The following is a 56,829-nucleotide window of genomic DNA, read 5'->3' as shown; positions in this document are numbered from 1 at the left end:
GAAAATTTCTTAGAGACAAACTCACTTCCTTCCAATTAGAAACCTACATTGCCAAACATTTATCCATCATCCGATCTGACCCAATCGAACCTTCCAAAGAAAGATAAAAAGCAAGGTACCTGTAAGCTTCACTTATAGAGTAACATAATAGTTGAAAAATAGGGTTAAAAAACCTCCTTTTTGTGCGCCATAAATACAAAAACTATTCCCGTTTTGTCATGAACTGCTCGGACGGGAATAGTTTCTTTAATTGGTCAAATGCTTAACTTAATGACATTGCCTTTGCTCCACCTTTCCTGTGTATCAGTCCTTATCGCTTTGCTCTGTGATTGTTAGGTCCTGAGAGTTAACTGTTAGATCTTTATCTTGGTTGTTATCCATGATTTCAACCTTATAAGTTACTGTTTGACCATCATTATAAAGCTTGATTTCGGTGAGTTTGGCTGATGAATACTTAGCAAGTACAGCTTTTTCAACTTCTTCAAAAGTCTTCTTAGCGGTCCCTGACAGCTTGTCTTGAGCATCCAATTGCTCAGTTTTAGTGCTAAGAACCTTACCTGTATCAGCATTCAGCTCATACTCTTTTTCAATATCATTATCCTGAATATTAACCTCATAGTAGACTTGGCTGTTGTCAACCTTTAATTCAATTTTAGTGATCATTCCAGATTTAGCTTCTGCCAAGGCCTTATCCGCAGCTTCTTTGAAGGATAACTTAGGATTGGTTTTAGCCAAGGCGCTATCACTTTTATCGTCATCATGATATTCTTTGTCGCCATCAAACACACGATGCTCACCTTGCTCCTGAATATAGACATAAGCCGCTCCAGCACCCACTGCTACAGCACCTAGCAAAGCAATTCCTACCGCCGTTACTAAAAACCATTTTTTCTTGAACAAATCTTTCATTTATTTGACCTTCTTTCTTTTTTTATCAAATATCTTAATTTGATGGTTTTATTATAAACGAGAAAAATGAAGGGAAGATGAATGAGAAGAAATAAATGAGGGTGGAACAAAAAATCAGTCATTTATTTTCAACAAGTCCTAGTTATTGATTTGAAACGTTTTGGTGATAGAACTACCACTCCCGCTTCCGCACATCTTGTCTAGGCAGCAAGTGACTAGTTAAGATTGAAAATAAAGTCCAGTGGACCTTGTATTAAAAAGAACTGTGAGAATTGATTTATCAACAAATTAAAGGCTATCTGGGCACTGCACCTTGAGGTTAAACTATAAAAAAATAAGAAGTTGAGCATTTTATCTCAACTTCATTTCTTATAAATATCTTCAATCTTGATTTTAATGATGCGGTCCATATGCATAATGCCTGCTTTTTGACGGTAAAGGTGGGAGGCTGATTCAAAAAGCAAGTAAACCTTGTCGTTGCGACCGATGATTTGTTCCAGATAAGGTGGCAGGGTCATGCTGGCTATAGCATCGCCTTTGTCCAAGTCAAAGTTTGGGTCACCTAATTTGTTGCCAAAGATATAGAGTTTAGAATCTTTTGCTCCATAAGATTGCGACAACAAAATCTTATCTTCATAAAAACTGATGCCTTGGATCTTGTCGTAAGTTGGCCATGTTTGTGATGGTGCAACGGCATTTGTCTGATCCACATTGTTTTGCAGAAGCCCTTGGTCATCCATCGGATAGGCAGCGAGGACACCGTTACTGTTTTTATCAAAATATCCCACGTAAAGTGTCCCCTGATGGTAGGTCATGTATGATGTCAGCTTAACACCACTCAAGTCAGTTGAGATATCAAATGGCAAGAAGGTCTTGCTCTTATTAATGTCATAATTTTCAATACTTGACAGATTCAAGGCCTCAACCTGAGCATCACCTTGCTTATCAACAGCAGCTACCCAAAGACGGTGGTGTTCGTCATCATAAGTCAAGGCTCCTACATGGTCGATACACGACATACGCATGAAGAAAAAAGTTCCAATAAATTTCTGAAATACAAAAATTTATTCTGAAAAGTTAGGATGTCAAGAACAATAGTTACAGAAAGCAATTTTTTCAAGAGTTATTTTTGGAAAAGAAGACAACCATTTTTGAGTAAACTCTCTCGAAATACCTAAAAATTTGAGATTTTTATGTTTTCAAAAGTTTTTCAACAAATGATTTTCTTCATGCGTTTATCCTGATGGTCGATATCATCAAGTGCAATGGTTTTGATGTACTTTCCAGTCTTTTTGTCAACAAGCCAGAGCACAGAATTGTACGTCTTACTCTTACTGTAAGCTGATATGAGCAAGTATTTATCCTCAATAACAGCCATTCCCTGTGGATCCATATCTTTGGAAATACCAACCTTGCCAGCATTTTTGCCAGAATGCACAATAGCCTGCGTCTGCTCCAAACCTGGAATGATATAGTGATCCTGCTCGCCACTCTTGTCTAAATGTGAATAAACCTCTGGATACATGGTTTTCAATTTAGCCAAGAAATCCTTATCATTGTATGATACAGGATTGGTATTAGTTCCATTAACTACCGTTTTCTTAATGGCATGCTGTCCAATAACAAAATAATACACACTTGAAGCCAGCAAAATAAGTACGACTACTGCTACACCTAATAACTTTATCTTTTTAGACATCATCATCTCCTCAGTCTTTTTATTAACATTAGTATACCATAGCCCTCTCTCATCTCACCACTGTAAGCTATCAGAGACATTAAAATCCCAGTTGCTAGATTGCTGGGGCAGAGAGTCTCAAGACGATATGACTTTTATCACGCAACCAACCCTGATTGTCAATGGTGATAAGGATATGCAAGTTCCAACTGGGAACTCTTATATCATGCATGAGAAAATCAAAAACAGTCAACTGATCATTTATCCAAATGCAGGACACGGCTCTATTTTCCAAAATGCAGAAGAGTTTTCAAATGAGTTAATCGCATTTTTGGAGGAATAGTACCCGCTACTCTTGACGATACAAGGCTAGCAACGTCCCCAAAATCATCCCAGCTTGCTCTTGAAAGAGTTGATTGAGTTGGGTGGGATTTTCTGGCATACCGCGTGAGATCCACTCATTGATCCAGCCGAAAATGGCGTAGGCGAAAAATGATTTACCGTAGGCGACATCATTAGGCAGGTCAGCTGTTAATTCAATCTTTTCCTTTATAGTATCCACGATGACCTGAGTTAGCTGGTAGCGGTAGAGGATGCTGTAAAATTCCTTGTGTTCTTGAAAATGCTGGAAGAGGCTTTGAAAGACCCTATCAGGTGTTGACTGCGGGTTGGCTTCAAACGCTCGTCCCCATTCTTGCATGAGGCGGCGGGATTGCTGGGAGAGAACATCTTCTAGTGAAGAATAGTAACGATAAAAGGATGCTCGTCCGACTTGGGCTTTTAAGCAAACCTCCTTGACCGTCAGGTTGTGGAGGTCTTTTTCTTGTAAGAGTTGGATAAGGGTCTGGCTCAGCTGGTTTTCTACATAGTGTTCTTTCATGAGACATATTCTGCTTTCTGTCTTATTTCGCGTGAGACACTTGTCTCGTATCTTTTTTGATTGTATAATACTCCTAGTTTTTTCACAAGTCTGATGTGAAAAAAAGGAAGGAATGATGCATGAAAAAGATTCAAAAATATCTCTTGTGCTTGCTTGGAATTGTAGGAGGTTTGGGCCTGATGACTTACGTGACGCTAACCAACCATCCGCAGCTGGTAGTCGGAGTGATTCAATCTAGTCTCTATCAGGAGAGTTCACCCAACTCCTACAGTCCCCTTTATGATCCTATTGATGGTCTGAAAGAAAATGGTCTCTATCTAAAAAGTGAGATTGCTTACAGCAAGGAATATCCCAATAGCTTTTTAGATATTATTTATCCAGACCAAGATCTAGAAGTTGATCGCCCAACGCTTTTTTATTTTCATGGTGGTGGCTTCTTTGCAGGTAGTAAAAATATGGGTGATCCGCTGGCAGCCAGTGAAGCGACCTATTTGATTGATGATATAGTTTCAAAGGGGTATAATGTAGTAAATGTGGACTACGCTTTGGTGCCAGATTACCACTTTCCAACGTCCCTCATCCAGATGAATCAGGCCCTTTCCTACATGAAGGAACACGCTGAAGAATACCATTTGAATATGGACAAGGTTGTTCTAATGGGCTCATCAGCGGGAGCTATTATGGTTGCCCAATATGGCAGTATCTTAGCCAATCCGAACTACGCTCAGCTATTGGACATCGAGCCAAGCATCGCAAAAGATCAGGTCAAGGCCTTGGTCATTGATGATGCCCCTTTGGATTATCCTAAGCTTTCTCTGGGTGCCAAGATGCTGGTGGGCAACTACGTGGCAGGAACCATTTATCTCAGTCAGGAAGAAATCAATTCCTACAATCCCATTCTCCATGTGACCAAGGACTATCCAGCAAGTTTCCTTTTGGGCAGTGAATACCGTACCGACTTAATCACGCTACAAAAGGCTTTGAAACAGGCGGATGTTGCCCACGAGCTGGTCGATCCCTTGGCAGAAAAAGGGCTGGAAAAACCGCATGGTTTTGTATCGAATTTACGAACGGACCCTGTGTCTGCGGAAGCTTTTGACCGTATGATGCGCTTTTTGAATGAACGAACGAAAGAATGAAAATAACGAGTTTACACGATTTGCCACCAAAGTGGCGTAGATGGATGATTGGCTTACGAATTGCAGCGGTGCTTTTTCCCCTGTTATTCTTGCTCTATTTTTGGCTGACCTTGGGCTCCCTGATTCAGGTGATGGTGGGATAAGATGACCTTTAGAGAACTACCTAGAAAATGGAAAATCCAGTTGATCCTCTTGTCCCTCTGGACCGTTTTTAGTCTACTCTTGCTGGTCGGTTTTACCGTCTTTTTGCAGTCCTATCGTGCAAGTAATCAAGCCCACCGAGCAGTCTTGGTAAAGCCTGACAGTCAGCTGATAGGGGAGCGATTGGTGATTGAGCGACATGGAAAAGAGCCTGTTCGGGTCAATCTTTACCGTCCAAGTGAGGCAAGCCAGGATCCGCTTCCCCTGGTGGTCAATGTTCACGGTGGCGGATTTGTCGGAGGAGATGCGGATGTACTGGACACCCAAAGTCAGCGGCTGGCGGATCAATGGCAGGCTGTCATTGTAACGGTCAATTATACCAAGGCAGATCTGCAGCCCATTTCCTACGGAGCAGAGGAAATCAGGGACACGGTCTTGTATTTTGCTAAGGAAAAGGCTGCTTACGGAGTGGATCCGACTCAGTTTTCCATTATCGGCTACTCAGCAGGTGCTAACTATGCCGCCCTTGCCAGTGAATTATTGGTCAAGGATCGGTTTGACTTGGCAGGCTTAATCATGGCTTATCCCTGGACGACCGGGCTTTCTGTGGCAAATCAAGGGGAAGATTTCCCGCCAACGCTTTTTGTCTTGGCAGGTCAGGACCCCATTTCCCAAAAGGCCAAGCCCTTTATAGAAAACATGAAAGAAGCAGGTCGCACGGTGGATGTCATCGACTATCCAGAAGCCGTCCATAGTTTCATCGAGTCCAACAACCCTGAAGGCTTGACAGGGGCGACGATGGATATGTCCCAAGTGGTCAATGCAGAGCAGGAAAACTTGGCAAGACAGGCAGAAGCAGCAATCGGCGACTGGTTGGCCAGTCAGAAATGAAAGGAAATCAAATGGACACAAAAGATTTTTATTGGATTCGGGAACCCCAAAACTACCAGATTTCAGACCAGGAAATCAGAATCACAACCCAGGCCCATACGGACTTGTGGCAGAAGACTTATTACCATTTTGTCAATGACAATGCGCCACTGCTCTTGATGGATACGGAGGAAGAGTATTTTTCCTTTACAGTCAAGACAGACTTTTCCAATAGCCATACCCGCTTTGACCAGTGTGGTGTCGTAGTCTATCAGGACTCGGAAAACTGGATCAAGGGTTCTATTGAGTATGAAAATGAAGACTTTCAGCACTTGGGCAGCGTCGTGACCAATCACGGTTTTTCAGACTGGGCAACTCAGGAAATACCTGCTTCTGTTAAGTCAATCTATTACCGTTTGAGCCGACGGGGTAGCGATTTCTGCATTGAAAACTCTAAAGACGGTGTCCATTTTGAGCAGATGCGGATTTGCCACTTACATGAAGGCGGTGGTAAAATCCATTTCGGTATTTATGCCTGCTCGCCAGAAGATTCTTCTTTTGAAGCGGTCTTTTCCGAAATGAGCTTGACAGACTGCAAGTGGCTGGCCCATGATGGCCAGCAGCCAGATGAAAAATAGCCCCAAAGACTGAACAGGCGTTCGGTCTTTTTTCGGTGCTCTAGCAATTTTTCTGAAAGTAAGGTAAACTATATGAAAACGTTTGAAAATTCGGGGTATGGTATAATAATCTTTAGACTGATTTTGCAGATCAAATTTATATTTAGGAGATGAATATGTTTCAATCGTTCAAAGATAAGAAAAATTTGTATTTTCTAGCCCTTGCCTTGTTAGCTCCACTAGCCTATCATGGATTGAACAGTGCCTTTAACCACCTGTTTATCCTGTCCCCGCTTGTTGATAATAAGGCTGTGTTGACCTATGTGACAGAAAATCCCATGTTTTTAGATGCCATTTTCTGTGCCTTGATGATTGCTCTGGTCTGGCCGTTTTATAGAATGGTTCAAAAGGACAATCAAGCGAGAGGTTATGGCAAAGCTCGACTTTCTTTTACCATGAAAGGTCTGGGTCAGTCCTTTGTAATTGCCATGGGAGTGGGCGGTATTTCAGCTATTTGGCAGATGATTGCACGGACCCTTTTGACAGCTGATGAAACCCTTTCTCAAAGTATTCAAAGTTTTGATGCGACCTTTGCAGCTAGTCCAGCTCCAACAGCTTATTTCTGGTCCTTCTTGTCTGTCGTTCTTTTGGGGCCAATCATTGAAGAGATGATTTTCCGTGGGCTGACGTTCTCAGGTCTTGATCGGATTTGGGGTGGCTTGGTGGCGGCACTGGTATCAGGTCTTTACTTTGGCTTCTGGCATTCCAACCCTATGCAAATTGTCTATACGGCAGTTATGGGGATTGTGCTAGGCTTGGTTTATTATGCGACCAAGAATATGTGGTTTCCAATGGTCATCCACTTTATCAATAATTTAACTTCAAATTTGCCTCCTGCCATTGACAATGATGTGTTTTATATGGGGATGTTGGCTGTGAAGGTTATTTCTATTCTGCCAATGATTTATCTTGTCTATCGTTTCGTGAAAAATAGAAAGGAAATCTAAGTGAAAACTCTTTATCAAACCTACGTGGACGCTGTTCCTCATAACAAAACTACCTTCCGCTTGCTGATTTTACCAACATTTGTAGGATTTTTGGTTTATTTGGCACCAGGTATTTTCCAAATGCTTTTTAACCTCGTTTTTCCTGCTCCCCTGACAGAAATCGGCTCTCTGCCAGCAGCTCTCAGCATGGTGACGACTGTTTTTCTTGCCCTGGTCATTTTGCCTAAGATTGCAGGTTGCCGCATGGCAGACCTCGGTCTAAATAAAAGAGGCTGGTTCAAACAAGTCCTAATCGGAGAGTTTGGAGGCGGACTTCTGCTCAGTTTGGTTGTCTTCATTATCTGGATGTTGGGTGCTGTTAACCTGACAAAAGTTGACAATCCAAGCAGTCCGGTTTTGACTGTTGGTTTGATTTTCTTCCTTTTCCAAGGGACATGGGAGGAGATTATTTACCGTTCTTATCTGATGCCCCATTTTTCAAAACTAATGGGCGATAAGTGGTCCATTCTTCTGTCGAGTGCCTTGTTTACGCTTGGTCATGCCCTCAATCCCGGTATGCAAGCTCTGCCTGTGCTCAATCTCTTTCTAGCCAGCGTCGTCTTCTCCTTGATTTACTATCGAACAGGTAGCCTCTTAATTATCGGGGTTGGTCATGGTTTGTGGAACTATTCGCAAGGCTTTATCTTTGGAGCGGAAGTTTCAGGGAATGCCGTTACTAGCTCTATCTTTACTTCAAAAGCAGTAGCAGGTAAAGACTTGATTTCTGGCGGTACTTTTGGTTTTGAGGGTGGCTTGGTGACAACCCTTGTGGCTCTCGTTTTGATTGTGCTCTTTATCTACTTCCCATTTGGAAAAAGCAGGGCTGAGAAGTAAGTTTGCCTACTTGCTAAGGCTTATGGTACAATAACAAAAAATGTTTTTCGGAGGAGATATGAAAACAGAAAAGAAGGTTTCGACCTCTTTGGCCTTTCGCAGTCGGATAATTTGGCTCTTTACCAAGTACCAGTTGCTCAGTAAGGGGCTTTTGGCTCTGGTCATCTATCCCTTGTATTCCTTTGCCATCGATACTTTTTTAGCTCTGTCAGGTCGGACGGGGATTTCTAGTGGAGACTACCTGTCCTTTCTCTTGAGCTTCCAAGGGCTTGGATTCCTTTTGGCTACCTTGGTCATGATGGTCATCTTGATTGGACTGGATATTAACACCTTCATTTTAACCAGTGCTCTCATAAAAGAAGGTAAGATTGAGATGACTGCCAGACATATGCTTTGGCTGGGCTTGACCTCGCTCAAGTCCCTCTTCAGCCCAGCAGGTCTCTTGCTCATGGTCTATGTGTCCTTGATCTTCCCGCTCTTGGGACTGGGTGTCACCATTGGCCCTATGAAGCAGTTCCAGATTCCTAACTTTATCACTTCGGTCATTTACGCCACCCCTCTCTACCTGTCGCTCTATGCAGGGGTCCTCTTGGTCCTGACCTACCTCAGCTACCGTTTTCTCTTTACCTTCCACTATGTCCTCATTGACGGCCGGGGCATCAGACAGGCTCTCGCATCTTCTTTGGCTTTAACTAAGAAACAGGGACGGGCCCTCATCAAGCGGCTGGTCGGTATTTTTGTGAAAAATGGCCTGCTCTACTTTGTTCCCCTTTTTATCGCTTTGCTAGCCCTGCTTGTCTTTGTTTTGGTCAGTCAGGCAGAGCAGACCAATCAAAGCCGTCTCTATCTCTTGTTTATCCTCCTTGCAGTCTTGGAAATTGTCAGTTTTCTGACCTTCCTCTTCCCGCCGATGATCATTTATCGGGTAACGGATGCCTTTTATGATTATGAAGAGGCTGAAGGTCGGACTCCTACGGTCACTCTTTCGACCAAGGCGAGCCAGTGGCGGGCAGATAGTTTGCCAAGCATTCGCCTCCGCACCAAGTTCTTGGTGACCAGCCTTCTCTTGCTCATCCTAGCAGGGAATTTTGGTCTGTCTTATCTGTTGGTTCAGGATTTTGACACAGTTTTTCGAGCCAATAGTGAGATTGAACTGGTTGCCCACCGTGGCGGTGGTGACTTGGGGGCTGAAAATACGATCGCAGGCATTTTAGCTGCTGCCGAGGAAGGTGTAGCCTGGTCGGAAATTGATATTCAACGAACCAAGGACGGCCACTATGTCCTCAATCACGATGGTGATTTTCAACGTGTTGCAGGCGATAGCCGCAGTTCCAGCCAGATGACCCTGGCCGAAATCAAGGAGTTGCAGGTTGCGGATGCCTTTGACAGCAGCCGGCCAGCCCAGCCTGTTCCGACCATTGAGGAGGTGATTGAAGCCAGCAAGGGCAAGATTGGCCTCTTTATCGAGCTGAAAGGAAAAACAGCTGACAAGCAGATGGTGGATGATATGGTGGCCATGGTCAAGGCTTACGGTGTTGAGAAGGAAGTGGCTCTCCTGTCCTTGGATTACAGCCTGATTACCTACATTGAGGAAACCTACCCTGAGATGGTTTCTGGCTACCTCTATTATTTCTCTATCGGTCAGACTGGGGATCTGCAGGGCGACTATCTGATTATGGAAGAGGCAGAAGCCAGCTATGAGAAAGTTTCGGAACTAAAGGCTCAGGGCAAGAAAACCATCGTCTGGACAGTCAATACAGAAGAATCCATCCAACGCTTTGTCAACTCAGAGGTGGATGGTATCATCACGGACTATGTTCTGGATGTCAAGGCTGGCATCAAGGCGCGTGATGAACGAACCGATTTTGAAGTCATTGTGGATGCGGTTCTGGGTGAATAGCCCTTTGAAGCTGACTCAGGATTGCAAGAAGATATTGGATGCGGATCTGCCACCTGCATGAAGGCAGCGGTAAGATTCATTTCGGCATCTATGCCTGCTCGCCAGAAGACTCTTCTTTTGAAGTCGTCTTTTCGGAAATGAGTTTGACTGACTGCAAATGGCTGGCCCATGATGGCCAGCAGCCAGATTAGAATTGAAAAAGTACACTAGGCATGTTTTTCCTAGTGTACTTTTTGGCTCCCGATTTTGTCCCAAACTCAATTTTTTTCATTTCCTCCCTCACATTGGCAGAAACTGTCATAATTGTGGCGCGCATTGTCATGGCGTGAAATGGTAACTTGCTCTATAATAGACTCATCAAATAAAACAAATGAGGTTTAAAACATGTCAAACAAAAAAGTCAATTTAGTTACAGGTGCATCATCAGGTATGGGGAAAATTTCAGCCCAAGACTTGATTAAAGCTGGTCACATTGTTTACTGTGTGGCTCGTAGCGTAGATAAGATGAAAGATCTTGAGCAAATCGGAGGTCATGTCATGAAGATGGATGTGACTAACGAAGCGGACATTGAAGCAGTTGTCAAACAAGTCATTGCAGAGCAAGGTCGTATCGACGTTCTTTGGAACAACGCTGGTTACGGTCTTTACGGTCCAGTAGAAGATCTTCCAATGGAAAAAGTTCAACAACAGTTTGAAGTCAACGTTTACGGTGTTGCTCGCTTGACACAAAAAGTCTTGCCATACATGCGTGACCGTCGTGAAGGATTAATCATCAACACCTCATCAATGGGTGGAAAAATCTATACACCACTTGGGGCTTGGTACCATGCGACTAAACACGCGATTGAAGGTTACAGCGACTGCTTGCGTATGGAAGTGAAAGAATTTGGCATTAAAGTGGTTGTCCTTGAACCAGGTATGATCAACACAGGCTTTAATGCTGCGGTTCGTGACAATTTCTCATTTGAATCACAAAATGGTCCTTACAAACGCTTGGTAAATGGCTACATCAAGGCCATGGAAAACAACCCAGCACCAGGATCCAAACCAGAAGTTATCTCACGTACGGTTCTTAAAATCATCAACGCACGCAACCCTAAAACACGTTATCTAGTAGGTCATGGCGGTAAATTGCTTGTTGGTATCCGTCGTATCTTTGGCGACAAAGCTTTTGACACTATGATGTTGGCATCTATGCGTTAATCCCTTATTTTTAGAATAAAAGTAAAGTCGGGCGGAGAATAGCCGCTTATTTCTTCTGAAAAACTTCTCGGTGAAATGGAATGGTTTGCTTGCTATTTTTTTGAAGGTAGATTTTACCAAATTCATCAATGAGGGCATGAAGTTCATTGGCATCTTTGGCAGTAAAGTCATCTGGAAGTTGGATCAGCCGATAGAGACTATCATAGGTTTTGAATTCCTCTTTCAGAAGCCAGCCAAATAGTCGTCTAGCATAGCTATCTGCGATAAAGACAGGTCGGTCAAACAGATAGACCATGAGTACATCTGCCGTTTCGTAGCCAATTCCTTTGATGGTCAACAGTTCAGAACGTAAATCATTTTGGTAGTCTTGAGATATAGCCTGATAATCCCATTGGTGGTCTTCCATCCACGTGAACATGTGTTTGATGGTCTTTGCCTTATTTTTATAAAAACCGCTCGGTCGAATCAGTTGTTCCAATTCTTCCAAGGAAATGGAAGTGATTCTTTCAGGAAGAAATTGCGTGGCTTGCTTCAGATTGGCAAGTGATTGTTCAACTGTTTGCCAATTCGTATTTTGTACTAATATGGCTCCAAGAAGAATTTCGGGCTTTGACTCTGCAGGCCACCAACCTTGTGGGCCAAGTTCACTCAATAAGGTTTGATACAGTAGTGGAATGTCTATTTTCATGATGTTTTAGTTGATATTGCTTTGGAGATTGGCCATACACTTCCTTAAATTTTTTAATAAAATAGGAGACGTTTGGCAATCCTACTTCTCTTGCGATTTGGCTAATGGTCTTATCTGATGGAAGAAGAGCCTTCTTTGCGGCTGTTAAGCGAATGTCAAGTAAACGCTGGGATGGTGTTTTCTGGGTCACTTTTTTAAAAACATGCCGAAGATGAGACTCGGAGCCGTGAGCCAAATAAGCCAGTTCTTTCAATGTCAGATTTTCGGCATATTGCTCTTGTAAAATCGTGTCAATTTCCTCCACCCAAAGCGTGTCATCTACGGGCTTTCCGTTGGGCTGACACCTTTTGCAAGGCCTAAAACCATCTTTTTCAGGTTCTGTAAAATCGTAATATACCGTAATATTTTCTCGTTTTGGTGGACGTGAGGGACAGGAAGGTCGACAAAATATTTTTGTGGTTTTGACAGCATAGCGAAATTGGTCGTCATAGGAAGGATTGTTTTCGATGATGGCCTTCCATTCGGTATCGGTCACCATGTTGCCTGACCTCCTTCAAGTCTTAAGAGGGCTATTTTCCGTTCAATACCACCGGCATAGCCTGTCAGTTCTCCCTTGCTTCCCAAGACACGATGGCAGGGAATGAGTAAGGAAATTGGATTGTGTCCTACAGCACCTCCAACTGCTCGGGCAGAACTCCTTTCTTTTCCCTCCAATTGGGCGACTTGCTCTGCTATTGCTTTATAAGTAGTGGTTTGCCCGTAAGGGATTTGCACCAGTATTTCAAGTACTTTTCTGCGAAAGTCCGTGACTTCAGGAGCCAGTATCTCCAAGTTTACCTTTGGGTTTTCTCCAGCAAAATACCGCTGTAACCAGTCTTTGACCTCTAGGATAGCTTTATTTTCACCTTTTGGAATGGCTTGAAGGTCATAGTCAGCCCCCAGATATTTTTGATTGTAAAACCAAACTCCTTTGATAGTATGGTCATCTGCCAGTATAATCAGCTTACCCATTGGGGATACATAATTGTTTTGAATCAGCATAATCTCTCCTCCTCTTAATAAAGTAAACGCCAAATGTAGAAAGTAGCGTAGCTAGACCAAGTTCCCCATTCTTGCTTTAAATGGTGCAAGGTGTCAGTGTTTAGCTTATCTGGTAATTGCTTGATTAGCTTGATACCATTTCAGAGGCCTATATTGGCCATTGGAAAAGCATCTCCCATGCGCAAACAACACATGAGAACATAGTTGGCTGTCCAAGGACCAATTCCCCTTAATTTGACCATAGCCTTTTCGGCACTCTCAGCGGTTTGAAATGTTTGATAATAGGATTTTGAAATGTCATCAGCCACTATTTTTTGTGAAATATCAATGAGGTACTCAGCTTTCCGTAATGTCATACCTAGACTGACTAACTGTTCATACTCTTCGAAAATCAAAATTAACCGTTGTCAACTTGCCTTGATGAACTTAAGTTCTATCGTCGGCTTCGTTTCCTAGGCTACTTTTGATTTTCATTGAGTATCAATGGTCGTTTGAGCCACTTTTTTGGGGTCTGGATAAATCCAATAGTTTTCTCCATCAAAAGAAATGGCTTTCCCAAAAGTCTCGGTGAATCGTCGTTTTAAGGTGTAAGTGTAGGCAAGATTGATTTGCTGTCCTAATATTCCCCAAGTAATCGCTTCATAGAACTCAGGCATGCCGACCATTCTTAGTCCATAAAAATCATTGACAAGCTGGTTCAGAATGGAATCAGAAGATGCCAATTTGTAGAATTCCACTAAAGACCTGGCTAAATCAAACCAGTCCGACACAAACTGCGAGATGTATTCTTGACTGCTACTGGTCCAACTTATCTGATTCAAAATTCTGATTTGAAGCCGCTTTAGAGAATCGCTATCGGCTATTTCACAAAGATAGATTTGCTTGTCAATTAAAAAGGCACGCCGCACCTTATCCTCTACCACTTTGTACATGATTTCATTATTTTCACGAGTCAAATAGCCTAAAATAGCTTTCCACGAAAAGATAGTTGGTACTGAAAGAGTCAGTATTTGTTCGGGCATTACGGTACTTCCTCGAGTTTTCTTGATTCTATTATAACAGAAACAAGAACGGGAAAAATAACACAATCTGTCTTTTTTATCACTGATGTCTCAACTACCTGATATTTTAGAACCTGTATTCACAAGCGAAGTGCTTATAGATAAGAGATTGTTTTTTGAGGGAATACTGATTGTATTTTGAAAAAAACTAACGATGAATAGCTCAAAAAATTGCATTAGATAGAAGTGCTGAACTGTGAATACAGGTTCTTATACTCAATGAAAATCAAAAGTAGCCTAGGAAACGAAGCCGACGATAGAACTTGAGTTCATCAAGGCAAGTTGACAACGGATAATTTTGATTTTCGAAGAGTATTAAATAGGCTATCAGGTCTGGCCTTAGAAAGTGTATTTTGTTAAACTATCCATAGAAAGAATAAAGAGGAGCCTTATGAAACTCACCATTACCAAACAATATCAAGAATTTTTAAAGAGTATTGGTCTTGACTTCCAAACCTTACTGGACATTGCCCAGCTTCCTGATGGCACTTGGAAGGAAGAACTGACTTTATCAACGTTGGATTACTACCGCCTACTGTTGGCATTTGACAAGATTTTGACTGATGAGCAAATTTTGGCCATGAGCCGTCTTCAGAATATCCAGATGTTCATGCCGCCATTTTTTGCTGCCCTTTCCTCAAAAAATGGCCTAGCGGCTATTGAACATTTTGCCAAATACAAAAAAATCATTGGCCCCGTTATCGTTGGTGTGGAACAATTTGACGATTTTGTCCGCGTCAGCTACCGCTATGATTATACCGGACTTGAACTGCCGCGCTTTGCTGTTCTCAATGAGCAGCATCTCCTTTTGGACATGATCCGTACAGGGACAGGTCAGGCGATTAAGCCGGTTCGTCTAGGAACACCTTATGTCTATGGTCAGGAAGCTTTAGAGGCTTTTGACTGTCATGTTGAGCAGATGGAGGGAAATGAGCTTATTTTCCGGAAATCAGATTTGGAGCTGCCCTTTATCACTGCCAATAATATCATGCTGGATTATCTCGAACCCCAGCTCAAAGAGCGTCTGGCTGAAGCCATCTCCAGTGAGAGCTTTACAGGCATTGTTCAGCAAAAACTTTATCAGGCGATTCCTGGTGGAGAATTCTCGGTTGAGGATATCGCCATGTCCTTGGGCATTAGCAGCCGTACCCTGCAGCGGAACCTAAATGCCGAAGGTACCAAATTTAACCAAGAACTTCAAAATGTACAGAAACTTCTGGCCCTCAGCTATCTCGAAAAATCTGACATTTCGACGGATGAAGTAGCCTATTTAGTGGGCTACGCAGAAGTTTCTTCCTTCTCAAGAGCCTTTAAAAAATGAACGGGGAAGACCATCAGCCAATATCGCAAACTAAACCAGAAAAAATCCGTTGATTCAGCCCTTTAGCTTGCTGTTAGTTCAAGATAGAAGGGTAGGTGAGCTATACAAATAAGAATAGCTAAGCTCAATTATTCAATTTGAAAAGGTCAGCAACTTCTCCCTCTATTAGTTATATAGTTGTTTAGTTTTTATTTAATATATGATAAAATAGACCTATAACTTACGGAATTGATTTTAGAAAACGTGTTATTTCCTATGTCCAATCAGGACACACAAAAAAGGAAACCTGTGACTTATTTGGTATCGGAACCGATACCTTGCACCGTTGGGAGAAACAACTAGAAAAAGAAGGGCATTTGAATCGTAAACCATGAGCTCGTAGTCCTCGCAAACTTCCTCTTGACCGCTTGGAAGCCTATGTCAAGGAACATCCAGATGCTTTCCTGAAAGAAATTGCAGAGCATTTTAACTGTAGTATCCATCTGTTTGGGCAGCGCTCAAAAAAGTGAACATCACTTAAAAAAAGACCACAACCTATAAGGAACAAGATAGCGAAAAAGTGAGACGCTATCTTGATGGTTTAACCTGCTTTCCTAATACACCGATTGTTTATATTGATGATATTGGCATTGATACTTATCTTTACCGTCACAAAGCTAGAGCACCTCGAGGGGAGAAAGTGGACAACAAGGTAAGTGGACGCAGATTCGAAAGAATTTCTGTAGTAGCAGGTCAAATTGGCTCCCAAATGTAGCTCCCTTGCTCTATCATAGAACAATGACAGGTGAACTTTTTACCAAATGGTATCAAGAACACCTATTGCCATCTTTAACGGAACCCCATCTCATTATTATGGATAATGCGACTTTTCATCCTAAGAATCAACTGGATGAACTTGCACTGGCTAAGAGGCATTATTTTCTTCCACTTCCCCTTATTCCACTGAACTTAACCCAATTGAACGATTCTTGGCTGGCTTGAAAAGAAAAGTGGCTGAGTTATTAAGGTGATTTCAGTTGGTTGAGTATTATTTAGGGTACTATTTTAAAACTAAAATGGCTATAACACCTTATTTCAAAAAATACCAGATAAGGTGTCATTTTATTATACCCTTTTTATAGCTAAATTAGTGACAAAAATAAGGTAGCAGCCTCAAAATAGCTACTGTCATACTTTATTTTTTTACTTAAAGCCTTGATAGACTAACAAACGGTAGAAGAGGACTATATAAATTCTGTCTAGTTTAGTGTAACCGATTCAATATGAAGAGAATTATAGCTCTAATACCCCAAAATAGGGAAAAGCAAAGAGGAATCTACCCCAATTATGAGATAGATTCCTCTTTTTCGTTTTAGTTGAACTGTAGAACTTACTTTTTCAGTGGCCTCCCAATCTAATTCTCTCTCGTTGCTAATTATAAGTCACCCACCGCAGTTGACAAAGGACTACTTTTTCCTTATTAACGTTTTTTACGTTTCAATTCAACCAAACTTAGACTAGCTAGTAAGCTAAGTGCTCCAAGGAAAGGCATGTAAGTATTTTCTTGAGTTCCAGTATGCGGAAGAACGGTCTGTGCAACTGGTTCTTTAGCTTTATAAGTCATTGGTTTGACCGATGTTGAAGGCACAGTTGGCTTTTCTGGAGTTTCAGGTGTTGGTGGAACTGGCGTTGTTGTTTTTACAGTATTAGAACCATAGGTTACTTGATTAACTGTATTGTAATAAGTATTTTCAAAGGTACCAACAGCGATGCGTTTCATTTGAAGATAGCTCTCTGCTTGGAAAGCCGAATCTACAGAAACTGAACGCAAGAAATCTTCCTTGAACTTAATGGCAATAGCTCCCTTAGCCTCATCAACTTCTGATGTTGTGTATTGAGTCAGATCGGTACCTGCCTTGATAACAGTTCCGTCCTTGAGCGTAATATCAACCTTAGCAAAAGCCTTGTATTGACCAGTGTATTGGTCGCCTGTTTGATCATAATCATCATAGAAACTGTATTCAAAAAGTTCTTCGGAATGATCAGCCGGAATGATGCCGCCGATGAGACGATAATTGAAGACTTGATGAAGGGCAATGGTCTGACCGTCAACATTGTTCATATCGGCTGGATCAAGTGTTAAGGTTACATCCTTCTTAGGATCTATCTTAGGCACATTGTTAATAACAATGTTTGATTCGTAACCATTACCAAAGTCAATTTGGTAAGCCTTGTTTTCGTAGCTGCCGCCAGTCTTACCCATCTCTGCTTTAACCACCATTGGGGTAACGATGATCAAGTCAATACCCTTAACCACGTAGGTATCGTAGAAAGCCTGCGGATCATCTGCTGTGAAGAATTGGAAGGCACCTTTCGGTGTGATTCCTGCTTTTTTCAAAACTTCCTGAACACTTGCAGGCACTGCTTCAAGGCTGGCATAATCAGTAACGCTAATACCTGTTACAGCCTTGAAGCTAGCATCGGTAATTTTTACCAAATCTGGACGCAAGTCTAGTGCTTCTTCTGGGTAATCATCCACATAGAAGAAACCTTTTGCGATGGTTTCAGCGGAAGACTTGTCTCCCTTGTACTGATCCAAATCCCAAGACAGTTCATAGAAATTGGTTGAACCGGCGAGGACTGTCTTACCGTCAATCACTGTACCATTTTCATTTTTGTTTACCTTGTGTGGTTTGATGTAGTTGTTATTTGGATTATCAGGATCATTTGGTTTACCAGGCGTCGTGACACGCACGATATTAGACTTGATACCGTAAGCATCATTAACAGTCAGGGTGAAATTATTGGTGTAAGTTGCCCCATCATTGAGAACCTGTCCTACGACTGTTGGGTAAACCGTTGCCACTGCCTTAGTCAAATCAGCATTGAACTTCGCCAAGGTTGCAGCGGTCGCTTTGAATGTCACTGTATGGCTTGCTTCATCGTAAGTCACATCGAAATCTGGACTAGCTACTTTTGTCGCTTCCAAATTGAAGTTGTAACCAGATGGTAGCGGATCAACCAAGACAAATGAGGTTGTCTCATCACGTCCCGCAGGCAGATCATCTGTCTTCAATTGGAATTTCACAACAGATTGCTTAGCTACCAAGGTCTTATCGATGTCAACATTATCCTGATTTCTGATTTCCTTATTGACTTGTGGCTGAACAGCCAATATCGCATAATGGAAACGAACCGTTGGCACAGCGATAGGACCAGGAACCTGCTTGTAAACTGGATCAGCTGGCGGTGTTGGCAGCGTCTCATAGTCTGGCTCTGCTGGTTCGTCCTGCGGTGTTGTTGGAGTCGGTGGCGTTGGCTCATCCTCGTATGTTGGCTCTACCGGTGCTGGCTCCAATCCCTTTTCCACTTCATATGTTGGAGGCGTTGGCGCTGTCGGCTCATTCTGGTTTGGTGTTTGAGTCGGCGGTGTTGGCTCATTCTCATATGTTGGCTCTACCAGTGCTGGTTCCAATTCCTTTTCCACTTCATATGTCGGAGGCGTTGGCGCTGTCGGCTCATTCTGGTTTGGTGTTTGAGTCGGCGGTGTTGGCTCATTCTCATATGTTGGCTCTACCAGTGCTGGTTCCAATTCCTTTTCCACTTCATATGTCGGAGGCGTTGGCGCTGTCGGCTCATTCTGGTTTGGTGTTTGAGTCGGCGGNTCCAATTCCTTTTCCACTTCATATGTCGGAGGCGTTGGCGCTGTCGGCTCATTCTGGTTTGGTGTTTGAGTCGGCGGCGTTGGCTCTTCCTCATAAGTTGGTTCGACCGGAGCTGGTTCTAAGGGCTGTTCCACCTCATAGTTTGGTTCTGTTGGTTTACTTGGCTCTGGTTGGTCCGGTGTTTTAACAGGTGGTGTTGGCTCATTCTCATAAGTTGGCTCGACCGGAGCTGGTTCTAAGGGCTGCTCTACTTCGTAGGTTGGTTCCGTTGGTGCTGTTGGTGCTACTGGTGGTTCTGGATTTTCTTTTGTCACCTTAGGCACATTAACTGCACGAATTTTACCATTTAGAGAATACCAAATATTTGGACGCTTACCTTCTGTATTATCTTTTCCAGGCACTTGGGGCATGTCAGACAAGGGCATTACCAAGGTCGCTGAGATAGCTCCTAATGTAATACTATTGTTAGGACCAGACATTTTAACGGCTCCTGCGCCATACCATGAATTTGGAGCATCAGAACTGTCCCAACCTGAGCCAGGCTGACTATTCTTGTACATTGTCCAACGTGAGCCGCCTTCTCCTTGTTTGAAATTAAGAGTATCCGTGGCATAAATCATGCCATCCTTTTCTCCGATAGATGACCCAGAAATTTTAACAAAAGTACCTGTATAATCCTTAGCCATCTCAATGGAATTATGTTCACGGTTGAGAGAAGCTACGGATAACAAAGCATTATCGAAATTGATTGGGTTACCCTCTTCATCATAGAAGGTGAATTCATTTTTAATAAAGATGGAAGTGTTCTTTTCTGAGATACCGGTAAAGGCAGAAGCAAAGACACCTAGAGTTGGATCAGTAAAGATTCCCAGCCATGCCTTGTCAGTATTTTGGAATTTTGAATCAGGATCAAGCGTATACTTGAAGACAACCTTAGAAATCTTTTTACCATTATAGTAAGACTTTTCGAGATTAGTGTAAGTAGCTGTCACGCTTTGACCACGCTCCAAAAGAACGGAAGCCCATTTGACCTCTGTACTGTTACCAACACTAGTTGTCCACCCAGTCTTATCACCAATATTTCCATAAAGTTCCATTGAGGAAGCAACATCATCAGGTTGTTGTAAATAAGTAACATTCAAGTTATCAAGCTGAATATTCTTTTTAGAATATTGATCGGTATCGTGGCTAAATGCTTCGTCTACGGCTGATGCTTTAAGAAAACTTCCATCTGTCGTCAAAGATAGCTGCGCGTTTGGTTCTGAATCATAGACCAAGCTCTGAGCTGACGGCTCTGTTAGGTTACCATCTTCATTTTTATGTTTTTCAAGTTCTGCAAGGGCAGCGGCAATAGCTGCTTGTTCGTCTTGATATTCTTGCAGTTTTCTTGGATAATCTGCTAAATCTTGTTGGTATTTGGCCAAATCTTGTTGATATTGGGCCAGCTTTGCCTCATAATCAGCCTTGGCGGCGGCATTGCGCTGCTTGATCGCTTCGTTCTCTGCTTTGATCGCATCATTTTTAGCAGTGTTTTCAGCGACAGCTTGATCATAGGCAGCTTTAGCGTCTGCATTAGCCTTTTGCACACGTGCTAATTCGGCATCGTAGGCTGCTTTCTTGGCTTGATAGTCGGCGTCATTAGCGGCATTGACTTGCTGAACCTCAGCCAAATCCTGTTCATACTGCTTCATAGCAGCTTCATAGTCGGACTTAGCTTGAGCGTTACGCTGCTTGATCGCTTCATTTTCAGCAGTGATAGCCGCGTTCTTGGCTGTATTTTCTGCAACAGCTTGTTCATAGGCAGCCTTGGCGTCTGCATTGGCCTTTTGAACACGAGCTAACTCAGCATCGTAAGCTGCTTTCTTGGCTTGATAGTCCGCCTCGTTGTCCGCATTGGCTTTTTGAACTGCCGCGAGATCTGCTTCGTATTTCTTCACTGCTGCTTCATAGGCAGTTTTCGCATCGGCATTGCGTTGCTTAATTGCTTCGTTTTCTGCTGTAGTCGCGGCGTTCTTGGCATTGTTAGCTGCTACAGCATCTTCATAAGCTTTCTTAGCATCCGCATTGGCTTGTTGCACACGCGCTAATTCCGCATCATAAGCCGCTTTCTTAGCTGCGTAATCTGCAGCATTGTCCGCATTTGCCTGTTGAACCGCTGCAAGATCTGCTTCGTATTGCTTAACTGCCGCTTCATAATTAGCCTTAGCATCGGCATTGCGCTGTTTAATCGCGTCATTTTCTGCCTTGATTTGTTCATTCTTGGCATTATTAGCCGCCACAGCGTCTTCATAAGCTTTCTTAGCATCCGCATTGGCTTGTTGCACACGCGCTAATTCCGCATCATAAGCCGCTTTCTTAGCTGCGTAATCTGCAGCATTGTCCGCATTTGCCTGTTGAACCGCTGCAAGATCTGCTTCGTATTGCTTAACTGCCGCTTCATAATTAGCCTTAGCATCGGCATTGCGCTGTTTAATCGCGTCATTTTCTGCAGCGATATCTGAATTTTTAGCATTATTGGCTGCGACAGCCTCTTCATAAGCCTTCTTAGCTGCAGCATTAGCCGCTTGGACACGGGCTAACTCTTTATCGTAGGCTTCCTTAGCAGCCGCATAAGCTGCTTGAGCATCTGTATTAGCCTGTTGGACAGCAGCCAAATCTTTCTGATACTGAGCTAATTTAGCTTCATATTCAGCTTTAGCTGCAGCATTGGCATTATTGATTTGCTCAACTTTGGCATTGTGAGCAGCCATATCTTTATCATATTGCTCTTGTATTGCCTTATTTTCAGCATTGATACGATCAGTCTCTGCTTTATTGGTTGCGAGATCGGACTGATACTGCTCAGTTACCTTGTTGATTTCCTCGGCCTGCTTAGCATAATCACTAGCAATCTCAGTTTCTTTTTGACTCGCTTCTTCTGCTGTTTTAACAGTTCCTTTATCAACTGTTTCATCTTGAACAACCTTGACACCCGCAGTCTGTGCATCTCTTACAGCTTGTTCAACATTAGTTGCAGGCACTTCAACTGGAAGTGTGCCAGTTGTCTGACCAGCCTGTGCTTGACTCTGACTCGCCTCAGCACTTGCGGTTTCTTGCGCATGCGGTAAGTTAGTTGCAGGGTTTCCCGTTTCTGTGCTGACAACAGCAATTTCTACACTACTGCTGCTTGTAGTAGTCTCATCTGCTAGAACAACTTTACTAGCCATAGAGGTAATTACTACAGTACCTAACACTGCACCACATAGAGTCTTACTGATTTTGCTTTTCCTAAAACCGTAGGTTCGTTTCTTAACCATTATTCCTCCTAAAATTTCCATCAAGCTAAAAATAAAAATTAAGTACTTTTAACCCCAAGTTTATAGATTTTTAATGTAATTGTCAAGTATTTTAAACTATTCCTAAATTGTCAAATTAAGTTAGACTTTGTCAAGTAACTCAGAAAAACGTGATAGGGTGTTTGATAGTTCAAAGACTTTCTAGGGATTCTATTTCTTCTATCAGCTATAGCTGATAAATAATTTTGAGATACCACATTAAAATCCATCTGTTGTGGCAGTCCGTGTTGCCTTAATAAGCCGTTAAAGTGTTCATTTAGGCCTCGTTGCCAAGGGCAACCTGGGTCCGCAAAGAAAATATCAATGTCATGCGCATCCGAAATAGACTTCCAGTTAGAAAATTCTTTCCCACAATCAAATTATCGACTTAAAGAGATGGTTGGGAACTTGAGACAACCATTGATTGATGGAAGTTTCAATATCACTTGCTTTTCATCCACAATGGTATCCCCTTCTAGGTGTCCGAATTCTACATTAAAATTAGGATAGATGTCCGCTCTTTCGCGTAAATCTCTGCGAAATACTTGTTTTCCACATGTTTCTTTCTGACCATTTGGTTTTCGTTTGCCTTTCCAAGGGAAGTCTATCTTGTCGAAAACCCCAACATTAGCTAAGCGGTAGAGAGTTCTCATAGAACAAGAAATCCTATTTGGATAAGCCCCTTTAATGACATCAAAACTCCAATCTAAATCCAAATGAGTTTGAATAAAGTCTTTTTCTTCTTGCAAAAGACTAGTTTTCTTCCGACCACAACATTTCTTATTGGCTTTATAGTGTTCATAGTAGTCATAAGCAGAGTGTCCCTCTTTGAGAAAGTTGATAACATTGTAGATGGTCTATTTTGCCCTTCCCAGTGTTTTCATAATATCTACAACTTTCACGCCTTCTTGGTAATATGCCTCTATCATGACGAGCTCATTTGTGGTAAGATGACTTTTTTCTGCCTAGCTTAATTTTACAAATTGGGATTAAGCTCAGACTCCAAAATTTTACTTTGTCATCTTAAAGTTTTCAGGTTCACCATCATATTTTGCCCAAGCTTTCGTTAGAAATTGGTCATTGATGGTGTAATTGGGGAGAGTTTTTTTCTTACTAAGGAAAGGATTAACCGCCTTATCAAGCGCTAGCCAACCATTCCAACCCATGTGGATGGTATCTTGCATGAAATAAGATTTTTTACCATCTTTTGAAAAATCAGCAATGTTGGTAAAGCCTTGGTTTTGTAACTGATATTTAATCTTAGCGACAGCCTTTTGATACATGTCCTGATCAAGACCTGTAAAAGCTGCCCACTTACTATTTACTGGTGGAATGATAAAAAGAACGTTCGTCTGACTCCTAGCAAATTGATTAAGAACCAATTGAAGGTCATTATATTCGGGTGATTTGATGTAATTAAAATTTTTTTGTGAACCTTTCAACCTTTTAAGCTGATGAGATATTCGAATGTTATAAAATTGATTTTCAATGCCAAAGTCATTATTTGTAGTGGCAGCTTTGCCATCTTGGATGGCGATATCTCCCAATTTTTTATAAGAAATTGGTTTAGGGAGATCATTTACCTGTGACAAAACCTTATTTTTAAAATTGTTAGCTATAGAAAAATGACTAAAGAAAGCATCTTCTTTCTGATAAATCAAGTCTCTCCACTCTAACAATTTTAGATCACTACTACTAAGTTTTTCTCCTCGAGCAACTTTTTCCACCATGGATTTGAGAGCACAATCAGGATACATTTTCAAAAAGCGCTTGGCAGCATAGCGGTCATAAGTGCTCCCAGTCTGAGTTTGCAAAAAATCCACTAACTGCCCTATACTAAAGTAATTTTGAAAAGCGCCAGCATTGGCTCCTTTTGCCACAAACCACTGAGGGGAAATCACATAGACTGCCTTCTTATGGTCAAGTTCTTTGCCAAGTTGCTGAATCCCAAAGAAATGAGTCAGCGACGCTGCTCCTTTTTGTCCTAAGAGATAAGGGATATAAGGTCGTTTATAAGCCTCCGCCAAGACCGAAGGGTGCATTTTATCCATGCGTGACCACTCACTAGATCCAAAAAATGGGACAAAGCGATGATTAGGATCTGTCAATGCACGTGTTTTCTTATACTTACTTTTAAAATTTGACTTAGTCAGAGCCACTGCATCTTCCTTTTCAGCCGGCAAAGAATAGTTCATTGTAGTGGGGTAAAATCCAATAAGGCCAAATACTAATAGCAGAGCACAAAAGACAGGTCCTAAAATGTGCCAGAGGCGTTTAAGCATGACGAAGCTCCTCTATCCCTGCAATAATTTTATTAGCAGTGTTCCAATCATTACGACCGAATTCTGAAACTGGAATGTTGATATCAAAATGCCCTTCCAATTCAACAATTAACTCAACCGTACCCATACTGTCAAGTACACCGGCATCGTACAAATCCTCATCCATCATATCAGAGACATCTTCCATAAAAAGATCATCAAAAATTGCTAATACTTCTGCTGTTACATCCATTATTATAAACTCCTTTAATTAAGATACAAAGGGCACTCAGAAAGCGTGATGAAAATAGACGGTAAGTCCAAAATCTTCGATTTTGTAGACGCACCCCCGTCAAGACGACTAGACCTTTCACAAACAATGTCAAAGAAAGATCGGACGTCTACGACGTTAAGGAAAATGAAATAAATCTTATTTCGATAATCCCTTTTTCACGACGCTTTTAGCCCATGTTCAGTTATTAAGATACAAAAGGGCGTCAGAAACACAAAGTCATGATAGGAGATGTACGAAGAGGCCTAAAAACTCTAGACTCCCTATCTTTTTGATGTAGCGTTTAGCCCATATTACGTTAACATGTGTCGTTTCAGCTTTTAAAGAACGTTAGTCACCTAAACAAAAACTCTGTAAACACACTAAGGTTTCATCGGTTTTGGAAACCATAATTGATCTAAAAAGCCTGAAAAGAGCAAGAAGGACAACATGACCACGTTAAAAGTGATAAAAATCCCCAAGGCCTTGGTCCATCTATTATCTGGCAGTGGCGCTTGTCCTTTGTTTTTGCGTTCTTTATTGATTTTTTTCTTCTTACGTAACCACCAGTCATTGATGACTAAGCCAATACCGTGGAAGAGACCGTAGGCAATGTAATACCATGTCACGCCATGCCAAAATCCCATTATCAACATATTAACAATATAGGCAACACTGGAAGTGACATTACGGTTTTTAAAGACCTTATGTTTTACCAAAACCTTCACCAAACGCATGAAAACAAAGTCTCGGAACCAAAACGATAGACTCATATGCCAACGATTCCAAAATTCTTTTAAATCACGAGATTTAAACGGTTGATTGAAGTTAGCAGGACTTCTAATTCCCATCAAATTTGAAATAGCCAGCGCAAACATGCTGTAACCTGCAAAATCAAAGAAAAGATCCAAACCATAAACATACATGATGCCTAAGGTTGGTAAATTGAAAATACCACCTAACTGCAAAGCAATTTCTCTAAGAGGCGGCATAAGTACTTGCCCTAAAATGTAGGCCAAAATAAACTTATACAGAAAGCCTAGCATCATGTAACGAACGGATTGTTCTAACATGTCTAATAAATCATCTCGCTCAGGTATTTTCTCATAGTCGTCATTAAATCGTTTAAAACGATCAATGGGACCACTAGAAAATGTCGGCATAAAAAGTAAGAATCGTAAAAATTGCCAGAGAGTAAAATCTGTTAGCGTACCATCACGCATTTCCATAATCATACCAACTGAACGAAATGTCAGATAAGAAATCCCTAAGAAACCAAACAGTGAAGCATGAGTGTTGGCTTCCATCAGTGGATTGATTTTCACAACAGCCAGCGGTAAGATTGCTAAAAAGACCCAGAAATAAAAGATCCACTTATTATCACGCGCCTTGCGATAAAACTTATAACTGTAAACCAGAACAATCTGCCAGACCACGTAAGCTAGAAGCGAAACCAGTTGATTAAGGTGTTTACCCGTCAGCATGAGAACAATAAAAGCAAGACTAACTAGAGCTTCATAAACTGGAAAACGTTTTTTGAAAAAGAGACCGATAAAAATAGGCAAAACCGTTATTATCAAGTAGACAAAATATTGAGGATTACCATAAGCCTCTAAGTGAGGCAGATGATGGAGAAAATCAATCATCGTGAATTCACCTCATTCATAAGCCCCTTAATATCAATCTTTCCATTTGGCGTCAATGGCAAGCTATCACGGTACAAAAACTTTGATGGCATCATGTAGTCCATCATGATGTCTTTCAATTCTTCTTTGATAGCCTTGGTGATGTCTATTTCTCTATCAAATTGCGATGCAACACCTTCTTTAAGTACAACGTAGGCCAGGAGGTTTTGTACCTTATGATCTTTGTTATAGCGTGGCACAGCGACAGCCGACTTGATATAGTGTGATTTATTTAAATTTTGAGAAACATCCTCAAGTTCAATACGATAGCCATTAAATTTAATTTGAAAATCCATGCGTCCGCCATAGAGAAGCAACCCCTCATCTGACATTGAACCCAAATCTCCAGTATGATAGGCAGGGAGGCCATCTATCTCGAAAAAAGCTTCCGCTGTTTTTTCAGGATTATTGAGGTATCCTTTTGAAACCGCTGGTCCAGCAATAATAATTTCACCTTGCTGACCATTGGCCAACTTATTACCATCTTCATCAATGATAAAAGTTGGTGAATCGGTTTTCGTATAGCCAATTGGAAGACGTCTGCAGTTTTCTAACATCTCATCTGTGATGGCCACCGCTGATAAGGCTACGGTTGCCTCTGTAGGCCCATAGGCATTGACGATTCTGGCATTTGGAAAACGTTGGCGAAGTTTCTGAGCAGTTTTCACCGTCAATTCCTCTCCATCAAAATAAAAATGTGTCAATTGAGGTAGAGTTTCAGCATTAAAATCATTGGATAACATGGCCATATCTACAAAAGATGGTGTTGAGGTCCAAACTTCTATCGGTAGTTGATTGATAGTTTTAAAAAGCTGCTTGAAATCAGTTGTTAATTCTTTTGGCAAGGCATATAGTGTCCCACCCTTAGCCAAGGTTGGTGCCCAATACATGACCGATAAATCAAAAGAATAAGGTGGCTGCGCTAACATTTGTGGACGCTCTGGAACTGAGAAGGCTTCTGCTTCTATCATCCAATTCGTGAAACTCAACAAGTTATCATGCGAGATTTGAACGCCTTTAGGTTTACCAGTTGTTCCAGATGTAAAGATGATGTAATAATTATCATCTCCCTTCACAGAGTGACTAAGTTGATAGGTCGCCTTTTGTGCAAAAATATCTTGAAGCTGAGCCAAATCAAGTATTGGAACTTCCCTTGCATCTATCGGAAAGTCCCCCACGGCGATAATAAGGCTCGGCTCGGCTATCTCAACAATAGACTCAATACGCTCCAGGGCCGAGTGCTGATCCACTGGAATATAAGCATGACCAGCTTTTGTTAAGGCCACAAAAGTCGCTAGCATCTCGTATTCTTGACCTCCAAAAACGAGCACTGGTGATTTTGGAGTTACCTTTAGAAAATCAATATAGGCCGCAAGGGAATCCGAGTCTGCTTTCAAATCTCCGTAAGTATGAACCTCTCCTAAAATATTATAAACTGGAAAATCTCCCTGAGTTTGAGCTAGTTGCTCAATCGTTTCAATCATATCCTGTAACATGAATACAAACCTTTCTAGAATTCATTATAGATAAAACTACCTTGACCGTGACCAAGATAACTGAAAAAGTAGATTAGGACTAGAAATATAAAAAAGTAAAACACGGTTTTTAATATAAATTGACCCACATCTTTCATTGTAAACTCCTTATTTAATTGGTAGATGAACAGTAAAAATCATGTTCCCATGGTCTTGAATAGCAGTAATTTCCCCCTTGTGCTTGGTGACAATGGCTTTGGCAATCGCCAAACCAAGTCCAAAGCTTGAAAAGCTATGATGAGAACCCTCTACTTGGTAAAATCTTTCAAACAAAGAATCCATAACTTCTTGGGAATAGCTTGGACTAGGGTTAGACACCTGTAAAACTGCTTTCTTTTTTTCCTGTGTCAAACTAATCCGTATCGTACTTTGATCCAAAGAATATTTGATGGCATTGTCAAGAAGGATAGTGATTAGCTGCTTTAGTTGGGAATCTTGACCTAATACTCGAATATCTTCGACAATGTCTGACTCAATCAATTTGCCCTCTTCATAAGCTAAACTTTCATAATTCAAGGTCAGTTCTTCACAGATTTCTGATAAATTGACATCGCTAAAATTGATGTCACCTTGTTTCTCATCTAACTTTGAGAGGCCTAGTAAGTCTTGTACTAAATTTTCCATCCGCTTGGTTTCTGAAAGAATGTGTTCTAGATAACGATTTGGCTTGATTTTATTTTGCAAAACCTGAGCATTGGCACGAATGGAAGCAATGGGGGTTTTTAACTCATGACTAGCATCAGACACAAATTGCTTTTCTCGGTTGATGGCTGCTTGAGCCGGTTGAGTGATAAAACGTGATAGATAGATACTAACACCTGTCAGAAGTAGAAAACCAAATACCGTAAAAACAATCGTCAGAAAAACTTGTCCGTAAGAAACCGAATAACTTTCCAAATCAATGAAAACCAGTTGCCAAGAGCCATCTTTCTTTTCTTTTAAAGAATAGATGATATCCCGCCATTTCCAACCTTTTTTCCCTTTTTTCAATAAGGACTGGCTAATTGTTTTTACTTCCTTATTAGTTAAATCTGTGTCGTTTACATCAATGGTAATATGACTCTCAGCATCAATCCTAACAAGGGCAAGGGCTTCTCCAGAACCATTATTAAGATAGCCATTATTTGCCACCATCTGCACGATGCGGTGAGTATCATATTCATCCCAGTATCTATCATAGCGGTTGCTTATGATAAATAATATCATGATCATTCCAGCCAGCATAGACATTGTGATAATGACAAATTTTCGCCGTAAATTATTTAGCACTAGCCTTCCTCCTCGATAGAGTAACCGACTCCTTTAGTAGTCTTGATAGCAATATTCGCCTTTAAAAAGCGTAGCTTCTTTCGTAAAAAGGAAATAAACACTTCTAGTTGATTATAGTCTGATTCGTCCAAAGGTCCCCACACTTTCATAATCAGTTGATTTTTGGGAATAATCTGTTTGGGGTTGCGAAGGAAAGTTTCCATGAGCAGAAATTCTTTATTAGATAGTTTGACGCTATGATCGCCAGATGTCAATTCACGCGTATCTGAATTTAAAATAAGATTCCCCATTTTAAAATGATTAAGCTTAGTAACTGAAGATTGGCGAGTTCTTACCCGAATTCGTGCAAGTAATTCTTCGGCTTCAAATGGTTTTGTCATATAATCGTCAGCTCCTAAATCTAGACCAGCGACACGATCCTCCAGCTGAGACTTAGCTGTCAGAAAAATGATTGGAATTTCCATTCCCAAGTGGCGCACTCGCTTCAAAATTGTTACACCATCTACTTTTGGTAGCATGATATCCAACAAGATTAAATCATAAAGCCCTGTTAAAATGTAATCCAACCCTGATTCACCATCAAAAGCCAGATCTACCTCATAATGATTGCTCTCTAAAATTGCCTGAATCGCTTCTGCAATACCACACTCATCTTCAACAACCAAAATGCGCATAATGCCCTCCTATCATAAACCAGTATTAGTATAATCGTTCAAAATTGAAATAACCTTGAAATTTTTAAGAAATCTTTTAAGGTGGTATCCCTTCGTTTTTTTACCTCCTTAAAACAGCGCTCTTAATTATAACAAAATCACAAAACAAAGACATTTTTTAGCCGTACCATCTTTAACCAAGCTAAAAATCAAAACTTAAGTTGTCTCAAGGCAATAACTAAAACTTCATGAAGTCGTACATGTGAAAAAATGCCCTTAAAGAGTTACAGAAAAAATACCTTCATTACGGACTGACAAAAATCACTGGACTCCTTCTGACAGGCGCTTCTTTTGAATTTATCAGTATTGTCCTATTTATCTATTTGGCGCACTCGCTTTATCACCACCAAATTGGTATTCCTGAGGTGGCGGCAAGTTTGGGATATATCACTGCCTTTTCAGAACCAATTCAGGAAATCCTGTACGACCTGCAAATGTTGGAATCTGTCAAACCTGTACTTAAAAGTTTTCAGGATATTGTACAGCACCAGCCAGCAGTTCAAAATCCCTTGCTTTCATTTGACAGAATTACTTTGGAAAATATCTCCAAACAGCTCGGGGATTTAACCTTAACTATCCCTTACGCCAGTATTAGCAAGGGTGACAAGATTGCCCTTATTGGTGAGAATGGTTCTGGCAAGAGCAGCCTGCTTAACATTTTAAATGGAACGGACGAAGATTTTCAAGGGCAAATTTTTATTGACGGTCAAGCTACCAAACAGCTCTGGGGGAGATTTGGCTTGATTTTACAACTAGAGCATACCTTTATCTCTAGTTACAAAAACAATGTGACAGTTTTTGAAGCCTTTGATGCAACATTTCGTGACTCTCCATTTGAAAATACACCTCCCCAGTCCTTATCTGGTGGTCAACAGCAGAGGATGTACCTCAATCGAGAGAAAAACCGCAAAAGTCCTTTAATTATTATGGACGAGCCTTTTTCTGCACTGGATGCTCTTCAGTTTGAATCGGAATTAAGAAAGTTCTGGCTTTGCCAAGTTCAGTCATTGTCACCTTGCACCGACAAAATCAAGCTTTGAAATACTTTGACCAAATCTGGGAAATCAAAGACGGAGAGCTTACTATCGTAAAAAGCTAATGCTATGTATTCACAGTTCAACACTTCTACCTAAGGTTAGTTTTTAAGTTGCTCATCGTTGGTTTTTTTCAAAATACAGTCGGTATTCCCTCAAAAAACTTGCCTTGATTAGCGAAAAACTATTTCTTAGATAAAAGCACCTCGCTTGTGGATACAGGCTCTTAGTCTGCGAAAAATAAGATTTTGCCTTACAAAATTAATTTTAGGAACCGTGTTATTTTATCTATTTTAAGGAGAAACTAATCAGAAAAACTTGTACTTTTTCGAGGTAAACATCAATACTTTGTACGATAAAGAAAACAACTCTGTAATATCTTTCCTCTAAAGGTATTGTGGAGTTGTTTTAATCTGTGAAAAAGGTCAAGTATCATCAAAATAGGTTCTCTTATACTCTTCGAAAATCAAAATTATCCGTTGTCAACTTGCCTTGATGAACTCAAGTTCTATCGTCGGCTTCGTTTCCTAGGCTACTTTTGATTTTCATTGAGTATTACAACTCCTTAAAACAGTTTTAATCAATTCAAAAGATAAATAAGACAACGTTTTGTCTGACAACATTAAATTCCAAACTTAAAGTGACAAATAAGCTTATCAAACTCATTAAGCACAATACTTTTGGCTTCAGGAAGATGAAAATAAAAAAAAAAAACGGTTTTTGATTGCTTTGGATATAAAGAAAGAGAGGGTACCTTCATCCTCTCTAGATATTAGTTTTCCATCAACCCACTAATTGATAAAAAGTCTATTTAACTTTCATGATACGTACCAGATTGGCACGTTCAGCTTCTTCTAATTTGAGTTCAATATAGTGTATTGTTTCTTCCAACTGGGGAATGGTAGAATATTCCAATCCGTTTACGCGACGGCGAGTTTTCTCGATTTCATCAGCCATAAGCTGACAAGATTTTTCAACCTCTGCCAAGCGCAGCAATTTTCCCACCAACCCCTCCATAGCTAAGAGGGTAGCATCCATCTCGCTATTGGAAGCAAGATAACTATACACCACGTCCCCGTTGTCATCACCATAGGGATTGTCGATGTGGCTATGCATCTTGGGAACATTAACGCTCATGACGTTTTCTGTTTCGATGAAAAGTTGAACTTCCTTGGTCGGAACCAAAAACATTTCTTCAATCATGGCATTATTTTCCAATGATTTAGCCATGACAAAGTCCTGCATATTACTCACCAGTGCCGCTTCAACTTCTTTACGAAGGTTATTATTTTCACGAATAAGATCAACAAAACGACGCATGAGTTCATCTCGCTTATCCTTGAGCAACTTGTGACCACGAGTTGCGGTTTTGAGACGATTTTTGAGATTGCTCAATTCCATACGCGTGGGTTTGACATTTAATCGTGCCATAGGCTACTCCTCCTCATGGCTACTCAGCATCTGCTTGTTTCTGAGGCAGATAGTAATCGAGCATATCGTCCTTAATACGCTTGAGTTCCGTACGCGGTAGGATAGAGAGCAATTCCCAGCCCAGATTAAGCGTCTCCTCAATGTTGCGATTAGTTTGGAAACCTTGATTGATGTACTCTTCTTCAAAACGTTTGGTGAATTTTACATACAGTTTATCTGTTTCTGACAGGGCGGACTCACCCAGTACAACAGCCAATTCAGCCGCTTGTTTACCTTGAGCATAAGCCGCGAAAAGCTGATTCATGGTTGCCGCATGGTCGCCACGCGTCTTGCCCTCACCAGAGCCCTTGTCTTTTAAACGTGATAGTGAAGGAAGCACATTAATTGGCGGACGATAGCCTGAGTTGTAAAGTTCATGGGATAGAATAATTTGACCTTCAGTGATGTAGCCTGTCAAATCAGGGATTGGGTGGGTAATGTCATCTTCTGGCATGGTCAAGATTGGAATTTGGGTGACAGAACCCTTCTTCCCTACCAAACGACCTGCACGCTCGTAAAGGGTTGATAGGTTGGTGTAAAGATAACCTGGGTAGCCACGGCGGCCTGGCACTTCACGGCGAGCTGCTGATACTTCACGAAGAGCCTCGCAATAATTGGTCATATCTGTCATGATAACTAGCACGTGCATGTCTTTTTCGTAGGCAAGATATTCGGCTGTCGTCAGTGCAATACGTGGTGTCGCAATACGTTCAATAGCAGGGTCGTTTGCCAAATTGATAAAGAGAACCGAGCGATCAATGGCACCCGTTTGACGAAGGTCATTCATGAAAAATTCTGCTTCTTCAAAGGTAATCCCCATCGCTGCAAAGACAACGGCAAAATTTTCATCCGAATTTAAGACTGTTGCCTGACGGGCAATCTGCGCCGCTAATTCATTGTGAGGCAGACCTGAACCTGAAAACACTGGCAATTTTTGCCCTCGAACCAGTGTATTCAAATGGTCAATCGCTGAAATTCCTGTCTGAATGAATTCGTCAGGATAGTCACGCGCCACTGGGTTAATAGCCTGACCATCAATATCTAGGTATTTTTCAGGAATGAGTTCTGGTCCACCATCGATTGGTTTTCCCATCCCATTGAAAATACGCCCAACCATATCTTCTGACACCGGCAATTCTAGCGGATGCCCTGTAAAACGAACCTTTGCTTTTTCTAGATTAATCCCAGAAGATCCTTCAAAGAGCTGTACCATGGCTTTGTCTTCGTGGACTTCTAATACCTGCCCCTGACGGACTTCGCCATTATGCAGTTTGATTTCCACCAATTCATTAAAATGAATCCCTTCAACTTGATCCACAATCATCAGAGGACCTACAACTTCGCTGACTGTTCGATATTCTTTGAGAACACTCATCTTAGATACCTCCCTTTGCTAATACTTGGTGAATGTCTTCTTTAACTTGACCTGCTAATGCCTTGATTTGGTCCAGATTGTCTTCTGAAATGTATTTACTGCGAGCCATGCGGTCACGGACTTGGCTGGTACCTTCCATGATTTCAGTGAAGTAGGCGCCTAGTCTGAGTGCTTCTTCCGCCTCATCAGCAAAATTAAGAATATTGCTGAGCATAGCTTCTTGTTTACCAAAGGAAGTAAAGGTATCCACAGAGTCAAAGGCATTTTGCTGCAAATAATCTTCACGGATTTGTTTGGCAACTTCCATGGTCAAGCGGTCTTGTTCCGACAGCGAATCAATCCCAACCAGACGCACAATTTCTTCCAAACTGGATTCACGTTGTAAGATATTCATAGCACGGGTCACCTTAGTAGCCCAGCCAGTATTTTGAACCTTATCGATATACTTACCAATCTCATCCTTGTAAAGTGAATAAGATGTCAGCCAGTTAATAGCAGGGAAATGGCGGCGTTGAGCAAGCGGTGCATCCAACCCCCAGAAAACCTTAACAATACGCAAAGTATTTTGGGTAACTGGCTCAGAAATATCTCCTCCTGGAGGGGACACAGCACCGATAGCGGTAATAGTTCCTTCACGCCCTTCACTACCAAGCACACGGGCACGACCAGCTCGCTCGTAGTATTCGGCAATACGGGAACCAAGATAAGCTGGGTAACCTTCGTCACCTGGCATCTCTTCCAAACGCCCTGACATTTCCCGCAAAGCTTCTGCCCAACGTGAGGTAGAGTCAGCCATTATGGCTACAGAATAGCCCATATCACGGAAATATTCTGCAATAGTAATCCCAGTATAAATAGAGGCTTCCCGCGCAGCCACGGGCATGTTGGACGTATTGGCAATCAAAACAGTCCGTTCCATAATTGACTGACCGGTATTTGGATCAATCAATTCTGGAAACTCATTTAGAACATCAGTCATCTCATTCCCACGCTCGCCACATCCAACGTAGATAACGATGTCCACATTGGCAAATTTAGCAATTTGGTGCTGCACAACGGTCTTCCCTGCTCCAAATGGTCCAGGTACAGCGGCGGCTCCCCCTTTTGTCACAGGGAAAAAGGTATCAATAACACGTTGTCCTGTGATAAGAGGTTCTTCTGGAATCAGACGTTGGGCAACAGGACGGCCTTTACGAACAGGCCATTTTTGCATGAGAGTCCCTTTGTAAATGCCCCCGTCAGCTTGTTCAATCTCATAAACCGTATCTGTCACAGTAAAGTCACCTGCTACAATAGATCGTACTTTCCCAGATATCTTATTTGGTACCATAATACGGTGCTCAACGACAAGCGTTTCTTGAACAGTTCCTAGAATATCCCCAGCTGACACCTCAGCTCCCACCTCAACCGTTGGCGTAAAGTTCCATTTAGCATCACGATCAAGACTGGGAAGTTCTACCCCGCGAATAAGAAAATCACTTTTTGTAGTTTGTTTAAAACGATCAAGCGGACGTTGAATACCATCAAACATTTCTGAAATTAGTCCGGGTCCAAGCTCAACAGACAAAGGACTTCCCGTTGTCACGACTGGTTCACCTGGACCAATACCTGAGGTTTCTTCGTAAACCTGAATAGAGGCTTTGTCTTGGCGCATCTCTATGATTTCACCAATCAAGCCTAAGTTACCAACACGACAAATATCCTGAATATTGGCCTCTTGCATGCCTGATGCCACTACCAACGGCCCCGACACTTTAATAATTTTTCCTTGGCTCAAGATTTTTCCTCCTGAAATAAGATTTAGCAGTCAAGAAGTGGCTTACCACCTCTCCTCTTCTTAGGAGGCTGCTTCTTTTATATAAATGATAATTGAATAGAATAGAGACTGTACTCTCAACCTATGGCTCTAAAAACTAATAGGCGACAAGATACACTGAGGTTTATAGAGTTGAAAACAGAGCTCAGCTTTTATGGTAAGTCAAAACTAACCTTCTTATCTAACAGCTTTTAGAACTAAAGTATGTTCTGTCCAACAGCTTTCTCGACATTATCTTGCACACGCTTAATTCCCAAGCCACTTGCTCCCTTATGAGTTGGAATGAGGATTACTGCAGGGGTTACCTGACTATCGTAATAAGCAATGGTCTCAGGGATATGCGTTGCAATATCCTCAGTCAAATAGATGATGCCATAGTCTGACTTAGCTAATTTTCTTAGGGTATTAATCGCATCCTGATTATTGTTAACTGGAAAAGTGTTAAAACCAATCATGCGAAAAGGCAGAATAGCATCGCGATTCCCAACGACACCAATTTTATATTTTTTACTGTCCATAAACTGGTCTCATCCTTTCTTTAACAGCTTCTAACGGCAAGTCATTGCAAATAGCTGACAAGAGCAGGCGCAGATTTTTCACTTCCAATTCACGACCAAGCAAGTAACGTGCCAAAACTAGAGGACCTTGAATCTCAAAGCGCGCCTGTTCAAGCAAATTGAACTGCAGTACATCATACAAATACTCCAAGTCCACTGCCGTAATACTACCTTGACGCATTTTTTCTTCATAATCTTTGAGATCAACCTTAAAACCATCTGGATTGACCTGGTTAAACCAGACCGTTAGTTCTTGATTTTCAACCAAGGTGATATAATCTTTCGGCGCTAGGTTGCCATCTTCGGATAAGAGTTGAAGCATAAAACTCTGCGGCTTCTTTTGGTCAAGAGCTCGCTTAACTGTAATTACGTTATAAAACTCAATCATCAGTTGAACAGCTTGGCTAAAGACTGAACTGTCAAACTGCTCTGCCATTTTTTTTAAGTGCTTAAAATAAGCTAAATCAGTTCCTACTTCTAGGACGCGAATATCCCTATAATCCTCATATTCAGACCAGATATCTCGTAGTTCCTCAACCATAAAGTTTGGGAAAAATTCTGAATGCAGAGTTGAAACCAAATGACTCAGTGCTTCTAAAGGCTGCTCTCCTATGGGTAACAAAAGTTGTGAAAAATCCTGTTTGCTGGCTTTTGCCTTAAACAAAACCTTGATGTTATGGTAGACATAGCGTAAGGAAAACATGGAAACAATGGCTTTGTCTGGCGTTTCTTCAAAAGCCCACTGGTATTCTGCCGCTAACGTCTTGATTAAGACCTGCTCAATGGCATCTAAATCCTCCAAGTCCTCTGCTGACAGGGGGTAAGGCGTTGATTGCAAAAGCAAGGCTAGCACCTCTCTGTCCTCAGCTTGAAGAAGCTTTTGAAAAAACTCTTCCGTCAAAAGACTGTTTTCCTTAACCGCAATGGTGATGTTAATCTGAGAGAATAGTGTTGAATCCATCAGTCACCTCCCTAATGTTCTTTGAAAATATCAGCAGCAATGTGTGAACTTTCTTCTTTGTAAATAGAGTCAACGAGGGTGTCATAAAGGTAGGTGTCATCCACTTTCCCATTTGAAATAACAAAGCCAGCTTGATCGGGAAGTGCTAGCGTTTCAAAACTAACCATTGGAAACTCTGTGCGTAATTGACTGAGGACTTCAGTGGCTAGCTTATCAGCAGTAATTTGCCCAAAGATGACCTTAATCTCTTCATCCTTATATTTTTTTAAAACCGATTGGAGAAAGGTCAGTTCATTAGCTAAACTCCAAGAGGCCATCTGCTCCTGAGCCGCTGTGAAAAGTTCCTTTAAAATGTTTTGTTTAGACACCAAGGTTGATTGTCGCTCTTGATTACGAATTTGCTGAGCTTCAACTTGGAAACGCTGATTAATTTCTTTTAATCGACTTTGGCGCTCTGCTTCTTTATCAAGTAACAGTTGTGCCTTACGATTTTCAAAATCTTTCTCCAATTGAGTCTTAGCTGCCTCTAACCTGAGCTGTCCTTCTTGGTGAGCCTGTTCGATAATCGATATTTTTAGTTTGCTAACGTCACTCACAAAGAGACCTCCTTTTTCATCTTTAGCTAGGTTTTATAACCTTATACTCAACGAAAACCAAAAGTAAGGATGTTAAGGTAGAATATCACACTCATCACATCAAGCTAACAACATCTAAATTTGATTTTCCCAGAGTATCTTTTCTCTTTTTGAAAGAGAAGCTTATCCCACGCGGAGTGTCAAGATAAAGGAGACAACGAAAGCAAGGATGGCATACGTTTCTACCATGGCTGCTAAAATGGCACCCTTCATGAATTCTTCTGGGCGTTTCGCTAAAATTTGCATCCCCGCAACCGCTACGTTTCCTTGATGTTTAGCTGAGAAGTAACCAACAATAGCAACAGGTAGGGCAACAAAGAAGTAAGCCACTCCTTTTTCAAGCGCAAGGTCTGGTGACAATTGCAACCAAATCAAGATTCCAATAACAAAACCATAAAGTCCTTGAGTCCCTGGCAAGAGTTGCAAGATAAGAGCTGAGGCAAACTTTTCAGGTTGTTCTTTCAAAAGAGCAGCCGCAGCCTGACCAGCTTTACCAACACCGTAAGCCGACCCCATACCACTCAAAGCGACAGCAAAAACAATGCCAAGAGCAGCAAAGAAGGCGCCGCCATGTGTTGAAAAGTAAGATGCTAATGATTCCATTTTTATTCCTCCAAATGAGTTTTTCTAATTTTAACGTATTTTTCAGCTGACTTGAGCGGTTGGAAAGCCTTTCCGCCACCCTCATAGAATTTACCGAAGAATTCCACAAACATCAGACGAGCGCCATGAACATAACCTGACAAGAGGGACAGGAAGATATTGATGGCATGTAGTAGAATGAAAATAACAATACCAATGCTAAAGCGAGCCACTGGTGGGAAAATATTGACAATCAGATTAAAGGCAGATCCGATACTTGCTCCTGACAATCCTAGGGCCATTAAGCGAGTAAAGCTGACCAAGTCCCCAACATATCCGCTAATATTGTAAAGATTGTACAAGCCTGTTCCCAAGCCAACCAAACTTTTAGCTTGGAAAATAGAAACGGCAACAATTCCCACAGCATTGGCAATGGCTAGAACTGCTCCAATAGTTCTCAGCACTCCCATACCTGGCATCATTGTCCCCAAAGCAATCAAGAGGATTCCAATTAAGATCAGACACCAAGCGAAGCCTGAATTATATGCCTCACCATAATCTTTCATGCGCAAGCGCTGCATACCACCTAACAAGAGACCAACGATAACCGTCACAAAACCGAAGGCTACCGACAGCATCAAAATCGTCATGACATCCGTTGTGGTTGAAATAAGAACAAGTGGCAAGGTAAAGCCAAAGAAAGAGCCGTAAACGATTCCCCATAGCGAAACCGCAACGCCTAAAATATTAAAGAACTTGATAAAACGACGTGTTCCCTTTGATAGATTGAAGCATTTCAGTGCTAGAGCCGTTACAATAACCATGAAGAGGCCATAGCCCAGATCTGCCACCATCATTCCAAAAAAGGTAAAATAAAATGGCGCTAAAATCGGGGTGGGGTCTTTTTCATAGTATTTTGGTAGGGCATACATCTCCGTAACCAACTCAAATGGTTCAATCAGAGGATGATTTTTCAACTTAATGGGAACTTGATCCCAGTCATCTTCCTCAACTTCAAATTCTTGAACAAAGACACTGTCGCCAAATTGTTGAGCAATTTCCGCCTTCAAGTCAGCTACCTCTTCTGCTTGAACCCATCCTTCCAAGGCTATTAAATGCTTGGTACTGGCCAGATTGTATTTGACCTTTTGGCGCGAATAAAGCCCTAGAACGTAATCTGTCTGCACCTGTAAATCTTGTAGTGCTTGTCCAGAATCTTGCAGCTCCGCAATCAGAGATGCTTTCTCTCTTTCAAGCTTTTGACTTTTTTCTTTAAGCTGCGTAATCTTTGTAGCTGGCAGGATAGGTTCATCATAGTCAAACGCTACAAAACCATAATCTTGCAAAGGAATGTCCTGCTTCGCTTCATAGAAAATTATCACTCCATACTCAAGTTCAGAGTTAAAAACATCCTGACAGGTAATATAGGGATTGTCCTTAAGTTTATGGTAAAACCCATCATCAGCGGTCTTAGGAACGCTGCCGACAATTGCTTTGATAAATTCAAAACGTTCAAGTTCCTTTGGACTGACCTCCAAGTCCCGCCAGTTTGACAAACGGTCAATCTCTGTTTGACTTTCGGCCAGTTGCCGTTCTAAAAGTTGCACACGAGCAATTTTAGCATTAATCGTTTCCAATAATTTTTCAGCTACATGCCCTTGACCGAAATTCTCTAACTCGTTAAAAGATAGGGTAAAGTCTGGTCGACATAAAGACTTAAGTAAGCCTTCTTTGGGTAAATACCTGTTTAACTTTTCAATGGTCATCTCCAAAGATTGCTGTCTCCTAGAAAGGTAGGACAATGCTTCATCTCCAGATAAGAGACCTTTCTTGCTTTCCAAGTGAATTTGAGGTAACTGAACCTGGTTCTGCGCAAAAGCATCTTGCCAATCTGTCAACTGGCTGATTTCTCGAACTTGGACAATCTGTGAAGCCTGTAAAGCCAACAAAACCGCGTCTAAGCTTTCTTTAGGGAATACCAGAGATACCTTTTCCATTTGACTAATAGCCATACTTCTCTACCACCCTATCCACAATTTGCTGAACCAGATCATCTTTTTTATCCGTCAAGACTGACCTGACATTACTCTCATTTTGGGTAATCGTCTTGGCAAGACTTTCTTTTAATTGCGCAATTTCTTGAGCTAACTTTTCTTCTAATGCTGCCACTTCAGCTTGAGTTTCACGATCATAATCTGCTTTGATGACGTCCAAATCTTGATCAGACCGCACTCGCAAGTCTTGAATCTGAGCATCATAATCTGCCAAAACTTGTTTGGCTTCATTTTCAATTCCTTGCATTGTCTCTAAAATGGAATTTGCCACCGCGCCACCTCCTCTCAATAATTACCCTTCTATTTTACCAAAATTCTAATCATTTAGATAATTCAATATTAAGTTTTTACTATTTATTTCATAGAAACTTTCAATTTTTTGAGTAATCCACCAACAAATTCGAACATTTCTCATATTAAAAAACCATCATGCTGAGAACAGGATAATTCTTTGGTTTACTTATTCACTAAATTCATTCTGGCGCCAATCACCCCTGCATCATTACCAATGAAAAATGGCAGAGTAAAAGCATACTGAAATGCTTTAATAATTTCTTGCTAATCTGCCCAGCCAAGATTGTAAGCACCAATAACCGTACCAGCCTTGACATCCACTTTGCCTGATGACCCCACACCGATTCATGTGAAATCGTCCGTCGTTAGCTGGTAGAGATTCAAGTATTCCTTGATAGAAGTAATGATGTCTGGCACAATGTGTTTACTGCTATCCAAACTGTTAGTTTTAATTGATCATTTTTCTAAAATGTCATCATCTTGGGAGAGATGATGACCAACTTTACACTGGTTTCTCCTAAATCTACACCAATCATGTTTTCGTCATTTTTTCCTTTCAAGCGCAATAGTTGTCTAAGAAAACTGCCACACCATCTTTATCATTACTTTCGGTAATATAATCACTTTCTTGTTTGAGACTAGTTATCGCATTGTCTACTGCTACACCAACTTTGGCCAGACGTATCATTTCTAGATCATTATTATTGTTGCCAAAAGCCATAAGATTGTCCGAACTCAACTGCAATTTATCCAATAAAATCTTAAGAGCTTTAGCTTTGTTGTCACCCTTTTGCATAATTTCTAAGTAAAAGGCTTCACTTTTATTAAGGGAGAAGAGATTGCCAAAAACTTGTGCAAATACTGCAATAGCCTTATCTAGCTGCTTCGGTTCACCAACAGCCATAAGTTTAATAATAGGTTCAGAAACATAATGTTTATCTGCTAACACCGTAATAGGAAGACTACCTAAATAAGACTCTCGTATTGTTAAAGGATGAATTGAACTATTGTAGGTATACATTTTATCCATAGACATGGCATGAACTCCCAAACCATACTTTGCAAAAAATTTGCTGATATGGTAGAAATCCATCGGTGACAAACTAGCGCTATGCAAAATAGTCTTACCATCACAAGTTTGAACCAAAGAACCATTATAAGAAACAGTGTAATCACTACCATCTAGTCCAATCTCATCAATCAAGTGCACCATTCCATTGAAAGGGCGTCCAGTGCAAAGCACTACATGCACACCAGACCTCTTCAACCGCTGGAGAGCCAGCTTATTTTTTTCAGAAATCTGTAAGTGGCTATTCAGCAGGGTTCCATCTAAATCCGTTGCCACCATTTGAATAGTTGTCATAAGAAATCCTTTCTACATATAACCTTTAAAATAGCTTTGGAACACCTTCACATTTGATTTTTGTTGCTACAATTACTCTATACCTAAACTTTTTATCTGATAGTCATTTATTTAACAATAATAAAATCCTGCAAGGAGATTATTTGCAGGATTTTTCAGTAACAATGTTCTAAGCGATAGTCACTTTACGTGAATTAACCCCTTTAATCGGGATTGGAATATAGGCTGTACGTGTCACAACAGTCAACTCAACATCATGTTCCCCAGCAGACAACCCTCCATCTTGAATGATACGAACTTTCAAAGGGACATCATATTCCCATTTATAGGTTGTTACAGTCGTCATTTCATCAAGTGTAAACCAGTCTTGACCTTCAGCGCTGCAGCGGATAGCTTCCCGAGGGATATCTTGTCCATCAACTTTAACAGCAATCTCATTAACCATTGACAACGGGATAGCACGGTAGTAAGTAATATAGGTTTCTAATTCAAAACCAACTATTTTCCCATCAATAACTGTATTTTTACAAGAATCTTTTTTAAAGACATTATTATCAAACATTGTCTTTCCTCCTAACCTTCAATTTCTGCAATAGCTTCGCGCAAGAGTTTTTGATGGGCAGCTACCTGTTCTTTTTCAACCATTGGGTTTCCCGGAAGGATCCAACGATTTCCTTCGTATTCAGTTGCCACATAACCATCATAACCTTTGTCATGAAGGTACTGAAGAATCTTCTTATAATCAATGGAGTATTCAATACCTTCATCAGTCATTTCCCAAAGTTTGAAATGGAAATGCTTGATATAAGGAATCAAATCATCAAGAGCTGATAATGGCGTATTTTCATAACCATCTGCCAACATGATATAAGGCATATTTTTAGGCGTTGCAAACTTTTCAAGCTCTGGAACCATTTTACGATCACGAGAAATCAAATGTGTTCCGTCAAGACCCTTATCAAATTGTGCATTGAACAAATCAATAACACCACGGTCAACACCCAATACCTTTTCGTTGAAATCATTGAAGACACGTGGAATAGCATGGCAGAAAATACCCGTATCAACAACAATACCACAATAAGGTGAATTAACCCGCTTCATTTCTTCAATGAATTTAGCTGTTGCAGGTTCGTTAAAGCTCATACCAGCATGAATCTCAAGAGCAAAAGCAACATCATATTTTTCAGCATAAGGAAGCAAGGGTTCAATAACGAAACTTGGAACCATTGATACCAAACGAATCAACTTGAAGCCCAGACGATTAGCTAATTTGATTTCATCAATCAATAGGTCAACGCATTCTTTCTCCGTCAATGTTCGATTGTTATAAAGATTAGTGTTCAAGAAAACATCATCACAGACAGGCTTTGATTTCGTTTTTGCCATGATACGATCCCATTCAGCTAAGGTTTCATCAGTTGGATGTGGTGTCCCATGCAGCATTTGGTCAGGCAAAATTTCAAAACCTTGCACTTGGTTGTCATCAAGGTATTCCATAATATCTTCAAGAGACATACGACCATTCATAAATTCATCTTGTAAGCTATAGAGGCTTACAGCAGTTTTTATACTCATGATTTTCTCCTATTCTTGTCTTAAATCACAAAATTTCTCAAATAGCGTGTGCTAAGTGTGATAGAGTTGCGCACAGCCAGATCATCCTTTTCAAATGATTTATCTTCAACCTCGATGCAAGTATATCCTTCATAGCCAATATCAGTCAAAGCAGAGACATATTTACCCCAATCAACATCCCCAAGTCCTGGTAATTTAGGACTCATGTATTGGAGTGGTGTTGCCATGACACCAACATCTTTCAATTTGTCTTCAAAGACTTTAATGTCTTTGTAGTGAACATGGAAGATTTTATTCTTAAATTCATAAAGTGGCGCAATGTAGTCAATTTGTTGCCATACAAAGTGTGAGGGGTCATAGTTGATACCAAAATTGTCGTAAGGTAAAATTTCAAAGACTTGACGCCAAATTGCTGGTGTAGTAAAGAGGTTTTGTCCACCAGGCCACTCGTCATCAGTAAAGAGCATTGGACAGTTTTCAATGGCAATTTTAACACCTTTTTCAGCTGCATATTCAATAATTGGAGGCCAGACTTTTTTTACTTCTTCTAAATTTTCTGAAACTGACTTACTTGGCATACGACCAATAAAAGTTGTCACCATATTAACGCCCATCAAGGCCGAGGCATTGATTACTTTGTAAAGATGGTTAATAACAGTTTGACGTTTTTCTAAATCTTCATCAAGCGGATTAGGATAATAAGCTAAAGAAGAAATAGCAACCCCTCTATTGGCAGCATAGTTCCTGAGCTCTGCTGCTTTTTCAGCAGTCAAATTTGCCACATCAATATGAGATACCCCAGCATAACGACGGGCAGCTTTTTCTTGTGGCCAGCAAGCCACTTCAACACATTCCAAACCATTTTCGGCGACCACATCAATTAATTCGTAAAAATCTGATTTGTCTAAAATCGCTGATACTAAACCTAATTTCATTATTTCACACTTTCTATCAAATAGAGAACTCGCTCTACAAGCGAGCTCTCACTCATTCCTTATTCAAATGCAACACTACGATGTTCTTTAGCAGACACACGGATAGCATCCATTAGTTTCATCAAACGAAGAATTTGTTCTGGTTTAACAACCAAGTCACCTTTGCCAGTCACATAATCATAGTATGCATCAAAGTAATCGCGGTGCTGAGTATTCACTTCTGGAAGTGGCTCCGTTACAATTCGTCCCTCTGGCGCAGGGCCAAATGAGCGTGTTGGACCAGCTGCCGTCATAGTAATTTGGCCAGGAACATTACGAAGTAAATCAGTTGTACGTGTAATCTTCCCTTGTGGATGAAAACCATCAATCTTGGCACTGCCTTCGTTACCACCAAGGAACCAATGACGTTCAAACCAGCCATCTTCATCACTCAAAAAATAGGTTCCCAGTTCAACTTGACCAGTTACACCATTTTTAAACTGAAGTTGAATGTTGAAATAGTCATCAACATCTTTATTAATGATATTTTTTACCGTCGCATAAACTACTTCAATTTCGCTTTCAACCATGAATAACATTTGGTCAAGGAGGTGAATTCCCCAATCATAAAGCATACCGCCACCAAATTCTGGATAAATGTGCCAATCATGCATATTACCGTTGAAGCCATAGAGACTATTTTGAATGGTATAAGTATCGCCAAGCGTACCGCTTTGATAGACCTCACGCGCAATACGATAATCCTTATCCCAGCGACGTTGATGGTGAATAGTAAAACGTACACCTGCTTCTTCAACAGCTTTTTGCATTTGAGTAAATTCTTCTGCATTCATAGCAGCTGGCTTTTCACAGATAATATCTTTACCAGCGGCAGCTACTTTTTTGACCATTTCCAAGTGAAGATGATTAGGAACAGCAATAATCACCGTATCAATAGCATCATTTTTCAACAATTCATCCGCAGTTAAATAAGTTTCATAGCCTTCTTGGGCATTTTCTAACTGCATTTTATTGATATCGCAAACTGCAACTAACTCTGCATATTCTAAGTCATCTGTAATCATTTTGGCATGAGTTTGCCCCATAAAACCAAAACCGATAATACCAAAATGTAGTTTCTTTTCTGTCATGTTTCTTACCTCATGCCGCTTCGTCTTACTTAGTCATCAAAAACAACTACTTGACCAGTTTCAGCTGATTTGTAGATAGCTTCAAGGATACGAGTAACTACGATAGCTTGTTCTGGTTTAACCATTGGTTCTTTATCGTTGATGATAGCATCAATCCATTGTTGTGCTTCTGCATCACGTTGCTCAAGGCTTGCACCTGCAAATCCAAAGACACCACCAGCTTCAGAAGGTTTTGTTTCTTCCAATTGACCATGGGCAGCCTTGTTAAAGACAACATATCCTTGGTCCATGAAAGCTGCACCAAACATTTCAGCTCCGCCTTTGTCACCACAAAGAGTTACTTGTGCCTCTTTAGGGTTAATCATATTAAGCGCCCAAGCAGCTTCAAGGAAAATAGTAGCGCCATTTTTCATTTTAATAAGACCAAAAGCTGAATCTTCAGTTTCAAAAGTTTCAGGGTCCCAAGGACCAAACATATTCCCCATTGGATTATCTTTTAATTTTTGGTAAGTTGAACCAAGAACCATAGCCGGTTCGTAATTATCCATATACCAAAGAGTCAAGTCAAGGGCATGAGTACCGATATCAATAAGTGGGCCACCACCTTGTTTCGATTTATCTGGGAAAACGCCCCAAGTTGGCACACCTTTACGACGAATTGCATGCGCTTTAGCAAAGTAAATGTCACCAAGTTCACCATTTTCACAAGCATCTTTAGTTGCCAATGAGTCTGCACGGAAACGGTTTTGGTAACCAATAGTCAATTTCTTGCCTGTTCGTTTAGCTGCATCAAGCATGGCTTTAGCTTCTTCATAGTTGATAGCCATTGGTTTTTCACACATAACGTGTTTGCCACCTTCAAGTGAGGCAACTGTAATTTCTGAGTGAGATACATTTGGTGTCAAAACATGGATAACATCAATGTCAGGATGGTTAGCAATATCACGGTAGTCTGTTGTTACAAGAGCACCTTCTACACCGTATTCTGCTGCCGCTTTAGCAGCTCGTTCTTCAATAACGTCACAGAAAGCGACGATTTCAAGTTTGTCAGATAGTTTTGCAAGAGCTGGGAAATGTTTGCTGTTGGCAATTCCACCACATCCGATGATACCGAATTTAAGTTTAGTCATGAGATGACCTCCGTTTTTTTGTTTTGTTATCGTTTACATTTATTATTATAGACCTTAGCTAAGAAAATGACTTGTCACTTTTAACTTGTCTACTCCATCATTTTTACAGACTTTTAAAAAAATAAAAAAGTCAAAATAAAAAAGTACCAACTTATTTGATACTTTTTTATTATTCACTACAAAAGTCTCCTAAATTCAACAAGGATAACTTCTAAAGGTTTGAGGATAAGCTTCTCAAGTAACTTAGATTCATGCACTTGGACCTGTTTTTGGTAAATAGTTGGTTGAATTCGTAACTTTAAAAAATCAAGCATTCTTACATCAAATTGTTTCAAAGCCGTGTATTTTCTAGCTTCGTCAAGGGCATTACCATCTTTTGGACCTAAAATAGAAAAGGTTACCTGATAGGTTCCATTTGGAATATTAGTAAGTTCAACTTGTAAATGTCGCCCTTGAGTCTCAAAAACATAGTTTTGACTTTCATGAAGATTAATATCCCTACTGCTAGAATAGTAATCCGTTAACTTTTGATGATTATGTGCCAAAATTGTATAGGATCCTGCCCTATCAGTGGTCAAAATAAGTCCATCCTCTTTGGCAATAAGGTAATCCTGTAGACGACTTTTAAAGTCATAGGCAAATAATTCTACCTTAGGCAAGCCAGATTTGGTCACGAGCCCAGATGAACCAATAAATTCCGCAGAATTAGCCAGTTCTAAACTCCAATCATCTAGCAAACTAGCATAGCCGATTTTTGCAAATTTATCTTCATTATGTTCTAAAAAGGCCAAACAATACCCCGACTTATAGGCTGAGTCATTGATGTCATCCAAATTGTCAGCTGTTAAATTATAACCTGATAAAATAAAAGGAACTCTGGTTCTGCTAATAGCTAAAAAATCATCAATTTTACGTGAAATTGCTTTTACATTTGAACCTAGAACGATATTCTCTCTTGATGAATATAGGCTAGGTTCTTTGACAATGGGCAAAGCTTCAATTGCGATGAAATCAATACTATCTTCTAAATCAGGATACCCCATAAGTTGTTCCATTTTGTCTTTATCAGCATAGATATTAAAGTCGCCAAAACCACATTGAAGGTCTGAGCTCATTTGTTTTAGGGCAAAACAAAGGCGCTTGTACTCACTAACAGTTTCTTGACTGATTACCTGACTGCAGAATTCAATGTAATATTGACTGAATTGTTTAGCTCCATAACGTTGATATAAACTTTTTAAATAATTTAAACTGCGATTATTGACAATAGAATCTGATAACTCTATCACCATATAAGGCTTAATCTGCCTGTCCTCTAAAAAATCCAGGAAACTATCAAAATATACCTCTTCCTTCTTCTGTAAATCAAGTGGAAAGCGCAGCGTATCCAAAGTAAGTTTGGATTGTATAAACTTGATTTTCCTATAAGTCTGATAATCTCCTAAAGCCTCAAGATTTAAGAGATTCCAAATATACTTGGAGGTCTGAGATTTTTTACTTTGGCTAGCATTAAAACTAAAATTACTTTTTGAAGCCTCCATAAAGGATTGGAAATCATCAAAGCTTATTTTTTCTTCTGTTCCGGTGCTATCGACTAGCTCTTTACTATGTTCTTGGCGCCATTCTCTGGGAGATAAACCATACTTTTTTCTAAATAAGCGATTAAAGGAATTGAGATTTTTAAAGCCCACTTCATAAACCAAACTGTTAATTGGAGTATCACTTGTGGCTAATAAAAGTTCAAATTTTTCAAAACGTTTCTCTTGTAAATACTTGCTGAAGGTGTTGTCGAAATGCTTCTTCATGAAACGGGACATGGATTGTTTGGAGACATAGAAGACCTCAGCTAGACCTTCAAGGGACAAATCCTCAGAAATATTCTGATTAAGATAAGCTTCTATATTTTCAACTGATAGTTGCCACTTATTTCCTTCTAGTTTAACCAGATACTTCTGTTCCAACTTACTGATAATCTGAAAGTAAAGGGCATTTACCTCCCAGTAAGATGCTGACTCTTTTTCCAAATAATAAAGGCGTAACATCCTACCTAAAGATTGTGATAGGGTTGAATTACTGGCTTCCCCTTTACTCTTTGAATCACCTTCAAAAATGTCTATCTTTCCCTTGTCCTCATTTTCAGACCAATAAGCGAATTCTATAGCATAGAATCGACTACTTCTTTCAGCATTCAAAATTTTGACAGTTGTAAAATTAGGTACTACAAAAAATTCACCTAATCCAAAAGTCATGGTGTAATCATCAAAAGCCACCTCAATTTTTCCCGAGAGAACATAAACTAACTTAGCATTTTCGGTAAAATTTGTAATAGCATCTTTTGCTTTTAATTGTATGATGGAAACATTTTCCCAAATTTTAGTTTTAGTCATAAAAGTATTTTATCCATAAGTAAAGAAAAAAGCAAAACAAATTGTCTTGCTTTATGAGTTTATAAGTTTGCTCCATTCGAAGAGATAACTTTTTGATACCAATGATAGGATTTTTTAGGAGTACGATCTAGACTTCCATTACCTTCATCGTCAAGATCAACATAGATGAGACCGTAACGTTTTTCGATCATACCTGAACTTGCACTGATAATATCAATTCCTGACCACGGTGTGTATCCAATAATCTCAACACCATCATCCATGGCATTTTTTAGCTCTTTAAGATGTTCTCTAATGTAATCGATACGGTAGTCGTCTTCGATTGGATTATTGTCTTCCATTTTTTCAAGTGCAGAATAGCCATTTTCCACAACAAAGAGTGGCAATTGATAACGAGAATAAAGTTCGTTCAAAGTAATTCTGAAGCCAAGTGGATCAGACTGCCAGCCAAAATCATTTGATTTGAGGTAAGGATTTTTTAGCGTGCTGTTAAGATTAGCTCCTGCACGTTGCAAACTTGCTTTATCTGCTGCAGTTAAACGCGATGAATAGTAGCTGAGTCCAACAAAATCAACCGTATTTTCCTTAAGAATTGTCAAATCTTCATCAGTTATATCAAGCTCAATACCTTCACGTTTTAGCTTATTAGTCAATGAATAAGGGTAAACACCTTTAACTTGAACATCAATGAGGGCATATTCTTTTTCGTTTTCTTGGTAAGCTTCCCAGACATCTTCTGGATTGCAAGAGTAAGGATAGGTCATACCAGCTCCCATCATGCAGCCAATTTGGAAATCTGGATTAATTTCTTTACCAATTTTAACAGCCAGAGCAGAGGCTACCAATTGATAATGAGCACCTTGATATTTAGCCTGAATTACATTTTCTTCTTTGGTCGGATTAATTAGACCACCAACCAGAGGAAGGCTCAAAATCATATTGATTTCATTGATGGTCATCCAATATTTAACCTTGTCTTTGTAGCGTTTGAAGACCGTTTCAGCATAACGGGCAAAGTGACCAATCAATTCACGATTTTTCCAGCCTCCAGAATAGTAAAATTCAAAAGGTGTGTTGAAGTGATTGAGAGTGATAACAGGTTCAATGCCATAGTTGAGACACTCATCAAAAACTCTGTCATAGAAAGCTAAGCCAGCTTCATTCGGCTCTTCTTCTGTTCCATTTGGGAAAATACGTGCCCAGTTAATTGATGTTCTCAGGGCCTTAGCACCGAGGTCAGCAAACCGCTTGATATCTTCTGGATAACGGTTATAGAAATCAATAGCACGATGACTTGGGTAGTAATCGTAAGTTTTCCCCAAGGCAATGTCAATATCTGCTGTCGCTTGGTATCGTTCATTGTTGGCATTGGCTACGACATCATCCATAACCAAGCCTTTACCATCTTTTAAGGCTTCACCTTCCGCTTGGGAAGCACTCATGGCTACTCCCCACAAAAAATTTTCTTTCATAATTTCACCTATTTTTCGTTTTTATACATCATGAGTGTGAGCACAAAGCCTGCAATCGTACTCAAGACAATCGTTGCTACTGTAACAACCAAGCCTACAGGTAAACCTGAACCACCTTGTTCAATAAATCCTGGGACAGCAAAGATACCACCTGGTGCCAATTGAACCAATTTCACACCAAAAAATCCAGCAGCAGCTCCACCAATACCTGAGATAAGACACATAGTTGCTAACAGTTTTTTGTTTTCAAGAATAAATCCATAAAGAGCTGGTTCGATAACACCTGGTACCCAAGCTGAGAAACCAGCTGACCATGCCAATGATTTTTGAGCTTGAGATTTTTGTTTAAGTGCGATAGCGAACATAGCACCTGCAATGGCAAAACCATGAGCTGTAATCATTGGGAAGATAACATCGTAACCATTGATAAAGAAGTTTGTAATAGCAATTGGAACAATAGCACTATGAAGTCCAATACTAACAAGAAGAATCCAGAATCCGCCAAGTAAAGCACTGATGATAGTTGGGTTAATATTGTAAAGAGCCATCACTGAATTAGCTAGGAATGAACTGATGACATTCGCGATTGGGCCAATAACAATAACAGAAATTGGCAAAGAAATAAGAAGAGTCAAAAGTGGTGTTCCGAAACTTTCAACAAGGACAGGTAATTTCCCTTTGAAAGCATGATAAACTTTTGCTGTAAAGTATACTGATAGGATAGTTGGAATGATTGTCGTTGAATAATCATTAAAGATAACTGGAATACCAAAGAAATCTGTTGCTACATTACTTTGAATCATAGTTCCAGTAAAAAGAGTTTTTACATTTTCAGTATTAGACAAGAGGGAAACTAATGTTGGATAGAAGAAGATAGCCCCCACTGCAATCCCTATTGTTTCATCCAATTTGAAACGTTTTGCTGCTGAATAACCTACAAATAGAGGTAAGAAATAGAAGAAGACATTTGAAACCCCATATAAGAGATTATAAGCACCACTATCAGAAGCTAACCATCCTAGAGAATTAAAGAGAATAACAAACCCTTTGATAATCCCTGCTGCCGCCATGATATTAACCATAGGTAGCATGATACTAACAATAGTATCAATGAAGACACCTAGCGGATTTTTCTTTTTGTCAGATACTTTTTCTTCCTGGTCTTTTTGAGCAAGATCATTAGAAACTATAGATGGATACATTGATACAAGCTCATTATAAACATCTGACACATGATTTCCAATAACCACATGGTATTGACCACCTGACGGAAGAGCTGTTAGGACGCCTGTCAAATTCTTCAATTCATCTGCATTAAACTTGCTTTCGTCTTTAAGAACAAAGCGAAGACGTGTCGCACAGTGAACAACAGTTTCAACATTAGATTCGCCACCAACATTTGTAACGATTTGATTGATAAGATTTTCGTATTTCATAATCTTATGCTCCTTTGAAATATTATGCTATTATTATAGCTTTTAGCTCAAGGGGACAAGAGTACTTTTTATACCTACTTATTGAAAAAATATATCATAAATTATACTGAATTTTATAAAGTATCGTAAAAATGATTTTTTGGAACAATCATATTTAATCAATTCCATTGTCATCAGTTAGCCGTCCGCTGGTGTCTTTGACATGGTCATAAACTGTAACTTGAATTTTGCTTGCTCCTGCTTCTCGCAAACGCTCAATAGTCGGAATTTCATTATCTTCTGGAATAACTGTTGTGTCGTCTTTAGAGTAAACAAAGTAGAGTGGCAAATCTTTTAGTTTCTCAATATCATCATCGGTGACAAATTGATCTCCCATAGCTTCACAAAGTAGCATGTAAGCATCATATTCTGTGCCGTATTCTCTAGCTAAAATCATCCCCATATAACCGCCATTAGAGCAGCCTGCGATAATGACTTTTTTAGCACCAACTTTTTCTTTGTACTCCGCAATCAATTCATGGAGTGATTCAGTGTAGTGAGAAGTTCCGTCTGAAACGATACGCCCATCAACCAACTCATCGTTACCACTTTTATCCATCCAGAAACTTGGAGATTGAGGTACTAGGACATGTGCACCACCAATTGTTTTTTGAAAATCTTCTTTCGCTAGGTTTGCGGCTTCATTTCCCAAAAGACTGATATAAGGATCCGTATTTTCCTTACCACCTTTCAAAAGACCATGGAGCCAAACCACTAAGGTATCGCTGTCCTCATCAGGTTCAGAATAAGCATATTGATACTTAGTGCCATCACTTGCTTGATAAGAGTCTAGCATAAATTCCTCTGCAGAATGTGATAAGTTCGTCATCTTCGGATTAATGTCTAATGACGTCACTTGGCTACCTCCTCCTGTCAAATCGCTATCCTCAGAAAGCTTAACAGTGACATCATAAAGTTTTGGATATTGACTAGTTGGTGAATACGGAGCTTGTATGAAATAGCGGCCATCATTTGGACCAACTGTCATTTCAATCGTTAAATAATCACTATTCTTGTCCTGCTTTTCACCATTTTCATCACTAGCATAGGCCTCAATAACTGTTCGATCAAAGTCTGTCTCAACAAGACCTCTCTCAGGCTCCATCCAATTGAAAATTTCCTTTTTCTCAGAAATCAAGAAATCATCTCCGGAAATCGTTGAAGCGTCGATTTCCTTATCCAGTTTAAGAGTAATTTTATTGATACTTTCTCCCCAATCGTCTCCTTGGAGATAAGCTGAGTAAGTGCCTGTGACATCCACACTTTCTGCTATTTTATCATTTTGACAAGCAGCGAGTCCTGATACCAAGCACAAAGTTGTTGCAAAAGTTACATATTTTTTCATGATTCTCCTCAATCCAAATTTTCACCATTAGAGGCAATCACATCATGATACCAATAAAAAGAATCTTTGCGGCAACGTTTGAAACTTCCTTTGCCTTGATTATCTACATCAACGTAGATAAAACCGTAGCGTTTATCAATCGTTCCTGTTGAGAGAGCCATAAGATCAATAGCACTCCACGGAAGGTAACCAATCACGTCAACGCCTTCTGAGATCACATTTTTCAGAGCTTTGATATGTTCTCTAAGATAAGCAATGCGGTAGGAATCATGTACCCGCCCTTCAACTAACTCATCACGGGCACCTAGCCCATTTTCTACAATCATAATTGGCAACCCATAGCGGTCATAGACACGGTGCAAGAAAATTTCCAGACCTTTTGGGTCAATCTGCCAGCCAAATTCGCTCTCTACCAAGTAAGGATTGCTTAGTCCAGTTAATAAGTTGCCACTTACAACTTTTGCATTTGGATCAATACCTATACAATAACTCATATAGTAACTGCAGGAATAGAAGTCAACGGTTCCCTGTTTCAAGACAGATTTATCTTCATCCTCCATCTGAATTTGGATTTGATTTTCTACAAAATATTCTTCTATGTAGTATGGATACTCTCCTCTGATCATCACGTCACTACAAAACATATTTTTGACAAGATTTTCTTTATCTGCTAACCGCACATCTTCAGGATTTGGTGTTAAGGGATAATTTAACATAGATGCTATCATACAACCAAATTGAAATTTTGGTTTTATAGCTTTGCCTAGCCTCACGGCTTTTGCGCTCGCAACAAACTGATGATGCAAACATTGCATCCTAAGCTGCAATGTGTTCTCAGGAGAATGAATTGAACTAAATACTCCACCTGCTGTCATAATGCCAAAAGGTACAAACAAACAGTTGATTTCATTAAACGGTAACCAATAACGCACCTTGTCTTGATAACGCTCAAATAGTGTCTTACAATACTTTAGATAATAATCAATCATTTTACGATTAGACCATCCACCTCGAAGTGCCAACTCAAACGGTGGTTCATAATGTGAAATCGTCACAATTGGTTCAATATTATACTTAGCTAGCAAATCAAAAATTTTATCATAGAAAACCAAGCCAGCCTCATTGGGTTCATCTTCTAATCCTGTGGGGTAAATACGCGTCCAAGCAATTGACATACGATAGGAGTTAATCCCCATTTCTGCCATCATAGCAATATCTTCTTCATAATGGTGATAAAAATCAACTGCTTGGTGAGAAGAGTAATAACGTCCCTCTAGCACTCCATTCGTCTCTTCACGAAAATGCTCTGCTTGAGCCAAAACATCAACGACGCTGACCCCCTTGCCATTCTCATTCCAGGCCCCTTCAACTTGATTTGCTGCTGTAGAAGCTCCCCATAAAAAATTTGTTTTCATCTTCTTCCTCCTTCCAAAAAAGGAAACAGGATATTAGTCTAATATCCCATTTCACATAAGTCCTACGTATTTTGTTCTTCATTAAATCCCATAACATAGGTAATAGCAAAGGTAACAGCAAAAGCAAGGGCTGCACTGATAATAGCTGTAACGATATTGCTATTTTTACCAATAAAGATAGGCAAAGATAAAAGACTAGGGCTGACAAAACTATAGGCTGTTAGGTGTAAAAGACCTGCAAGGCACCCTGATACCAAAGAACCAAGTAACATCGCATAGAACGGACGTTTGAAACGAAGGTTAACACCATAAAGAGCTGGCTCTGTAATACCTACTAAGGCAGAAACTGTCGCAGAAGCAGCCAAACTCTTCGTCCGTTTATTTTTAGCTCTTACAGCGACTGCAGCAGCTGCAGCACCTTCAGCAATATTAGCAATCAGACCCGATGGAATCAAAACGGCATCGAAACCTTGTGAGGCAAACATTGTGATGATTAGTGGAATCAAGGCATTGTGCATACCGGTCAAGACAAGAAGTGGGAATAAGGCAGCGTTCAAACCAACAGCAATCCAGCCCCATTGATTCATCAAGTTTGAGAAAACTTGGAAATAATCTCCCAGAACACTACCAAGTGGCGCAATAATAACCAGCATTATAGGTGCTGTAATCAGTAAAGTTAGCATTGGACGCAAGAAAATTTTAACGATATTTGGTGAAATTTTGTTGGTAAACGTATCAACATATTTAGCCAGCCAAACAGTCAAGATAACTGGCAATGCTTGTGCACTGTAATCAACAATTTTCACTGGTAAACCAGCCAAGCTTGTGTAAGTTGCAGAGTTATCTCCTGCTAATTTTAACAAGGTTGGATGAACAAGAATAGCTCCCAAAACCATACCAATAAAAATATCCACATTCATACGCTTAGCTGCTGTGTAACCAACTAGAATTGGCAAGAAATAATAAACACCATCACCAATCATATTAAGCAACTGGTAGGTTGAGTCATTAGAGTCCAAAACTTTAAAGGTTACTAAAAGCGACAACAGAACCTTAATCATCCCACTACCAGCAATCACTGGAATAAGGGGAGTAAAACAGCTAATGAAGACATCTAGGGCGTTATTCAAATAGCCCTTGATTCCTTTTGGTTTTTCAGGTAGTTGGTCTGCCTCAACTTCACCTTGAAGTTTGCTATGCTCAAACAGTTCCGAGAATGCCCGATAAACATTCTCAATCTCTTTCCCAATGATAATTTGATATTGACCACTGGCCTTAGCAACACCAATAACACCATCAAGATTTTCAATGACATCGGTATTTGCATTAGACTCATCTTTCAATTTCAAACGTAGTCTTGTAACACAATGCGTCACTGACTCAATGTTAGATTCTCCGCCGACATTAGCTAGAATGTCTTGACTAAGCTTTTTGTAATCCATAGCTTATCTCCTCTTTGTTTTTTGATGCCTTTATTTTACGGAAAAATAGCAGAGCTTTCTTCTTAATTTTTATCTTAACAATAAAAAATAATTAATCTGTTATATCTAAAAATGATATACTCCCCTTATGGTGGACAGTGAAAAAACAAAAATTTTCACTAGAAACTATAAAGGGAGTTTTATTATGTCCAAAAGAAGTCCAAAGTCTGTCTCTGAGAAACTAGAAATTGTTCTACTCCACTTGGAAGCTGGGAAATCACTTAGCTGGTTAGCTAGGCACCATGGTGTGTTTAAAGACACCCTATCGAACTGGGTTCGGAAGTACAAAGAATCTGGTATTGAGGGGCTAGAGGAAAGCC

The 56,829-nt window shown here is 40.3% G+C and carries 49 protein-coding genes and 8 pseudogenes; 17 read left to right on the top strand and 40 right to left on the bottom strand.

Annotated elements, in window-relative coordinates; genetic code table 11:
- Positions 1-148, top strand: a pseudogene (locus tag A3I7_RS13955) (IS4 family transposase); the annotation flags it as partial.
- A 155-nt stretch (positions 149-303) separates the two neighbouring features.
- Here the strand turns inward: A3I7_RS13955 and A3I7_RS0102600 are convergent.
- From A3I7_RS0102600 to A3I7_RS0102590, 3 genes are all read right to left on the bottom strand, one after another.
- Positions 304-909, bottom strand: coding sequence for a PepSY domain-containing protein (locus A3I7_RS0102600; protein ID WP_018375224.1), 606 nt, complete (start codon positions 907-909; stop codon positions 304-306).
- A gap of 362 nt (positions 910-1,271) precedes the next feature.
- Positions 1,272-1,934, bottom strand: coding sequence for a hypothetical protein (locus tag A3I7_RS13045; RefSeq protein WP_051071836.1), 663 nt, complete (start codon positions 1,932-1,934; stop codon positions 1,272-1,274).
- 185 nt (positions 1,935-2,119) lie between these two features.
- The gene (locus tag A3I7_RS0102590; RefSeq protein WP_026217095.1) at positions 2,120-2,608 is read right to left on the bottom strand and encodes a hypothetical protein; all 489 of its coding nucleotides are present in this window, start codon (positions 2,606-2,608) and stop codon (positions 2,120-2,122) included.
- A gap of 103 nt (positions 2,609-2,711) precedes the next feature.
- Here A3I7_RS0102590 and A3I7_RS0102585 point away from each other — a divergent pair.
- Positions 2,712-2,930, top strand: a pseudogene (locus A3I7_RS0102585) (alpha/beta fold hydrolase); the annotation flags it as partial.
- Positions 2,931-2,936: 6 nt separating this feature from the next.
- Here A3I7_RS0102585 and A3I7_RS12335 read toward each other — a convergent pair.
- Positions 2,937-3,467, bottom strand: coding sequence for a TetR/AcrR family transcriptional regulator (locus A3I7_RS12335; protein WP_018375222.1), 531 nt, complete (start codon positions 3,465-3,467; stop codon positions 2,937-2,939).
- A gap of 119 nt (positions 3,468-3,586) precedes the next feature.
- On the opposite strand from A3I7_RS12335, the gene A3I7_RS0102570 reads away from it, so the two are divergent.
- The 8 genes and pseudogenes from A3I7_RS0102570 (at position 3,587) to A3I7_RS0102525 (ending at position 11,217) form a co-directional block, all read left to right on the top strand.
- Positions 3,587-4,606 (top strand): alpha/beta hydrolase, encoded by a 1,020-nt coding sequence (locus tag A3I7_RS0102570; protein ID WP_018375221.1) that lies wholly within the window; start codon positions 3,587-3,589, stop codon positions 4,604-4,606.
- 192 nt (positions 4,607-4,798) lie between these two features.
- Positions 4,799-5,638: an alpha/beta hydrolase gene (locus A3I7_RS13345; RefSeq protein WP_169333802.1), complete on the top strand. Its 840-nt coding sequence runs from the start codon at positions 4,799-4,801 to the stop codon at positions 5,636-5,638.
- An 11-nt stretch (positions 5,639-5,649) separates the two neighbouring features.
- Complete coding sequence (locus tag A3I7_RS0102555) at positions 5,650-6,255, top strand: DUF1349 domain-containing protein (protein ID WP_018375218.1); 606 nt, start codon at positions 5,650-5,652, stop codon at positions 6,253-6,255.
- A gap of 155 nt (positions 6,256-6,410) precedes the next feature.
- Positions 6,411-7,241, top strand: a complete 831-nt coding sequence (locus A3I7_RS0102550; protein ID WP_018375217.1) for a CPBP family intramembrane glutamic endopeptidase — start codon at positions 6,411-6,413, stop codon at positions 7,239-7,241.
- Positions 7,242-8,114 carry a CPBP family intramembrane glutamic endopeptidase gene (locus tag A3I7_RS0102545; protein WP_018375216.1) on the top strand — a complete coding sequence of 291 codons (873 nt, stop codon included), beginning with the start codon at positions 7,242-7,244 and terminating at the stop codon, positions 8,112-8,114.
- 58 nt (positions 8,115-8,172) lie between these two features.
- Positions 8,173-10,014: a glycerophosphodiester phosphodiesterase family protein gene (locus tag A3I7_RS0102540; RefSeq protein WP_018375215.1), complete on the top strand. Its 1,842-nt coding sequence runs from the start codon at positions 8,173-8,175 to the stop codon at positions 10,012-10,014.
- 38 nt (positions 10,015-10,052) lie between these two features.
- Positions 10,053-10,205 (top strand): annotated as a pseudogene (locus A3I7_RS13525) (DUF1349 domain-containing protein); the annotation flags it as partial.
- 193 nt (positions 10,206-10,398) lie between these two features.
- Positions 10,399-11,217 (top strand): oxidoreductase, encoded by an 819-nt coding sequence (locus A3I7_RS0102525; RefSeq protein WP_018375212.1) that lies wholly within the window; start codon positions 10,399-10,401, stop codon positions 11,215-11,217.
- Between the two features lie 46 nt (positions 11,218-11,263).
- On the opposite strand, the gene A3I7_RS0102520 is transcribed toward A3I7_RS0102525, so the two are convergent.
- The 5 genes from A3I7_RS0102520 to A3I7_RS0102500 form a co-directional block, all read right to left on the bottom strand.
- Positions 11,264-11,905, bottom strand: coding sequence for an endonuclease III domain-containing protein (locus A3I7_RS0102520; RefSeq protein ID WP_026217093.1), 642 nt, complete (start codon positions 11,903-11,905; stop codon positions 11,264-11,266).
- Positions 11,862-12,443 (bottom strand): bifunctional transcriptional activator/DNA repair enzyme AdaA, encoded by a 582-nt coding sequence (locus A3I7_RS0102515; RefSeq protein WP_018375210.1) that lies wholly within the window; start codon positions 12,441-12,443, stop codon positions 11,862-11,864. The genes A3I7_RS0102520 and A3I7_RS0102515 overlap by 44 nt, the downstream gene beginning before the upstream one ends.
- Complete coding sequence (locus A3I7_RS0102510; RefSeq protein ID WP_018375209.1) at positions 12,437-12,946, bottom strand: methylated-DNA--[protein]-cysteine S-methyltransferase; 510 nt, start codon at positions 12,944-12,946, stop codon at positions 12,437-12,439. Before A3I7_RS0102510 ends, A3I7_RS0102515 begins: the two co-directional genes overlap by 7 nt.
- A gap of 140 nt (positions 12,947-13,086) precedes the next feature.
- Positions 13,087-13,302: a DNA glycosylase family protein gene (locus A3I7_RS13340; protein ID WP_018375208.1), complete on the bottom strand. Its 216-nt coding sequence runs from the start codon at positions 13,300-13,302 to the stop codon at positions 13,087-13,089.
- A gap of 114 nt (positions 13,303-13,416) precedes the next feature.
- On the bottom strand, positions 13,417-14,034 hold the full coding sequence (locus A3I7_RS0102500) for a DNA glycosylase (protein ID WP_169333801.1): 618 nt from the start codon (positions 14,032-14,034) through the stop codon (positions 13,417-13,419).
- A 364-nt stretch (positions 14,035-14,398) separates the two neighbouring features.
- On the opposite strand from A3I7_RS0102500, the gene A3I7_RS13035 reads away from it, so the two are divergent.
- The 4 genes from A3I7_RS13035 to A3I7_RS14710 all read left to right on the top strand — a co-directional run bounded on the left by A3I7_RS13035 (position 14,399) and on the right by A3I7_RS14710 (position 16,309).
- Positions 14,399-15,328 carry a helix-turn-helix domain-containing protein gene (locus tag A3I7_RS13035; RefSeq protein WP_018375206.1) on the top strand — a complete coding sequence of 310 codons (930 nt, stop codon included), beginning with the start codon at positions 14,399-14,401 and terminating at the stop codon, positions 15,326-15,328.
- A 215-nt stretch (positions 15,329-15,543) separates the two neighbouring features.
- Positions 15,544-15,702 (top strand): helix-turn-helix domain-containing protein, encoded by a 159-nt coding sequence (locus A3I7_RS14830; protein WP_423836659.1) that lies wholly within the window; start codon positions 15,544-15,546, stop codon positions 15,700-15,702.
- A 185-nt stretch (positions 15,703-15,887) separates the two neighbouring features.
- Positions 15,888-16,082: a hypothetical protein gene (locus tag A3I7_RS14715; protein WP_156812721.1), complete on the top strand. Its 195-nt coding sequence runs from the start codon at positions 15,888-15,890 to the stop codon at positions 16,080-16,082.
- A 23-nt stretch (positions 16,083-16,105) separates the two neighbouring features.
- Positions 16,106-16,309, top strand: a complete 204-nt coding sequence (locus tag A3I7_RS14710; RefSeq protein ID WP_156812720.1) for a hypothetical protein — start codon at positions 16,106-16,108, stop codon at positions 16,307-16,309.
- A 478-nt stretch (positions 16,310-16,787) separates the two neighbouring features.
- On the opposite strand, the pseudogene A3I7_RS14825 reads toward A3I7_RS14710, so the two are convergent.
- The 10 genes and pseudogenes from A3I7_RS14825 to A3I7_RS0102450 all read right to left on the bottom strand — a co-directional run.
- Positions 16,788-18,884, bottom strand: a pseudogene (locus tag A3I7_RS14825) (SspB-related isopeptide-forming adhesin); the annotation flags it as partial.
- A gap of 294 nt (positions 18,885-19,178) precedes the next feature.
- Positions 19,179-22,268, bottom strand: a pseudogene (locus A3I7_RS14820) (GbpC/Spa domain-containing protein); the annotation flags it as partial.
- A gap of 110 nt (positions 22,269-22,378) precedes the next feature.
- A pseudogene (locus tag A3I7_RS13030) lies at positions 22,379-23,215 on the bottom strand (IS30 family transposase).
- A gap of 81 nt (positions 23,216-23,296) precedes the next feature.
- Positions 23,297-24,568 (bottom strand): D-alanyl-lipoteichoic acid biosynthesis protein DltD, encoded by a 1,272-nt coding sequence (dltD, locus tag A3I7_RS0102480; protein ID WP_018375204.1) that lies wholly within the window; start codon positions 24,566-24,568, stop codon positions 23,297-23,299.
- Entirely contained in the window at positions 24,561-24,800 is a 240-nt protein-coding gene (gene dltC, locus A3I7_RS0102475; RefSeq protein ID WP_018375203.1) for a D-alanine--poly(phosphoribitol) ligase subunit DltC, read from the bottom strand. Before dltC ends, dltD begins: the two co-directional genes overlap by 8 nt.
- Before the next feature lie 401 nt (positions 24,801-25,201).
- Positions 25,202-26,464, bottom strand: coding sequence for a D-alanyl-lipoteichoic acid biosynthesis protein DltB (gene dltB / locus A3I7_RS0102470; protein ID WP_018375202.1), 1,263 nt, complete (start codon positions 26,462-26,464; stop codon positions 25,202-25,204).
- Positions 26,461-27,999: a D-alanine--poly(phosphoribitol) ligase subunit DltA gene (gene dltA, locus A3I7_RS0102465; protein WP_018375201.1), complete on the bottom strand. Its 1,539-nt coding sequence runs from the start codon at positions 27,997-27,999 to the stop codon at positions 26,461-26,463. The genes dltB and dltA overlap by 4 nt, the downstream gene beginning before the upstream one ends.
- Positions 28,000-28,013: 14 nt before the next feature.
- Entirely contained in the window at positions 28,014-28,136 is a 123-nt protein-coding gene (locus tag A3I7_RS0102460) for a teichoic acid D-Ala incorporation-associated protein DltX (RefSeq protein ID WP_018375200.1), read from the bottom strand.
- 10 nt (positions 28,137-28,146) lie between these two features.
- On the bottom strand, positions 28,147-29,307 hold the full coding sequence (locus A3I7_RS0102455) for a sensor histidine kinase (RefSeq protein ID WP_018375199.1): 1,161 nt from the start codon (positions 29,305-29,307) through the stop codon (positions 28,147-28,149).
- Positions 29,307-29,981 (bottom strand): response regulator transcription factor, encoded by a 675-nt coding sequence (locus A3I7_RS0102450; protein ID WP_018375198.1) that lies wholly within the window; start codon positions 29,979-29,981, stop codon positions 29,307-29,309. Before A3I7_RS0102450 ends, A3I7_RS0102455 begins: the two co-directional genes overlap by 1 nt.
- Before the next feature lie 245 nt (positions 29,982-30,226).
- On the opposite strand from A3I7_RS0102450, the pseudogene A3I7_RS13025 reads away from it, so the two are divergent.
- A pseudogene (locus A3I7_RS13025) lies at positions 30,227-31,119 on the top strand (ATP-binding cassette domain-containing protein); the annotation flags it as partial.
- A gap of 560 nt (positions 31,120-31,679) precedes the next feature.
- Positions 31,680-31,830, top strand: a pseudogene (locus A3I7_RS14815) (ISL3 family transposase); the annotation flags it as partial.
- Positions 31,831-31,861: 31 nt separating this feature from the next.
- Here A3I7_RS14815 and A3I7_RS0102435 read toward each other — a convergent pair.
- The 21 genes from A3I7_RS0102435 to A3I7_RS0102330 all read right to left on the bottom strand — a co-directional run bounded on the left by A3I7_RS0102435 (position 31,862) and on the right by A3I7_RS0102330 (position 56,470).
- Entirely contained in the window at positions 31,862-32,485 is a 624-nt protein-coding gene (locus A3I7_RS0102435; RefSeq protein WP_018375196.1) for a V-type ATP synthase subunit D, read from the bottom strand.
- Positions 32,486-32,504: 19 nt separating this feature from the next.
- On the bottom strand, positions 32,505-33,899 hold the full coding sequence (locus A3I7_RS0102430) for a V-type ATP synthase subunit B (RefSeq protein ID WP_018375195.1): 1,395 nt from the start codon (positions 33,897-33,899) through the stop codon (positions 32,505-32,507).
- 1 nt (position 33,900) lies between these two features.
- Positions 33,901-35,676, bottom strand: coding sequence for a V-type ATP synthase subunit A (locus A3I7_RS0102425; RefSeq protein ID WP_018375194.1), 1,776 nt, complete (start codon positions 35,674-35,676; stop codon positions 33,901-33,903).
- A 236-nt stretch (positions 35,677-35,912) separates the two neighbouring features.
- Complete coding sequence (locus A3I7_RS0102420; protein WP_018375193.1) at positions 35,913-36,233, bottom strand: V-type ATP synthase subunit F; 321 nt, start codon at positions 36,231-36,233, stop codon at positions 35,913-35,915.
- Positions 36,223-37,233 (bottom strand): V-type ATPase subunit, encoded by a 1,011-nt coding sequence (locus A3I7_RS0102415; RefSeq protein WP_018375192.1) that lies wholly within the window; start codon positions 37,231-37,233, stop codon positions 36,223-36,225. Before A3I7_RS0102415 ends, A3I7_RS0102420 begins: the two co-directional genes overlap by 11 nt.
- Positions 37,234-37,244: 11 nt before the next feature.
- A complete protein-coding gene (locus A3I7_RS0102410) occupies positions 37,245-37,829 on the bottom strand; it encodes a hypothetical protein (RefSeq protein ID WP_018375191.1) in 585 nt (194 codons plus the stop codon).
- A gap of 162 nt (positions 37,830-37,991) precedes the next feature.
- Entirely contained in the window at positions 37,992-38,471 is a 480-nt protein-coding gene (locus A3I7_RS0102405) for a V-type ATP synthase subunit K (RefSeq protein WP_018375190.1), read from the bottom strand.
- Between the two features lie 2 nt (positions 38,472-38,473).
- A complete protein-coding gene (locus A3I7_RS0102400; protein WP_018375189.1) occupies positions 38,474-40,462 on the bottom strand; it encodes a V-type ATP synthase subunit I in 1,989 nt (662 codons plus the stop codon).
- Complete coding sequence (locus tag A3I7_RS0102395; protein ID WP_018375188.1) at positions 40,452-40,775, bottom strand: hypothetical protein; 324 nt, start codon at positions 40,773-40,775, stop codon at positions 40,452-40,454. Before A3I7_RS0102395 ends, A3I7_RS0102400 begins: the two co-directional genes overlap by 11 nt.
- A gap of 579 nt (positions 40,776-41,354) precedes the next feature.
- Positions 41,355-42,161 carry a Cof-type HAD-IIB family hydrolase gene (locus A3I7_RS0102390; protein ID WP_018375187.1) on the bottom strand — a complete coding sequence of 269 codons (807 nt, stop codon included), beginning with the start codon at positions 42,159-42,161 and terminating at the stop codon, positions 41,355-41,357.
- 169 nt (positions 42,162-42,330) lie between these two features.
- Positions 42,331-42,723, bottom strand: coding sequence for a C-glycoside deglycosidase beta subunit domain-containing protein (locus A3I7_RS0102385; RefSeq protein ID WP_018375186.1), 393 nt, complete (start codon positions 42,721-42,723; stop codon positions 42,331-42,333).
- Positions 42,724-42,734: 11 nt separating this feature from the next.
- Positions 42,735-43,739, bottom strand: a complete 1,005-nt coding sequence (locus A3I7_RS0102380) for a sugar phosphate isomerase/epimerase family protein (protein ID WP_018375185.1) — start codon at positions 43,737-43,739, stop codon at positions 42,735-42,737.
- Between the two features lie 20 nt (positions 43,740-43,759).
- Positions 43,760-44,674 (bottom strand): sugar phosphate isomerase/epimerase family protein, encoded by a 915-nt coding sequence (locus A3I7_RS0102375; RefSeq protein ID WP_018375184.1) that lies wholly within the window; start codon positions 44,672-44,674, stop codon positions 43,760-43,762.
- Between the two features lie 59 nt (positions 44,675-44,733).
- Positions 44,734-45,804: a Gfo/Idh/MocA family protein gene (locus A3I7_RS0102370; protein WP_018375183.1), complete on the bottom strand. Its 1,071-nt coding sequence runs from the start codon at positions 45,802-45,804 to the stop codon at positions 44,734-44,736.
- 29 nt (positions 45,805-45,833) lie between these two features.
- Positions 45,834-46,934, bottom strand: a complete 1,101-nt coding sequence (locus A3I7_RS0102365) for a Gfo/Idh/MocA family protein (RefSeq protein WP_018375182.1) — start codon at positions 46,932-46,934, stop codon at positions 45,834-45,836.
- Positions 46,935-47,110: 176 nt separating this feature from the next.
- On the bottom strand, positions 47,111-49,321 hold the full coding sequence (locus A3I7_RS0102355) for an AraC family transcriptional regulator (RefSeq protein ID WP_018375181.1): 2,211 nt from the start codon (positions 49,319-49,321) through the stop codon (positions 47,111-47,113).
- A 59-nt stretch (positions 49,322-49,380) separates the two neighbouring features.
- Positions 49,381-50,793 carry a glycoside hydrolase family 1 protein gene (locus A3I7_RS0102350; protein ID WP_018375180.1) on the bottom strand — a complete coding sequence of 471 codons (1,413 nt, stop codon included), beginning with the start codon at positions 50,791-50,793 and terminating at the stop codon, positions 49,381-49,383.
- 8 nt (positions 50,794-50,801) lie between these two features.
- Positions 50,802-52,229 carry a PTS transporter subunit EIIC gene (locus tag A3I7_RS0102345; RefSeq protein ID WP_018375179.1) on the bottom strand — a complete coding sequence of 476 codons (1,428 nt, stop codon included), beginning with the start codon at positions 52,227-52,229 and terminating at the stop codon, positions 50,802-50,804.
- A gap of 154 nt (positions 52,230-52,383) precedes the next feature.
- Positions 52,384-53,613 (bottom strand): alpha/beta hydrolase, encoded by a 1,230-nt coding sequence (locus A3I7_RS0102340; protein ID WP_018375178.1) that lies wholly within the window; start codon positions 53,611-53,613, stop codon positions 52,384-52,386.
- An 8-nt stretch (positions 53,614-53,621) separates the two neighbouring features.
- Positions 53,622-55,028 carry a glycoside hydrolase family 1 protein gene (locus tag A3I7_RS0102335; RefSeq protein ID WP_018375177.1) on the bottom strand — a complete coding sequence of 469 codons (1,407 nt, stop codon included), beginning with the start codon at positions 55,026-55,028 and terminating at the stop codon, positions 53,622-53,624.
- Positions 55,029-55,090: 62 nt separating this feature from the next.
- Positions 55,091-56,470: a PTS transporter subunit EIIC gene (locus A3I7_RS0102330; RefSeq protein WP_018375176.1), complete on the bottom strand. Its 1,380-nt coding sequence runs from the start codon at positions 56,468-56,470 to the stop codon at positions 55,091-55,093.
- Between the two features lie 184 nt (positions 56,471-56,654).
- Here A3I7_RS0102330 and A3I7_RS0102325 point away from each other — a divergent pair.
- A partial coding sequence (locus A3I7_RS0102325) for a helix-turn-helix domain-containing protein (RefSeq protein WP_018375175.1) occupies positions 56,655-56,829 on the top strand: 175 nt, incomplete at its 3' end.

This window comes from Streptococcus orisratti DSM 15617, assembly GCF_000380105.1.
In the GTDB taxonomy this organism is placed as follows: domain Bacteria; phylum Bacillota; class Bacilli; order Lactobacillales; family Streptococcaceae; genus Streptococcus; species Streptococcus orisratti.
Note: the sequence above shows the minus strand (reverse complement) of the source record. Positions and strands in the feature narration are given on the sequence as shown.

Coding starts and splice junctions, on each gene's coding strand:
- A3I7_RS0102600 (WP_018375224.1), bottom strand. CDS start 909: ATGAAAGATTTGTTCAAGAAAAAATGGTTTTTAGTAACGGCGGTAGGA.
- A3I7_RS13045 (WP_051071836.1), bottom strand. CDS start 1,934: ATGCGTATGTCGTGTATCGACCATGTAGGAGCCTTGACTTATGATGAC.
- A3I7_RS0102590 (WP_026217095.1), bottom strand. CDS start 2,608: ATGTCTAAAAAGATAAAGTTATTAGGTGTAGCAGTAGTCGTACTTATT.
- A3I7_RS12335 (WP_018375222.1), bottom strand. CDS start 3,467: ATGAAAGAACACTATGTAGAAAACCAGCTGAGCCAGACCCTTATCCAA.
- A3I7_RS0102570 (WP_018375221.1), top strand. CDS start 3,587: ATGAAAAAGATTCAAAAATATCTCTTGTGCTTGCTTGGAATTGTAGGA.
- A3I7_RS0102555 (WP_018375218.1), top strand. CDS start 5,650: ATGGACACAAAAGATTTTTATTGGATTCGGGAACCCCAAAACTACCAG.
- A3I7_RS0102550 (WP_018375217.1), top strand. CDS start 6,411: ATGTTTCAATCGTTCAAAGATAAGAAAAATTTGTATTTTCTAGCCCTT.
- A3I7_RS0102540 (WP_018375215.1), top strand. CDS start 8,173: ATGAAAACAGAAAAGAAGGTTTCGACCTCTTTGGCCTTTCGCAGTCGG.
- A3I7_RS0102525 (WP_018375212.1), top strand. CDS start 10,399: ATGTCAAACAAAAAAGTCAATTTAGTTACAGGTGCATCATCAGGTATG.
- A3I7_RS0102520 (WP_026217093.1), bottom strand. CDS start 11,905: ATGAAAATAGACATTCCACTACTGTATCAAACCTTATTGAGTGAACTT.
- A3I7_RS0102515 (WP_018375210.1), bottom strand. CDS start 12,443: ATGGTGACCGATACCGAATGGAAGGCCATCATCGAAAACAATCCTTCC.
- A3I7_RS0102510 (WP_018375209.1), bottom strand. CDS start 12,946: ATGCTGATTCAAAACAATTATGTATCCCCAATGGGTAAGCTGATTATA.
- A3I7_RS13340 (WP_018375208.1), bottom strand. CDS start 13,302: ATGACATTACGGAAAGCTGAGTACCTCATTGATATTTCACAAAAAATA.
- A3I7_RS13035 (WP_018375206.1), top strand. CDS start 14,399: ATGAAACTCACCATTACCAAACAATATCAAGAATTTTTAAAGAGTATT.
- A3I7_RS14710 (WP_156812720.1), top strand. CDS start 16,106: ATGACAGGTGAACTTTTTACCAAATGGTATCAAGAACACCTATTGCCA.
- dltD (WP_018375204.1), bottom strand. CDS start 24,568: ATGCTTAAACGCCTCTGGCACATTTTAGGACCTGTCTTTTGTGCTCTG.
- dltC (WP_018375203.1), bottom strand. CDS start 24,800: ATGGATGTAACAGCAGAAGTATTAGCAATTTTTGATGATCTTTTTATG.
- dltB (WP_018375202.1), bottom strand. CDS start 26,464: ATGATTGATTTTCTCCATCATCTGCCTCACTTAGAGGCTTATGGTAAT.
- dltA (WP_018375201.1), bottom strand. CDS start 27,999: ATGTTACAGGATATGATTGAAACGATTGAGCAACTAGCTCAAACTCAG.
- A3I7_RS0102460 (WP_018375200.1), bottom strand. CDS start 28,136: ATGAAAGATGTGGGTCAATTTATATTAAAAACCGTGTTTTACTTTTTT.
- A3I7_RS0102450 (WP_018375198.1), bottom strand. CDS start 29,981: ATGCGCATTTTGGTTGTTGAAGATGAGTGTGGTATTGCAGAAGCGATT.
- A3I7_RS0102435 (WP_018375196.1), bottom strand. CDS start 32,485: ATGGCACGATTAAATGTCAAACCCACGCGTATGGAATTGAGCAATCTC.
- A3I7_RS0102430 (WP_018375195.1), bottom strand. CDS start 33,899: ATGAGTGTTCTCAAAGAATATCGAACAGTCAGCGAAGTTGTAGGTCCT.
- A3I7_RS0102420 (WP_018375193.1), bottom strand. CDS start 36,233: ATGGACAGTAAAAAATATAAAATTGGTGTCGTTGGGAATCGCGATGCT.
- A3I7_RS0102415 (WP_018375192.1), bottom strand. CDS start 37,233: ATGGATTCAACACTATTCTCTCAGATTAACATCACCATTGCGGTTAAG.
- A3I7_RS0102405 (WP_018375190.1), bottom strand. CDS start 38,471: ATGGAATCATTAGCATCTTACTTTTCAACACATGGCGGCGCCTTCTTT.
- A3I7_RS0102400 (WP_018375189.1), bottom strand. CDS start 40,462: ATGGCTATTAGTCAAATGGAAAAGGTATCTCTGGTATTCCCTAAAGAA.
- A3I7_RS0102390 (WP_018375187.1), bottom strand. CDS start 42,161: ATGACAACTATTCAAATGGTGGCAACGGATTTAGATGGAACCCTGCTG.
- A3I7_RS0102385 (WP_018375186.1), bottom strand. CDS start 42,723: ATGTTTGATAATAATGTCTTTAAAAAAGATTCTTGTAAAAATACAGTT.
- A3I7_RS0102380 (WP_018375185.1), bottom strand. CDS start 43,739: ATGAGTATAAAAACTGCTGTAAGCCTCTATAGCTTACAAGATGAATTT.
- A3I7_RS0102375 (WP_018375184.1), bottom strand. CDS start 44,674: ATGAAATTAGGTTTAGTATCAGCGATTTTAGACAAATCAGATTTTTAC.
- A3I7_RS0102370 (WP_018375183.1), bottom strand. CDS start 45,804: ATGACAGAAAAGAAACTACATTTTGGTATTATCGGTTTTGGTTTTATG.
- A3I7_RS0102365 (WP_018375182.1), bottom strand. CDS start 46,934: ATGACTAAACTTAAATTCGGTATCATCGGATGTGGTGGAATTGCCAAC.
- A3I7_RS0102355 (WP_018375181.1), bottom strand. CDS start 49,321: ATGACTAAAACTAAAATTTGGGAAAATGTTTCCATCATACAATTAAAA.
- A3I7_RS0102350 (WP_018375180.1), bottom strand. CDS start 50,793: ATGAAAGAAAATTTTTTGTGGGGAGTAGCCATGAGTGCTTCCCAAGCG.
- A3I7_RS0102345 (WP_018375179.1), bottom strand. CDS start 52,229: ATGAAATACGAAAATCTTATCAATCAAATCGTTACAAATGTTGGTGGC.
- A3I7_RS0102340 (WP_018375178.1), bottom strand. CDS start 53,613: ATGAAAAAATATGTAACTTTTGCAACAACTTTGTGCTTGGTATCAGGA.
- A3I7_RS0102335 (WP_018375177.1), bottom strand. CDS start 55,028: ATGAAAACAAATTTTTTATGGGGAGCTTCTACAGCAGCAAATCAAGTT.
- A3I7_RS0102330 (WP_018375176.1), bottom strand. CDS start 56,470: ATGGATTACAAAAAGCTTAGTCAAGACATTCTAGCTAATGTCGGCGGA.